The following is a 55,806-nucleotide window of genomic DNA, read 5'->3' as shown; positions in this document are numbered from 1 at the left end:
GATACGTACAGGCCGAGCATCTAGCGCTCGAACGCCAGCTTGTCCTTCTTCGTCCACTCGGGACGATCCGGCACCTTCGCGGGCATGACCTCTTCGGTCTCGTCATAGAGACTGTCGAAGTCGAATCCGATCGCGCCCGTGGCGGCTTTGCGCTTGGTCTCCACGGCGGCTTCCGTGGCGTCCTCGTGGATCTCCATGAGCGCGCGCCGCGTCGCACCCAGGGAGTCGAAGGCGCCGGCCTTGATCAGGGACTCGACGGTGCGCTTGTTCGCGACGTGGACGGGCACCTTCGTGAGGAAGTCGTGGAAACTCGCGAACCCGGTGTCGGTGCGGGATGCGACGATCCCGTCGACCACGTTCGTGCCGACGTTGCGGACGGCGCCGAGCCCGAAGCGGATGTCTTCCCCGACGGCCGCGAAGTACCGGATCGACTGGCCGACGTCCGGAGGCAGAACCTTGATGCCCATCCGGCGGCACTCGTTGAGGTACACCGCCATCTTGTCCTTCGAGTCGCCGACACTCGTGAGGAGGGCGGCCATGTACTCGGCGGGGTAATGCGCCTTCAGATATGCGGTCCAGTACGACACCATGCCGTAGGCGGCGGAGTGCGCCTTGTTGAAGGCATAGTCCGAGAAGGGCAGCAGGATCTCCCACAGCATCTGGACGGCGGCATCCGAGTACCCGTTGGCGTGCATGYCGGCTTGGAAGCCCTCGAATTGCTTGTCGAGCTCGGACTTCTTCTTCTTGCCCATCGCGCGACGGAGGATGTCGGCCTGACCCAGGCTGAAGCCGGCCACCCGCTGCGCGATCGCCATGACCTGCTCCTGATAGATGATCAGGCCATAGCTCGTGTCCAGGATGTCGGCGAGCGACTCGGTGAACTCCTCGTGGATCGGCGTGATCTCCTGCTGGCCGTTCTTGCGCAGCGCGTAGTTGATGTGAGAGTTCGCACCCATCGGCCCTGGCCGGTAGAGCGCGATCACGGCCGAGATGTCTTCGAAGTTGTCGGGTCGCAGGAGCCTCAGAAGCGACCGCATGGGTCCGCCGTCGAGCTGGAACACGCCGAGGGTGTCGCCCCGCGAGAGCAGCTCGTAGGACGCGGCGTCGTCGAGCGCGAGGTCTTCCAGGACGAGCGGATGACCGCGGTTGGCCTCGATGTTGTCGAGCGCGTCGTTGATGATCGTGAGGTTGCGGAGCCCCAGGAAGTCCATCTTGATGAGTCCGAGCGACTCGCACGCGGGGTAGTCGAACTGCGTGACGATCTGGCCGTCCTGCTCCCGCTTCATGATCGGGATGATGTCGATGAGCGGCTCGCTCGACATGATGACGCCGGCGGCGTGCACGCCCCACTGGCGCTTCAGGTTCTCGAGCCCGACGGCGGTGTCGAAGACCGTCTTGGCCTCGGCATCCGTCTCGATGAGCGCGCGGAACTCGCTCGCCTCTTTGAACCGGGGATGCTCCCTGTCGAACATGCCCTCGAGCGGCATGTCCTTGCCCATCACTGCAGGCGGCATGGCCTTCGTGAGGCGCTCCCCCATGCTGAATGGGAACCCGAGGACGCGCCCGGCATCCTTGAGCGCCTGCTTGGCCTTGATGGTTCCGTACGTGACGATCTGGGCGACGCGCTCGTCGCCGTACTTCTCGGTGACGTACTGGATCACCTCGCCGCGGCGGCGGTCGTCGAAGTCGACGTCGAAGTCGGGCATCGAGACGCGATCGGGGTTGAGGAAGCGCTCGAAGATCAGGCCGTGCTGCAGCGGGTCGAGGTCGGTGATCTTCATCGCGTAGGCAGCCATCGATCCGGCGCCCGAGCCGCGGCCGGGACCGACGCGGATGCCGTTGCGCTTGGCCCAGTTGATGAAGTCGGCGACGACCAGGAAGTACCCCGGGAAGCCCATCTGGACGATGACGCCCGTCTCGTACTCCGCCTGGGCCCGCACCTCGTCGGGGATGCCGGCGGGATAGCGCTCGTTGAGGCCGTTCTCGACCTCTTTGACGAACCACGACTCTTCCGTCTCGCCGTCCGGCACCGGGAAGCGCGGCATGTAGTTGGCGCTCGTGTTGAACTCGACCTCGCACCGCTCCGCGATGAGCAGCGTGTTGTCGCAGGCCTCGCGATGATCGCGGAAGATCTGCCGCATCTCGGCGGGTGACTTGACGTAGTAGCCGTCGCCGTCGAACTTGAAGCGCTTGGGGTCGTCGAGCGTCGACCCGGACTGCACGCACAGGAGAGCGGCATGACTGCCGGCGTCGTGCTGATGCGTGTAGTGCAGGTCGTTGGTGCCCACCAGCGGGATGCTGAGATCTTTGGCGATCCTCAGCAGATCGGTCATCACGCGGCGTTCGATCGACAGCCCGTGATCCATGATCTCGGCGAAGTAGTTCTCTTTTCCGAAGAGCTCCTGGAACTCCGCGGCCGCCGCTCGTGCGGCGTCGTACTGGCCGAGGCGCAGACGGGTCTGCACCTCGCCCGACGGGCAGCCGGTCGTGGCGATGAGGCCCTTGCCGTATTTCTGCAGCAGCTCGCGGTCCATGCGGGGCTTGAAGTAGTAGCCTTCGATGCTCGCCTTCGACGAGAGCCGGAAGAGGTTGTGCATGCCCTCTGTCGTCTCGGAGAGCAGCGTCATGTGGGTGTAGGCGCCCGAGCCCGATACATCGTCGTCATTCTGCTCGGGAGTGCCCCAGCGCACGCGCGCCTTGTCGGAGCGATGCGTGCCGGGGGTGACGTACGCCTCGATGCCGATGATCGGCTTGATCCCGGCATCCTTCGCGGTCTTGTAGAACTCGTACGCCGCGAAGGTGTTGCCGTGATCGGTGACCGCGATCGCGGGCATCTCGAGACGCATGGCCTCCTGCACCATCGGACCGATGCGGGCCGCCCCGTCGAGCATCGAGTATTCGCTGTGCACGTGCAGGTGAACGAAGGAGTCGGATGCCACCCATCGAGTCTAAGGAGGCCCGGCGACACGGCGGCTATGGCGAAGGGCCATGTCGGGTCCGCGCATCAATTGCACCGAGCCCGCGCGAGACCGCCGCTATCGTGGGCGGCATGCCGACGCCCGACTTCATCCTCGACCTGCGCCGCTTCGTCGGGACCCGCCCGCTCCCCCTCGTCGGGGTGACCGCCGTTGTGGTCAGGGATGACGAGTTGCTTCTCGGCCGCCGCAGCGATTCCGGGCGACTCACCCCGGTCACGGGCATCGTCGACCCCGGTGAGGAGCCGGCGGACGCGGCCGTGCGCGAGAGCCTCGAGGAGGCGGGCGTCTCGATCCGCGTGGACCGGCTTGCGTGGGTGCACCAGATCCCCCGCATTACGTACGACAACGGCGATCAAAGCGACTATCTCGACCTCACCTTCCGCTGCAGCTGGGTCCAGGGCGACCCCTACCCCGCTGACGGAGAGATGCTCGATGTGGGCTGGTATCCGCTCGCGGTCATCGACGATCTCGACGGAGACATGGCGGCACGGATCCGCTCCGCGCTGACGACAGAGCCCGGAGCCGCCTTCGAGGGCGGACGGTGATGCAGGGACATTCGAGGCTCGCACGGCTCACGACGCCTGAAATATGACACGAGAGCGTCCGGGGCGAAGAATGAAGGCATGACGACCCTCGCCGCACCCGCCGACGCTCCCCCGACAGCACCCGCCACGGCCCTGCGGCCACCACGCGGGCTGGCGATCTTCTGGATCGTGGCGGGCACGATGGGAGGCGTCGTCGCGTTCCTGCTGTATCTGGAGTACATCGGGCAGCTCACGGATGCCGCGCCGCTCATCTCCTGCGCGATCAGCCCCATCGTGACGTGCGGACCGAACCTGCTGTCCCCCGGCGGGAACCTTCTCGGCTTCAGCAACTCGATCATCGGCATCGTGCTCTTCGGCGGACCGGTCTACGCCGGGGTGAGCGCGCTCGCCGCGCCCGGCGGCCTGCGCCCCTGGTACTGGAGGGTGTACGGGCTCTTCGTGCTCGGCGGATTCCTCCTCGTGCACTTCTTCGCGTGGCGGAGCGTCTTCGAGTACGGGTCGCTGTGCCCGTGGTGCATGATCGTGTGGCTCGTGACGATCCCGCTCTTCTGGTTCACCCTCGGCTGGTCGCTGGGCGACGGAGTGTGGGGGCGCGGCGACGGCGTCGGACGCGCGGGGCGGCTCATCCTGGCCTGGGCCCCGCTCATCACCATCGTCGACTACGCGATCATCGCGGTGTCGGCGCAGGTGCGCCTCGACGTCCTCGGCTCGCTCTTCTGACGCCGATCACGTGAGCTCGCCGGCACCGGCATCCGACATCCGCTGATCAGTCCCCGCGCAGCACCTCGAGGGCATGGGCGAGATCCGCGGGGTAGTCCGACCGGAACGTCACCCATTCGCCGGTGTGCGGGTGCGCGAACGACAGCTCATGCGCGTGCAGCCACTGACGGCTGAGGCCGAGCCGCGCCGACAGCTTCGGGTCGGCACCGTAGAGGGGATCGCCCACGCACGGATGCCGATGCGCCGCCATGTGGACCCGGATCTGATGCGTGCGCCCCGTCTCGAGGTGAATCTCGAGCAGGGATGCGCCCGGGAAGGCCTCGAGCGTCTCGTAGTGCGTGACGGAGTCCTTGCCCGCCGGCGTGACGGCGAACTTCCACGAATGCGTGGGATGGCGTCCGATGGGGGCATCGATCGTTCCGGCAAGCGGATCCGGATGCCCCTGCACGACGGCGTGATAGATCTTCTCGACCTCGCGCTCCTTGAAGGCGCGCTTGAGAGCCGTATACGCCTGCTCCGACTTCGCGACCACCATGAGCCCGCTGGTGCCGACATCGAGGCGGTGGACCACGCCCTGTCGCTCGGCGGCGCCCGTCGTCGCGATGCGGAATCCTGCGGCGGCGAGCGCGCCCAGGACCGTCGGGCCTTCCCACCCCACCGAGGGATGCGCGGCGACCCCGGACGGCTTGTCCACGACGACGATGTCGTCATCGTCATAGACGATGCCGAGGTCCGGAACGGCGACCGGGATGATCTCCGGCTCGCGCCTCGCCTCCCACTCGACCTCGAGCCAGGCACCGCCGCGGAGCCGATCGGACTTGTCGACACTCCGGCCGTCCATGCGGACCCCGCCGGCCTCGGCCACCTCGGCGGCGAAGGTGCGGGAGAAGCCGAGCATCTTCGCGAGGGCGGCGTCCACCCGCACTCCGTCGAGCCCGTCCGGGACGGGAAGGCTGCGCGACTCCACGATCAGTCCGTGTGCTGTGCGGGTGCGGCGGACTCGATCTCGGGCTCCGCGTCCGCGGTCTTCGTCGGCCGGGTGCCGTCGAGGTGCGGGCCTGCAAGCACGAGGAGGGCCACGGCGATCATCATCGACACGATGAAGATGTCGGCCACGTTGTAGATCGCCGGCATCATCCAGGGCGTGTGGATGAAGTCCACGACGTGCCCCACCGCGAAGCCGGGCTCGCGGAACAGCCTGTCGGTCAGGTTTCCGAGCACCCCGCCCAGGAGAAGCCCGAGCGCGACCGCCCAGAGGCGTGATCGCACGCGCTTCACGGCGAGCCACACGATCACCACGGCGACAGCGGCCAGCGCGATGGAGAAGACCCAGGTCACGTTCTCGCCGAGCGAGAACGCAGCACCGGGGTTTCGGATCAGGTAGAAGATGAGGAAGTCGCCGATGACATGAACCGCTTCCTCAGGAGGCAGGTTCTCGATCGCCAGGTACTTCGTGAACTGGTCGGCGGCCMGCACCAGCACCGCGAGGATCGCGATGATGGTGCCGGCCGCCGCCTGACGAAGGGGAGCTCGGCCTGTCAAAGGCTCGACTCAGAGGCCGATGGCCGACACCGGAGTGGGGCCCGAGGCGTTCGCCGACGTCTCGAGGTCACGGAGGTGGCCTTCGATGTACGTGCGCAGCTGCTGACGGTAGTCGCGCTCGAAGTTGCGGAGCTCGGTGATGCGACCCTCCAGGGTGGCGCGCTCGCGCTCGAGGCGACCCAGTTCCTCGCGGCCCTTGGCCTCAGCCTCGGTGACGATCGCGGTGGCCTGGGACTGCGCGTCGGCGATGAGCTGATCGCGCTTCGAGAGGCCCTCTGCGACGTGCTCGTCGTGGAGGCGCTGAGCCAGCTCGATGATGCCGGCGCTCGCGGCTGCCGGCGGCGCGTCTGCGGCGACGGCAGGGGCGGGAGCAGGGGTCTCGGCGACAGGTGCCGGGGCGGCCTCGGCGGGAGCCGCGGAAGGCGTGGCCCCCGACTCGTACTCCGCGAGCTTCGCCTTCAGCTCGTCGTTCTCGGCGATGGTCTTGCGCCACTCGACGACGATCTCGTCCAGGAAGTCATCGACCTCGTCCGGATCGAAGCCTTCCTTGAACCGGACGTGCTGGAACTGCTTGGTGACGACGTCATCGGGGGTCAATGCCATTGTGATTCCTCTTTCGAGCGCTCAGGTCGCCGGCTGTCGAAGCGGTCGAACCCCGGGGCGGGCCGACCGTCCCAGCAAAGCATAGTCGCCCCGTCTGAGGAGTTGCGAGCGAGGACGGCCGCAGTGACCCGTGGCGTCAGTTCGCGATCGAACGCGTGACCGACAGCAGGACGAGACAGAGCAGCATGGTGAGCGAGAACCCGAAGTCCAGTGCGATCTGGCCGACGCGCAGCGGCGGTATGAGCCGCCGGAAGAGCTTCAGCGGCGGGTCTGTGACGGTGTAGACGACCTCGGCGGCCACAAGCCCCGCACCCTTCGGTCGCCATTCGCGATTGAAGAAGGGGATCCAGTCGAGTATCAGCCTGATCAGCAGGATGAGGACGTAGATCAGGAGAAGCGTGTTGAGGACCGCGGCGATGACGCGGATGATGTCCACGGTCTACGGAGCGAACGAGACCGACTCGGAGTCGGCCTGCGCGACCGATCCGTCGCCGGACACGTTGACGCTTTCGGGAGAGAGCAGGAAGACCTTGCTCGTCACCCGTTCGATGCGACCGTACAGCCCGAGCGAGAGCCCGCTTGCGAAGTCGATGAGGCGGCGGGCATCGGCGTCGCTCATCTGCGACAGATTGATGATGACCGGGATGCCGTCACGGAAGTTCTCGGCGATGACCTGCGCGTCCCGGTACTGCTTCGGGTGCACCGTCAGGATCTCACTGATGGTCGCCGGGGCGGGCTGGCGGACGACCGCCGGGCGGTGCAGCGGCGTCACCGTCGCCGACGGCTTCTCGACGGGCTGCACTGCTTTGCGGCTCGACGGCTGCGCCGCAGGCTCCTCGTAGACCTCTTCCTCATCGGCAAGGCCGAGGTAGACCATGGTCTTCTTGAGCGGGTTCGACATCGCATCCTCCATGTGTGTGCTCGCCGTCTTCCTCGTCTTCACCGAGGTTAACGGCCGGTTGGCCTGGGTCCTGTGATTGCAGAGCCGATACGCAGGTGTGTCGCGCCTGCCGCGATCGCCTCGGCGAAATCCGCCGTCATGCCGGCGGAGATCCACGTCGCATCGGGCACGACTGTTCGCACCCGTGCGCTGTGGCTCGCGAGGCGCTCGAACGCCGCGGCGGGCTGCTCGTCGAGGGGAGCGACCGCCATGACTCCGCGTACCTTCAGCGAGGGACGGAGCGCGACATGCTCGGCGAGCCGTTCGATCTCAGCGGGAGCGACACCGCCGCGCCCTGGGTCTTCCGTGAGATTGATCTGCAGCAGGACGTCGAGTGCCGGCATCCCGTCTCCCGCTGCGTCAAGGGCATCGGCAAGCCGCGCCCGGTCGAGCGAGTGCACGACGGATGCGGCCGCCCTGATGGCACGCGCCTTGTTCGTCTGGGCCTGCCCGATGAAGTGCCACGTCAGATCCTCACGGTCACCTACCTGGCCCACCTTCTCGGTGAGCTCCTGCTGGCGGTTCTCGCCGACGTCGCGAACCCCGAGATTGCAGAGTTCCCGCACGACGGATGCCGGATGGAACTTGGTCACCACGATCCGCGTCAGGGCGCCCGGATCGCGGCCCGCTGCATGCGCAGCGTCCGCGATCCGGGCGTCGACCTCGGCGAGCCGGTCGGCGAGGTCACTCACTGCTGATTACTTCAGGAAGTCGGGGATGTCGAGATCGTCGTCCCCGAACGTCGAGTCGTAGGTGTCGGTCGCGACGCTCACCGACACCGGCTCGCGCTCGAGGTCGCGCGCGACCTCGTCCGCCGAGGTGACGGGAAGGGCTGGTGTCGCCGGTGCGACACGGGCCGCGACGATCGGCTCGATCCGGGTCTGCGGCTCGCCGCCGTCGAAGCCCGCCGCGATGACGGTGACGCGGACCTCATCGCCCAGCGTGTCGTCGATGACCGTACCGAAGATGATGTTGGCCTCGGGGTGCGCTGCTTCCTTGACCAGCTGTGCGGCGTCGTTGATCTCGAAGATGCCGAGATTCGATCCGCCCTGGATCGAGAGGAGCACGCCGTGCGCACCCTCGATCGAGGCCTCGAGCAGCGGCGATTCGACCGCGAGCTCCGCTGCCTTGATCGCCCGGTCGGCGCCCCGCGCCGAGCCGATGCCCATGAGCGCGGATCCCGCACCCTGCATGACCGACTTGACGTCGGCGAAGTCGAGGTTGATCAGACCCGGGGTGGTGATGAGGTCGGTGATGCCCTGCACACCGGCGAGGAGCACCTGATCGGCGGTCGCGAAGGCCTCGATCATCGAGATGCCGCGATCGCTGATCTCGAGGAGCCGGTCGTTCGGCACCACGATGAGGGTGTCGACCTCTTCCTTCAGCTTGGCGACGCCGGTCTCAGCCTGCTGCTGACGGCGACGGCCCTCGAAAGAGAAGGGCTTGGTCACGACACCGATCGTGAGCGCGCCGATGGACTTGGCGATCTTCGCGACCACCGGCGCACCGCCGGTGCCCGTGCCGCCGCCCTCACCCGCCGTGACGAAGACCATGTCGGCACCGCGAAGGGCCTCTTCGATCTCTTCCGCGTGGTCTTCGGCCGCGCGACGCCCGACCTCAGGATCGGCGCCTGCGCCGAGCCCTCGGGTGAGCTCACGACCCACGTCGAGCTTGACGTCGGCATCGCTCATGAGCAGTGCCTGCGCGTCGGTGTTGATCGCGATGAACTCGACGCCGCGCAGGCCGAGGTCGATCATGCGGTTGACCGCGTTGACGCCGCCGCCGCCGACGCCGACGACCTTGATCACCGCGAGGTAGTTCTGGTTCTGGCTCATGCCGGCCTCCGTCTTTCCGCCCCGAAACCTTAAACCTCAAGTAGAGGTGTAAAGAATTGCTGAGTATGCATTTCCTTGAGTTCGAAGGTAAGCGGCGCATCGAAGCGAAGGCGGAGCGGCGCGGGCGTGTCGCGACATCCCGATCGAGATCTGTTCGGCGGTCACGCTGCGACGACCCGAGACCTGCCCTGCGGGTCGTGTCGCGACATCCCGATCACGATCAGTTCAGCCGGCGCTCAGCGCACGACGACGGCGTGCGGCGACGACACGTCGTAGGCCCTCACGGTGGCAGGAGGACGCTGGAGCATGACCTTCTCCAGCACGAGCGCCTTCATCGCCGAGTCATCGGCGCTTCCCCAGACGACATCGCAGTTCGCTCCACCCAGCCGCAGTGTGACGTCGTCTGCCGTGGTCGCCGAGATCGCGGTCACCTGGTCGCGGATCGAGGCAGGAAGGGTCCGCATGACCTGGCCGACAGCCTTGAAGGCGCGGGAGTCGGTGCCGCCCGCGATCGTGAGCAGGGGACGCCCCGCGGCCGGGCTCTCGGTCGTCGAGAGCGCGACTCCTGCGGAGTCGACCAAGGTGTAGCCGGCTCGCGACTGCACGAGTCCGATCGGGAGCCGCTCGACGATGCGCACCACCAGCTCATGCGGCGGCCGCGCCTCGAGGGAGTACGACTGGACCAGCGGGAAGGCGATGAGCGCCGCCTTCACGGCGCTCTCGTCGACGAGCGGAAGCGGCGTGCCCACCTGATCGTCGAGCGCCTGCTCCACGGCGACCGGATCGAGGAGCGACGTGCCGACCACGGTCACCCGCTCGACGCCGAAGAGCGGGCTGTAGGCCGCCGCCAGGGTGGTCAGGATGAGAAGGACGACGGATGCGCCCGCGCCGAGCCACAGCATCCGCCGGCGCCGCTGGCGCACAGTGAACCGCCGGACCTCGGCCCGCAGGGCTCGCCGGCGGGCACGGGCGGCGCGCCACACATCGCGCACCCGGATGGGATCGCCCTCGCCGGTGGTCCCGAATGGCGCAGGCGCCGCGTCGTCCGACGCCATGTCGGGAAGCCGTGCGGGGCCATCGAGCGCGATGACCGGCGCGAGAGCCTCACGGTCGTCGGAGCGGTCGAGGGACTCTCCGGCTTCTTCGGATTGCTCGGGCCCTGCGCCGGTCGCCGAGTCACCGTCGGTGGCGATGCTCGCCGTCGGCGGAAGCGGGGGCGGTCGGCGCACGGACTACTCCCCCGGGGCCGTCCGCGCGAGCGCGTCCAGAACCTGCGGGATGATCTGGTAGACGTTGCCGCATCCCAGCGTGATGACGTAGTCCCCGTCCTGCGCGATCGAGGCGGTGTAGTCGGCCGCCGCCTGCCAGTCCGCGACGTAGTGGACGTGCGAGGGGTCGTCGAAGGCCCCGCTCACGAGTTCGCCGGTGACCCCGGGCACGGGATCCTCGCGGGCGCCGTAGACGTCGAGCACGATGGTGTGGTCGGCCGTGCCCTCGAGCACCTCGGCGAACTCGCGGAACATGTGCTGCGTCCGGGAGTAGGTGTGCGGCTGATGAACCGCGATGATGCGCCCGTCGCCGACGACGGTGCGGGCGGCGCTCAACGCGGCCGCGACCTCGGTCGGGTGGTGGGCGTAGTCGTCGAACACGCTGACGCCGCGCTCGACGCCGTGCAGCTCGAACCTGCGGATCGTGCCCGAGAAGCCCTCGACGGCGCGCACGGCCGGCTCGAGCGCGTACCCCAGCGTGATGAGCACCGCCACGGCCCCGGCTGCGTTGATGGCGTTGTGCTCGCCGGGCACCAGCAGCCTGGCCTGGACGGACTCGCCGGCATAGCTCAGCGCGAAGGAGACCGGGCCATCGGTCCGGATGTCGACCGCCTGCACGTCTGCGGCATCCGACGTTCCGAAGGTGACGACACGCGAATGCGTGAGCATCCCGGCGACCCGCTGTGCGCCTGCGTCGTCCGCCGAGATGACGACCGCCTCGCGGGCGGCGTTCGCGAACGAGGCGAAACCCGCGTAGAACGCGTCGTCGCTGCCCCAGTGGTCGAGGTGGTCGGGGTCGACGTTCGTGATGAGCGCGATCGAGGTGTCGTAGAGGAGGAAGGTGCCGTCGGATTCATCCGCCTCGATGACGAAGAGCTCGTCCGAGCCGGTCCCGCTCGAGACGCCGAGCTGTGCGACGACTCCCCCACTGACGAACGTCGGGTCAGCATCGAGCGCCTGCAGCGCCGTGACGATCATCCCGGTCGAGGTCGTCTTGCCGTGGGCCCCGGCGACCGACACCAGACGGCGGCCGCCGATGAGCCAATGGAGCGCCTGCGACCGGTGGATGACCGGCATCCCACGATCCTTCGCCGAGACGAACTCGGGGTTCTCGGGCCAGATGGCGCCGGTGTGGATCACCGTGTCGGCGTCACCGAGGTTCGCCGCGTCGTGGCCGACGTGCACCCGGGCTCCGAGGGCGGCGAGCTCGCGCAGCGCGGCACTGTCGGAGCGGTCCGATCCCGACACGCGGATGCCGCGCTCGAGGAACATACGGGCGAGGCCCGACATGCCGGAGCCCCCGATCCCGATGAAGTGGGCGGCCTCGATGGTCTCGGGAATGGGAAGGCTCAGGTCGGGTCTGATCATGACCCGACAAGTCTACGTTCGGCCTCTTGACCCATCCTGCTCGGCGCGCCCCGCGGCTCCCACAGCGAGCGCCTCGTCGATCATCGCGACGACGTTCTCGGTGCCCGTGCGCGTGCCGACGGATGCCGCGGCCGCGCGCATCGCATCGAGGGCGGCATCGTCGGACAGCAGCGGCACCACCTCGGTGCGCACACGATCGGCGGTGAACTCGGCATCCGGAATCAGGCGGGCCGCTCCCGCCCGTACGGCCGAGCCGGCGTTGAGCGCCTGCTCGCCGTTGCCGACGGCGTACGGCACGTACACCGCGGGGATGCCAAGGGCGCTGATCTCGCTCACCGTGGCCGCGCCGGACCGAGACACCACGAGGTCTGCGAGCGCGAACGCGAGATCCATCCGGTCGACGTAGCGGCGGACTGCGTACCCCTCGGCGCGCGGATCGGGCAGATCGGAATTCTCGCCGGTGACGTGCAGCAGCTGCCAGCCGGCGTGCAGGACGTCTTTCCAGGAGCCCCCGAACGCTTCGTTGAGCTGTCTCGCGCCCAGCGAGCCGCCGAAGACGAGGAGGGTGGGCTTGGCGGGGTCGAGGGCGAAGTGGGCCGCGGCTTCCGGGCGGAGCGCGTCGCGGTCGAGCGAGACGATCTCGCGGCGGAGCGGCATCCCGACCACCCGACCGCGCCGCAGCGGCGTGCCCTCGAAGGCCACGCCGACGCCGGCGGCCCGGCGCGCGCCGAGCACGTTGGCAAGACCCGGCCGCGCGTTCGCCTCGTGCACGATGAACGGGACGCGTTCGCGCCGGGCCGCGATGTACGCGGGAGCAGAGGCATAGCCCCCGAACCCCACGACGACGTCGACACGGTGGGCCCGGATGTGCTCGCGCACCTGCGCGACCGCGCGGCGGAACCTCGCGGGGAACCCGGCGGCGGAGCGGTTCGGCGCCCGCGGGAACGGCACCTTGTCGACGAAGAGCAGCTCGTAGCCGCGCAGCGGCACGAGGCGCGCCTCAAGTCCTTCGCGGGTTCCGAGGACGAGCACCGCGGCCTGGGGCTCGCGCTGGCGGAGCGCGTCCGCGACGGCGAGGAGCGGGTTGACGTGACCTGCCGTGCCGCCTCCGGCGAGAAGGTAGGTGCGGACGTCTTCGGGGAGGTCGGCCGCTTCAGTCACCCTGGAATTTTCGCACGCGCCGCGCCGGGAGCACGCACCGGCCGCACCGGACCCATGTGCGCGGAGGACGGCAGAGAGCGGGCGAACGACAGCAGCACCCCGCAGGCGATCAGCACCGACAAGAGCGACGTGCCGCCCTGCGACATGAAGGGAAGCGGCACGCCCAGGACGGGGAAGACCCGCAGCACCACGCCGACGTTGATCAGCGCCTGCCCGACGATCCAGACCGTGATGGCACCCGAGACGATGCGGACGAACGGGTCGTCGGTCTTGCGGATGACGTGGAAGGCGCCCACGGCGAACAGGGCGAACAGTCCGAGCACCACGATGCAGCCGATGAGCCCGAGCTCTTCGCCGACGATCGCGAAGATGTAGTCATTGGCCGCGGCGGGGAGCCAGTCGTACTTCTCCTTCGAGTTGCCGAGCCCGAGCCCGAAGATCCCTCCACCGGCCAGGGCCCACAGCCCATGCAGCGGCTGATAGCAGGAGTCGAAGTAGTCGGCGAGGCAGTTCGCGTCGAGGAAGCTCATGATGCGGCGCACCCGGTTCGGACTCATCGCGGCGAAGAGGGCCGCGCCGATGAGGCCCAGCAGCGCGGGCAGGATGAAGATGCGGAGCTTGACTCCGGAGAAGAAAAGCGCCCCGAGCGCCGCGAGCGCGATCACCATGGCGGTGCCCATGTCGTCGCCTGCCATCACCGCCGCGAGCACGAGGACTGTCACGGGCACGAGCGGGATGAACACGTGCGTCCACGAGCTCAGAAGTGTGCGCTTGCGGTAGAGGATGAGCCCGATCCAGAGCGCAAGAGCGAGCTTCAGGAACTCCGCCGGCTGCGCCTGGATGCCGCCGATGGAGATCCAGTTGCGGTTTCCGTTCGCGGTGACGCCGAGCGGCGTGAAGACGAGCAGCTGGAAGGCGAGGGCCAGAATGAGCGCGGGCCAGGCGACCCTCCGCCAGAAGGCGATCGGGAAACGACTGACGATGAACATGAGCGGGATGCCGAGCAGTGCGAAGGTCGCCTGCTTGAGGACGTCCTCATACGGCGGCTCCCCGGCTGCGGTGGCCGTCGCGGAGGTCGCCGAGAGGATCATGACGAGCCCGAACCCGGTCAGCAGCAGCGCCGTCGAGACGATGAGCAGGAACTCGCGCGGAACCGGCGCGAAGACGCGACCGAGGTTGACGCGAGCCGCGAGACCCCGTCGTGCCGCGGCTTCACCGGATGCCGGAGCCTCAGGCGGAGGCTGCCGAGGCCGGGTCGGCGTCGTCGTCGTGCTCGCCATCGGCCCCCCTCGCAAACCTGTCCTTCACTGCGGCCGCGAACTTCCGGCCTCGGTCGGCATAGGACGAGAACTGGTCGAAGGATGCGGCGGCGGGAGCGAGCAGAACGACGTCCCCGTCACGTGCGACCCCGGCAGCCAGTTCGACGACCCGTGCCATGACCTCTTCAGTCTCATCGGCGTCCACCTCGAACACGGGGACCCCGGGCGCGTGTCGCGCGAACGCCGCCACGACGGCATCCCGTTCGACTCCGATCACGATCGCGGCCTTCGATCGCGAACCGCGCCCGGCGATGAGATCGGAGATGTCGACGCCCTTCAACAGGCCCCCGACGACCCAGACGGCGCCGGGGTAGGCGGTGAGGGAGGATGCCGCAGCATGGGGGTTCGTCGCCTTCGAGTCGTCGACCCAGGTGATGCCCTCGAGGACCCCGACGACCTCCATCCGGTGCGGATCGAGCTGGAAGGTGCGCAGGGCGTGGCGGATGGCGGCGGGCGACACCTCGAGAGAGCGAGCGAGGGCACTGGCCGCGAGGACATTGGCCACCATGTGCGGAGCCGCGAGACCGAGGCGCTCGAGGTCTTCGACGGTCGTGAGCTCGAGCGCCGAGGTGCGGCGATCCTCGAGGAAGGCGCGGTCGACGAGGATGCCGTCGACGAGACCGAAGTCGCTCGGGCCCGGCACGCCGAGGTCGAAGCCGATGGCGCGTGCGCCTTCGACGACGTCGGCGTCCTCGACCATGCGCTGGGTCGCGGCATCCGACTTGTTGTACACGCAGGCGACACGCGTGCTGTCGTAGACATGGGCCTTCGCATCGCGATACGCCTCGAACGACCCGTGCCACTCGAGGTGGTCATCGGCGAGGTTGAGGCACACGCTCGCGTGCGGCGAGACCGGATCGGGCCCCGACTGCAGACCGAGGTACCAGAGCTGATGGCTCGAGAGCTCGACCACGAGCGCGTCGAACCCCTCGGGGTCGCGCACCGCGTCGAGGACAGGCGTGCCGATGTTGCCGACGGGCGCCGCGCGCACGCCCCCTTCGACGAGCATGGTGGCCGTGAGGCGGGTGGTGGTGGTCTTGCCGTTGGTCCCTGTGATGAGGATCCAGTCGGCGGGCCTGCCGTCCGGCCGCACGACCTTGTCCCGGACGCGCCAGGCGAGCTCCACGTCGCCCCACAGCGGGATCCCGGATTGCCGTGCCCACGAGATCACCGGATGCGCGGGCGAGAAGCCCGGCGAGGCGATGATGACGTCCGGAGCGAAGTCGGAGAGGTCGGCGGGGACGCTGCCCAGAGCTCCGGTCCACAGTCGTGCGCCGATGACGGGGAGCAGTCGCTCGTAGTCCTCATCGGCCTTCTCTGTGACGACCAGCACATCGGCGCCGAGCTCGGCGAGCGTGTCGGCCACGGAGAACCCCGTGATCGAGAGGCCGAGCACTGCTGCGCGAAGGCCCTTCCAGTCCGCGTGCCAGCTCGTGAGCGAGTCGAGGGAGCGCCGGGTCATGTGCGTGCGAGCCATTCCACGTAGAACGCGCCGACGCCCGTGACGGCGAGCATGCCCGCGATGATCCACATCCGCACGACGATCGTGGTCTCGGGCCAGCCGCGCATCTCGAGATGGTGGTGGAACGGGCTCATCAGGAAGAGGCGCTTGCCGCGCGTGAGCTTGAAGTACCACCGCTGGAGGATCACCGAGCCGGGGCCGATGATGAAGACGCCTGCGACGATGACGGCGAGCACCTCCGTGCGGGAGAGGATCGACATCGCGGCGATGACGCCGCCGATGGCCATCGAGCCCACGTCGCCCATGAAGACCTGCGCCTTGGGCGCGTTCCACCACAGGAACCCGACGAGYGCGCCGACGAAGGCGGCTGCGACGATCGTGAGGTCGAGAGGATCGCGCGTGCCGTAGCACGCGGTCTGGAAGTTGGGGACGAGCTCCGAGGAGTCGCAGCGCTGCTGGAACTGCCAGAAGGTGATGAGGCTCATGGCGGCGACGGTGAAGATCCCCGACCCGGCCGCGAGTCCGTCGAGGCCGTCGGTCACGTTGGTGCTGTTGGACCACGCCACCCCGATGAACGTCACCCAGAGGATGTAGACGATCCAGCCGACGATGAGGCCGAGCGCCATGAACGACAGCACAGGCAGATCACGGAAGACCGAGACGTAGGGCGACGCCGGGGTCTGGCCTGCCGCGTTGGGGAAGTTGAGCGAGACGACAGCCCACGGCACGACCACGATGATCTGGCCGATGACCTTTCGCCATCCCGACAGGCCGAGGCTGCGCTGCTGCCGGAGCTTCATGTAGTCGTCGACGAACCCGACGATGCCGAAGCCCACCATCATCCACAGCACGAGCAGCCCCGAGATGGTCGGCGGGAAGTTGCCGGCGTAAGTGCCGATGAAGTACCCGACGAGCGTGCCGAGGATGAAGACGACACCGCCCATCGTGGGCGTTCCGCGCTTCGCCTCGTGCGGTGGGATGTTGCCGTCTTCGGGCGTGCGGATGATCTGACCCCAGCCCCACCTGCGGAAGCCGCGGAGGAAGACCGGCGTGAGGAACAGGGTGAATGCGAGCGAGATCGCCGCTGCTGTCAGGAGGGATCTCACGAGAAGGATTCTCCCAGACGATCGCCGAGGTGTCGGAGGCCCGCCGAGTTGGATGACTTCACCAGGACGCGGTCGCCGTCGCGCAGCTCACCCAGGAGGTAGTCGTAGGCCTCGTCCTGAGTCGTGAAGAAGACGGCCTCGCCGTCCCACGATCCCTGGGCGATCGCCTCGAGGAACATGCGCCGCGCCTCGGGCCCGACGACCACGATGCGCTGCACGCCGAGCCGGACGGCCAGCATGCCCACGCGGTCGTGCTCCTCTTCGGCGTACTCGCCGAGCTCGCTCATCGCGCCGAGGACAGCGACCGTGCGCTCCCCCGGTCGGACGATCTGCGCGAGGGTCCGCAGGGCCGCCGCCATGGAGTCGGGGCTCGCGTTGTACGCGTCGTTGATGATCCGCACGCGCTCGGACCCCAGCGGCTGCATCCGCCAGCGCTCAGCGATGTCGACGGTCTCGAGCCGCTCGATGCACGCCTGCAGCGGCACCCCGAGGGCGGTGGCGGCCGCGATCGCCGCCAGGGCGTTCATGACGTGGTGCTCACCGAGGACGCGGAGGGTGAGCGAAGCGGTCACACCGTCGACGATCACCGTCGAGCGGGTTCCGGATGCTGTCACCTCGACGTCTTCGGCGCGTACATCCACGGCCCGGGGCCCCCGGCCGAACCAGCGGATCGCGGCATGCCGCTCCTCGGCGATCGACGCCATCGAGGCCACACGCCCGTCGTCCGCGTTCAGAACGGCGATACCGCCGGGGCGGATCGCGCGCACGAGCTCGGACTTCGCGGCCAGGGTCGCCTCGATGCCTCCGAAGCCGCCGGCGTGCGCCATGCCGACCATCAGGACGACGCCGATGTCGGGGTCGACGAGGCCTGCGAGTCGCGCGATCTCGCCCGGCCCGCTCGCTCCGAACTCGCTCACGAGGTATCTGGTGGAGTTCGTGACCCGCAGCATCGTGAGCGGTGCACCGACCTCATTGTTGAACGACGCGCGCGGGGCGACGGTGTCGCCTTCGCCCTCGAGGATACGGGCCAGCAGATTCTTGGTGGTCGTCTTGCCGTTGGACCCGGTGATGCCGACCACGCGAAGGTCGCCTCGTGCCCGGACCTGCGCCACGACCTCACGCGCGAGATCGGCGAGAGCCGTCACGACATCCGCCACGACGATCTGCGAAACGGATGCCTCGACCGGTCGCTCGACCAGGGCGAGGACGGCGCCTCGCTCCACCGCGGCATCCACGAACAGATGCCCGTCGGTCTCCTCTCCGGGCTTGGCCACGAAGATTCCTCCCGGCTCGATGAGCCGGGAGTCCGTGTCGACCGCGCCGGAGACGATCGTCTCCGGAGTGTCGCCGGTGGCGAGTCGGAGGTCGCCTGAGACGACGCGCGCGATCTGGGAAAGTGTGAGGTCGATCATCGGTTCTCCGGCCGGATCCGACGTCACTCCGCGAACTTGGGGAGGACCGTCGGAGCGGACGTCGCGGGCATCACCCGGTACGTCTTGAGGACTTGGGTCATGGCCTTCTGGAACGCCGACGCGTTGGCCGCAGACGACTTTACCCTGGTGGGCTCGTTCAGCGTGACGACGACGAGGTACTGCGGATCATCCGCCGGGGCGAAGCCGAGCATCGTCGTGAAGTAGACGCCCCGCTTGTACGTTCCGTTCTCCGAGATCTCACCGGTGCCCGTCTTGTCGGCGATGCGGTAGCCGGGGATGGCGATCTGCGGCGCGAGCGTGCTCTGCAGCGCGACATTCTCCATCATCTGCTGCACCGAGAGCGCCGTCGACTCCTGGACGACCCGGGTCGGCTGGGGCAGCTCGGGGGTGGCGACCTCGCCGTCGGGCTGCGTGCACGACTCGACGAGCGACAGCGGCACCTTCACGCCGTCGTTGGCGATGGCCTGGTAGGCGCCGGCGAGCTCCGGGATGGTGGTGGACACGCCCTGGCCGAATGCGACGTTGTAGAAGGTCTGGTTGTCCCACTGGTCGGGCGTGGTGAGCCATCCGTTGCCCTGGCCGGCGAAGGGGATGTGGCTGCCATCGCCGATCCCGAATCGCTTGAGGTAGTCGTAGCGGGTCTGCGCGCTGACGCGCTCGGCGAATTTCGAGATGCCCGCGTTGGACGAGTCGATGAGCACGCCCGTCAGCGTGTACTCGTTCGTGGGGTGATCGAACGAGTCGCTGACCTTCGCTCCGTTGGCGAACTTCTCATCGCCCGCCGCGAAGACCGTGGACAGCGGCGTCTGGCCGCCTGCGTCGATGACGGTCGCCGCGGTGAGCGGCTTGAACGTCGAACCCGGCTCGAACGGGTCGGTGAAGATGCGGCTGCCGCGGTCGTTGGGGTCCGAGGCATCGACGTCGTTGGGGTCGACCGTGGGGTAGTCGGCAGCGGCGCGGATCTTGCCGGTCGACACCTCGACCACGAAGATCGCCCCGCTCTTGGCAGCCTGGTTCTGCGTCTCCTCCGCGATCAGCTGCTGCAGATACCACTGCAGATCGCGGTTGATCGTCAGCTGGAGAGTGCCGCCATCGACAGCGGGCGTCGAGACCTCCGTGCCGGGGATGACGACGCCATCCTTGCCCTTCTCGTAGACGACCTTGCCGTTGTCGGCCGTCAGGCAGCTGTTCTGGGTCTGCTCGAGACCACCGAGGGGCTCGTCGTCGATGCCCATGTAGCCGACGAGGTTGCCCGCGACGGCGCCATCCGGGTACATGCGCGAGGGATGCGGGTCGAAGTACAGGAACGGGATGCCGAGGGCGGCGAGAGCCCGGTACTGCTCGGTCGAAAGTCCCCGCTTGAGCTTGGCGTACTGCGAGTTCGGGTCGACTGCTCTCGCATCGTCGACGATCTGCTGCACCTCGTCGGCCGTCTGCCCGGTGATCTCGCCGATCTCGCCGGCGAGCTGCGGCCACGGCACCTTCTCGGTCGTTCCGTCCGCCTTCTCGCGATTGATCGAGCCGACGTTCGAGGGGTCGAGCTGAGCATCGTAGAGAAGGATGCTGCCCGCCAGCGTCTGGCCCGACTCGTCCACGATCGCCCCGCGTGTGCCGTAGAGCGGTCGCGAGCTTCCGAGTGCGGTCGCGAGGGAGTCCTCGATGTGCTCGCCCGCGCTCACGACCTGGATGTCGACCAGCCGGACGATGAAGCCGGCGAGGATCGCGAGGACGACGCCGAGTGCGACCACGGTTCTGCGACGCTGACTGCGAGTGCTTCTGGTGGTCATGTCTCAGTGTGTGCTCGGGGTGGGCAGTCCGTCGGTGAGGGGTGGCGGCGTGTTGACGACCGGCGCCACGCCGTCAGCGGTCGTCCCATCTGCGGCGGACCCTTCCACCGGCGCGACAGGTGCCCCCGCGATCGTGGCATCGGGATCGGTCACCAGGGGGGTGTCCGTGATGAGCGCGTTGGCGACGGCACCCCGACCGATCGCGTCGACGGAGGAGGCGCCGACCGCCACCTGGCTCGCGCCGAGGATCTCCCCGTCGCTCAGCCGCAGGTAGCTCGGGGACTCGTTGATCACCATGCCCAGTGCGGCGGCGTTCGCGGCGAGGTACTGGGGCGAGCTCAGCCCGGCGACATCGTCGTAGAGCATCTGCTTCTTCCAGTCGAGCTGTCGCTGCTGGCTCGTGAGGTCGGCGATCTGGTACGAGCCCTGGGTCGTCAGGACCGAGAGCGCCATCTGGGCCGCTCCGATGGCGATGGCGCCGGCGACCGCGACGACGGCGTAGGCCACCTTGGGCCGACGACGGCGCGCGGGCGCACTGACGACCTGCAGCCGCCTGCCGGGAGCCGCGGGCCGGACAGGAGCGAGGGTGCTCGATGCTGCAAGGCTCATGCCGCCTCCCTTATCCGCTCGAGTGCGCGCAGGCGCACGGGCGTGGCGCGCGGGTTGCGCGCGATCTCTTCCTCGGACGCCAGCTCAGCCCCCTTGACGAGCTGCCGGAACCTAGGGGCGTGCTCGGGAAGCTCGACAGGCAGCCTCGATGGTGCCGTGGAGGCGGCGGCATCCGCGAAGACTCTCTTGACGAGCCGGTCCTCGAGCGACTGGTACGACATGACGACGATCCGGCCGCCGACGCCGAGCACGTCGAGCGCCGCGGGGATCGCTCGTTCCAGCACCGAGAGCTCGGCGTTGACCTCGATGCGCAGCGCCTGGAAGACCCGCTTGGCCGGGTGCCCCGACCGCTGGGCGGCGTAGGGGGTCGCGGCGATGAGGATCTCGACCAGGCGACCCGACCGATCGATCGGCCCCTCGGCGCGCGCCGCGATGATGGCTCGCGCGTAGCGACCGGACAGCTTCTCCTCGCCGTACCGCTCGAAGATGCGCCGCAGCTGCCCTTCGCTGTAGGTGGCGACGATGTCGGCGGCGGTCACGCCGGCCGACTGGTCCATCCGCATGTCGAGGGGCGCGTCCTTCGAATATGCGAATCCCCGATCGGCGACGTCGAGCTGCAAGGACGAGACGCCCAGATCGAACAGGATGCCGTCGACCTTACGCAGACCGGCGGAAGCGACCGCCTCGACGATGCCGTCGTAGACCGTGTGGACGAGGGTGACGCGGTCACCGAACGGAGCCAGTCGCTCCCCCGCGATGCGCAGGGCGTCCTGGTCGCGGTCGAGGCCGATCAGCCGGATGCCGGCGAAGCGCTCGAGGAAGGCCTCGGCGTGTCCCGCCATACCGAGGGTCGCGTCGACGAGCACGGCACCTTCGCGCTGCAGCGCAGGTGCCAGGAGGTCGACGCAGCGATCGAGGAGGACGGGGGTGTGAATGTCGCGCAGGTTCATGATGTCGGGGCTTCCGGGGTGTCCCTCCGCCCTGATCCCCATCCGCTCTGACCTGACACCGGGGAAGTGCGTCAGGGCGGGAGCGGCTGGGAGTCACGGCCGAGGGGCTCAGAACAGGCCGGGAATCACCTCCTGCTCCATCTCGGAATACGTGTCTTCGTTGCTTTCGGCGTAGGCGTCCCACGCGTCCGCGTTCCAGACCTCCGCATGGGCGCCGACACCGGTGACGACCAGGTCGCGCTCGAGGCCGGCATACGTGCGCAGGTGAGGCGGGATGGTGACCCGGTTCTGGCTGTCCGGCTTTTCGGCGCTGGCGCCGGAGAGGAACATCCGCTGGAAGTCACGGGCCTGCTTGTTGGTGAGGGGTGCTTCGCGAATCCGCTCGTACACACGCTCGAACTCCGACGTGCTGAAGACGTACAGGCAGCGCTCCTGTCCGCGGGTGATGACGACGCCGGGGCCGAGATCGTCGCGGAACTTGGACGGAAGGATCACCCGACCCTTTTCGTCGAGCTTGGGAGTGTGCGTGCCCAAAAGCATCGGCACATCACCCCCTTTGTCCGGCCCCCCGCGGGTTGTGATCCCACGCTACTCCACTTTCCTCCACTTTGACACCCCTGCGCACCACGCGTGGAGCCCCTCCTCCCCGGAGCGGTCGGCGCGCACAAAAAAAGCACCGACCCGAAGGTCGGTGCTCAGGTGGATCGGTGATCGGCGCCGCGTAGCGGAGGCCCCGGTGTCAGTTCCCGGACTGGCCATCCTGTCGCCGGTCCCAGCGATCGTTCATTCGATCCATGAACGAAGAAGAGGAACGCTGCGTGGCGGACTTCTCCGGGTCGGCGGGGAGACGGCCGGGTCCGGGGGTGGGTGTGACGGCGAGAACGACTCCGCCGAGCATCACGATGAACGCGATGACACCCACGACCACGAGTTCGGTCGAAACGCCGATGATGAGCCCGCCCAGCCCCAGCAGCACGAGGATCGTGCCGTAGACGATGTTGCGATAACTCAGCGTGCGCCCATCGCGCGGCGCGCTCACGACGTCCGCGTCGTTGCGCATGAGATGGCGCTCCATCTCATCGAGCAGTCGCTGCTCCTGTTCGGAGAGTGGCATGCATCCCCCTCTTGCGGTCTAGACGGATCGATTGTACGCGTGCCGTCGATCACTAGGCTAGGCCCGTGTCACCCCCTCCGGACGCCGTCGCGGCGATTTCCCAGCGAGTAGAGACCTTCGTCACGGCTGAGAGGGATGCGGCATCCGGATGGGGCCCGGAAGCAGCCCTCTTCATCGAGGCCGCGGCGCGGGCTCTCCACGGAGGAAAGAGGCTCCGGGGCAGGTTCTGCATGGCCGGATTCAGGGCGGTCGCCGAGGCCGGAGGCGGCTCCGCGGACATTCCCGACGAGCTGCTGGCAGCGGCCGCCGCCCTCGAGGTCTTCCACGCGGCCGCACTCGTCCACGACGACGTCATCGACAACTCCGACACACGGCGCGGCCGGCCCGCGGCGCACCGCGCCCTCGAAGAGTCTCACCGTTCGGCAGGCTGGGTCGGCGACGCGGCTTCTTTCGGGGGGTCAGCGGCCATCCTGCTGGGAGACCTCCTCGTCGCCTGGAGCGACGATCTGCTCGAGCAGGGGCTGACGACCGCCCCTGCCGGACCTGCGGCGGCCGCTCGAGCCGAGTACTCGCGCATGCGGCGCGACGTGACGGTCGGGCAGTTCCTCGACATCGCCGAGGAGTCTGCCTTTCGCACCGAGCCCGACGACCGGCACGCCGAACGGGCGCTGAGGGTGGCATCCCTCAAATCTGCGCGGTACAGCGTGCAGCAGCCGCTCGCGGTCGGCGCCGCCCTGGCCGGAGCGGATGCCGCACAACTGGCCGCCCTCGCGGCGTTCGGCCACCCGCTCGGCATGGCGTTTCAGCTGCGCGATGACGTGCTGGGGGTCTTCGGCGACGAGGAGCAGACAGGGAAGCCGTCGGGCGACGACCTTCGGGAGGGAAAGCGCACCGTGCTGATCGCCTACACGCGTGAACAGCTGGATGCTCCGGCACGGCGCCTGGTCGACGAACTGGTGGGCGATGCCGAACTCGACGACGTGCAGGTCGCCGCGCTTCAGCGCACGATCGTCGACACCGGTGCGCTCGACCGGGTCGAGGAGCTCATCGCCGCCTACGCGCGTGAAGCGGAGCGATCGCTCTCGGGAGCGCGTCTCGGCAACGCCGCTGTCAGTGAACTGCGCGAGCTCGCGCGCGCTGCGACCGTGCGCACGAACTGATCGGGCGCGATAGCGGTTTCGGGCTGCGGCTCAGCCCAGCGCCTGCGCGACGCGACGGACCTCGCTCTTGCGCCCGGCGCGCAGCGACTCGATCGGCGCGTGGCCGAGCGAATCCTCCGTTGTCAGCAGCCAGTCGATGGCCTCGTCATCGGTGAAGCCCGCATCGTGGAGGACGATCGCCGTGCCCCGCAGGGACGAGAGCGGATGCCCGTCCATGATGAACAGCGCCGGCACTCGGAGCGACCCGTCACGGCGCGAGCCGATCAGCTGCTGCTCGTCGAGCATGCGGCGCACGCGGCCGAGCGGCTCACCGAGAGTCTCGACCAGTTCGGGAAGGGTCAGCCATTCGATTTCGAGTCGCGGAGCGGGATCAGCGGTCACCACACCACTATCTCATTCCACGCTTGCTGCCTCCATCAGCGTTTCGCCACTGACGCCGGCGACCGCTCATCCCATTGGCCCCATCAGTCACATCTCTCCCGCATTTACCGCTGGTTGACAGCTTTTTACTTCCGTGACACGGTGGCGGAGTCACAGAGGGGGAATCTCGTGCGACACCTGAGTAACCGCAAGCGGCTGGTCGGTGCCGCAGCGCCTGCCGCACTGGCAGGATCCATCGCGCTGCTCTTGAGCGGTCCGGCCGCCGGCGCCACCGAGCGAGAAGTCGAGCCGCAGCCCGCACGGATGCCGCTGCTCGGCGTCACCGGTGTGGTCGTGCCCCAGCGGGCTCCCGCATCCGTCGCCGTTCCCGACACCTACACCGTGGCACGCGGTGACACCGTCTTCGGCATCGCGGTGCGATACGGACTCCGCACGGCCGACATCCTCGCCATCAACGGACTGTCCAGGGAATCGATCATCCGCCCAGGCCAGGTTCTGCGCTTGACGGGCACCGCACCCTCGACTCCGGCCGTCGCGCCCGCTCCGCCGGCTCCGGCATCCGGAACGTATGCGGTCGTGCCCGGAGACACCCTCAGCGCGATCGCCCAGCGTCACGGCATCACCGTGCAGGCGCTCTTCGCGGCCAACGGACTCGGATGGGCGTCGATCATCTACCCCGGTCAGACGCTGAAGATCGCCGGCGGCGCCGCGCCCGCCCCGGCAGCACCGGCCCCGCCCACCGCTCCCCCGGCGCCCGTCGCGGGCCCGGCCACGTACACGGTGCAGGCCGGAGACACCCTCAGCGCCATCGCCGGGGCGCACGGCATCACGGTGCAGGCGCTGTTCGCCGCGAGCGGGCTGGGCTGGTCGTCGATCATCTACCCCGGCCAGAAGCTGGCGCTTCCCGGCGCGGCTCCGGCAGCGCCCCCCGCGCCCGCTCCCTCCCCCGCCCCCACCCCGCTTGTCCAAGAGCCCGTGCCGTCGCTGTCCGGCGAGCAGGTCGGGCACGTGCAGCTGATCATCGGGATCGGCAGGGAGCTCGGAGTGCCGGATCGCGGGATCGCGATCGCGCTCGGCGCAGCCCTCCAGGAGTCGTCGCTGCGGAACCTCGGCTGGGGGGACCGCGACTCCCTGGGCCTCTTCCAGCAGCGTCCCACCGCAGGCTGGGGCACGGAGGCCGAGGTGCAGGATGCCGGGCGGGCTGCACGCGCCTTCTACGGGGGTCGCTCCGACCCCAACGGCGCGAACACCCGGGGCCTGCTCGACATCCCGGGCTGGCAGAACCTCACCTTCACGCAAGCGGCTCAGGCGGTGCAGATCTCCGCTCATCCGGAGGCCTACGCCCGATGGGAGAACGCCGCCACCGCTCTGCTCGTGACCTACGGGTGACGCGTGCCCAGAGGCCGGCCGGGTGAGGCGCTCCGCTGGCTGCCACCGTTGCATCCGTAGACTCTGAGCCGTGAGCACGAGTCAGCAGGCCGACCCGCTGATCGGACGTCTGGTCGACGGCCGATACCGGGTGCGCGCGCGCATCGCGCGCGGCGGCATGGCGACCGTGTACGTCGCGACCGACCTGCGGCTCGAGCGGCGCATCGCGCTCAAGGTCATGCACGGGCACCTGAGCGACGACACCGTGTTCCAGAGCCGGTTCATCCAGGAGGCCCGCGCGGCCGCGCGCCTCGCCGATCCGCACGTCGTCAACGTCTTCGACCAGGGTCAGGACGGCGACATGGCGTATCTCGTCATGGAGTACCTGCCCGGCATCACTCTGCGCGAGCTCCTGCGCGAGCAGAAGCGCCTGACACTCGCGCAGACGATCACGATCATGGATGCCATCCTCTCGGGCCTCGCCGCGGCGCACCGGGCGGGGATCGTGCACCGCGACGTGAAGCCCGAGAACGTGCTGCTCGCCGAGGACGGCCGCATCAAGATCGGCGACTTCGGCCTCGCACGGGCGACGACCGCGAACACCGCCACCGGCGCCCAGCTGCTGGGAACGATCGCGTACCTCGCTCCCGAGCTCGTGACGCGCGGAACCGCCGACGCCCGCAGCGACATCTACTCGCTGGGCATCATGCTCTACGAGATGCTCGCGGGTGAGCAGCCCTATCAGGGCGAGCAGCCGATGCAGATCGCCTTCCAGCACGCGACCGACTCGGTGCCCCGGCCCAGCGTCAAGAATCCGGGGGTGCCCGAGCAGTTCGACGAGCTTGTGCTGTGGTCGACCGAGAAGTCCCCGGACGACCGGCCTGTCGATGCGCGGGAGATGCTCGATCGCCTGCGCGAGATCGAGCGGGAGCTCGGCATCCAGCCGCAGGTCGCCCGCACGGCCCCCACGTCCGTCATCCGGGACGAGGACGGCGCTCAGGCGGAGCTGACCAAAGTGCTCCCCACCGCCATCACCGGACCGATGGCTGCGATCGACGACGTCGACAACGCGGCGCGGCTGCGGACCGCCACGAAGCGCCGCGCCCGGAAGGGCGGGTGGCTCTTCGCCCTCGTCATCGTGCTCGCTGCGCTCGCCGCCGGGATCGGCTGGTGGTTCGGCTCGGGACCCGGGTCGCAGATCGCGGTGCCCGAGGTTGCCAACATGACCTTCGAGCAGGCGCAGGGCGCGCTCGCGGCCGAAGGCCTGGTCGCCGTGCAGGAGGACGTCTTCGACTTCGACGTGCCCGCAGGAACCACGACGGGTTCGGATCCGGATGCCGGAGCCCGCGTCGACAAAGCGTCCAGCGTGACGGTCCTCGTCTCGAAGGGCCCGCAGGATCACGCGCTCACGGCATTCGCGGGGATGCCGGCCGACCAGGCGCGCGCCGCCTTCGAGGGCGTCCGGGTGAGCGTCGGCGAGGACGAGAAGTACTTCACGGGCGACGCCGAGAACACCGTCATCGGTGCGACCGTCACGCCGCGCTCGGGGGAACCCGCCTACGACTGCACGCCCGGCTGCACGGTGCACGAAGGCGATTCGGCGGTGCTCTCGGTCTCAGTGGGGCCGGTTCCGGATGTCGCAGGCAAGAGCGTCGGCGACGCCACCGCGGCGCTGAACGCCAAGGGACTGCAGATCGCCGGGACCACCGAGGAGACCAGCGAAAGCGTCGACGAAGGGCTCGTCATCCGCATCGCGGATCGCGACGGCGGCGGTTCGTGGCGACCCGGCGAAGCGGTCACGCTCGTGGTGTCGGCGGGTCCGCCGCTGTTCCCCGTCCCGAACGTCGTCGGGATGACCCGGGATCAGGCGAAGGCAGCGCTGGACGACGCGGGATTCCAGTTCGACTACAACTCGAGCTGGGACCTCTTCCCCGACCCCGTCACCGAGGTCGAGGCGCAGGACCCCAAGGCCGACTCGAAGCACACCAAGGGCACCGTGGTCTCCATGCGGATCCGCGCGGTGCTCTGAGATCAGAGCTTCTCGAGCTCCTCGGCCACCAGGAACGCGAGTTCCAGCGACTGCATGTGGTTCAGGCGCGGGTCGCACAGCGACTCGTAGCGCGTTGCGAGGGCCGCCTCGTCGATCTCCTCCGAGCCGCCGAGGCACTCCGTCACGTCGTCGCCGGTGAGCTCGACGTGGATGCCGCCGGGGAACGTGCCGACCGCGCGATGTGCGTCGAAGAAGCCACGGACCTCGTCGACGACGTCGTCGAAGCGACGGGTCTTGTACCCCGTCGGCGTGGTGATGCCGTTGCCGTGCATGGGGTCGGTGACCCAGAGCGGAGTCGCACCCGAGTTGCGGACAGCCTCGAGCAGCGGCGGCAGGGCGTCACGGATCTTGCCGGCACCCATGCGCGTGATGAACGTCAGGCGGCCGGGCTCGCGCTCGGGATCGAGCTTGTCGATCAGCTCGAGCACCGTGTCGGGGCTCGTGGACGGACCGAGCTTGACCCCGATGGGGTTGCGGATCTTCGAGAAGTAGTCGATGTGCGCCCCGTCGAGATCGCGCGTGCGCTCGCCGATCCACACGAAGTGCGCGGAGGTGTTGTACGGCGTGCCGGTACGCGAGTCGATGCGCGTCATCGGGCGCTCGTAGTCCATGAGCAGACCCTCGTGGCCGGTGTAGAACTCGACCCGTCGCAGCTCGTCGAAGTCGGCGCCGGCCGCCTCCATGAACCGGATGGCACGGTCGATCTCACCGGCGAGGCGCTCGTACTTCTGGTTGGCCGGGTTCTGCGCGAAGCCCTTGTTCCAGCTGTGCACCTCGCGGAGGTCGGCGAAGCCGCCCTGGGTGAACGCGCGGATCAGATTGATCGTCGACGCGGCGGTGTGGTAGCCCTTGAGCAGCCGCGCGGGGTCGGCCTGGCGGGATGCCTCGGTGAAGTCGAAGCCGTTGACGATGTCACCGCGGTAGGCGGGAAGAGTGACGTCACCCCGGGTCTCGGTGTCGCTCGAGCGCGGCTTGGCGAACTGGCCGGCCATCCGCCCCATCTTCACGATCGGCATCGAGGCGCCGTAGGTCAGCACGACGGCCATCTGCAGGACCGTCTTGATGCGGTTGCGGATCTGCTCGGCCGTGGCGCCGGCGAACGTCTCGGCGCAGTCGCCGCCCTGAAGGAGGAAGGCCTTGCCCTCCGCGGCACGCCCGAGACGCTCCCGCAGGATGTCGACCTCACCGGCGAAGACGAGCGGCGGAAGGGTGGCGAGCTCGGCGGAAACGGCGGCCACGGCATCGGTGTCGCGCCACGTGGGCTGCTGCTTGATGGGGAGGGTGCGCCAGTGGTCGAGGGGATCCAGCTGCTGAAGCATCCGCCAAGTCTATCGGCGGCGGCATGGCCCCCGAGGTCGTACTACGCCTTGGTGGTCGTGACGGCCTTCGCGGCGGTCTCGCCTTTCGGAGCCCGTGGCGCCTTGAGACGGTCCTTCACCGTCGAGGCGTAGACGTCGTCGTACTGCTGCTCTCCGAGTCGCTGCAGCGCGACCATGATCTCATCGGTCACCGAGCGCAGGATGTAGCGATCGCCCTCCATGCCGGCGAAGCGCGAGAAGTCCAGCGGCTCGCCGATGACGATCCCGACGCGGACGATCCGCGGCACATGCGTGCCGGTCGGAAGCATCGTGTCGGTGTCGACCATGACGACGGGGATCACCGGCACCCGCGCTTCGAGGGCCATCCGCGCGAGCCCTGTCCGGCCGCGATACAGCTTGCCGTCAGGGCTGCGGGTGCCCTCGGGGTAGATCCCGAGCAGATCGCCGTGGCCCAGCACCTGAAGACCCGTGTTGAGCGATGCCTCCGACGCCTTGCCGCCAGACCGGTCGATGGGGATCATCCCCGTCATCTTGAAGAACATCCGCGTCGCCCAGCCCTTGAGGCCGCGACCGGTGAAGTAGTCGCTCTTGGCGAGGAAGGACACGGGGCGGTCGATCATGAGCGGGAGGAACACGGAGTCCACGAACGACAGATGGTTGCTCGCGAGGATCGCGGCTCCGGATGCCGGGATGTTGCGTCGGCCGACGACCCAGGGGCGCCAGATCGCCTTCGTGATCGGTCCGATCACGACGTACTTCATGAGCCAGTAGAACACCGCTACGCGTCGCCTCCCGCGAGGTCCGCGGCCCCGATGATCCCGGCGTCATTGCCGAGGCGCGCGATGGCGAACTGGGCGACCGGGCGGTCGCCGTAGCCCGGGAGCGAAGTCTCATAGGCGATGCGCACCGGCTCGAGCAGGATGTCTCCGAGCTCTGCCACCCCGCCGCCGATGACGAAGAGCGAAGGGTCGAGCACGGCCTGGAATCCGCCGCACGCCTCGCCGAGGGCTGTGGCGACGCGACGAAGCGCCTCCAGCGCACCCGGGTCACCGGCGAGGACGAGGCGGGAGACGGCGGGGCCGCTGATCGAGCCCTTCTCGGCCCGGACGGCCGCGAGCCCCTCGCCGATCCCGCCGGCGTCGGCGATCTCGTTGGCCTCACGCTGCAGCGCGCGCCCGGAGGCGTACTGCTCGAGGCATCCGTTCTGCCCGCATCCGCACGCCCGGCCGTCACGGGTGAAGCGCGTGTGCCCGAGCTCGCCCCCGATGCCGTGGCCGCCGCGATAGAGGTGACCACCGAGCACGACCGCTCCGCCGACGCCCGTGCCGAGCGTCAGCATCACCATGTCGTCGACGTGCGCGCCGCCGCCGAAGCGGTACTCCGCCCAGCCCGCCGCGTTCGCATCGTTCTCGATCGAGACCGGAGTCTGGAGCCGGGCCTCGAGCTTCTGCTTGAGGGGCTCGTTGTGCCAGTCGATGTTGGGTGCGTGGATGATGACGGCACCGTCGCGGTCGACGAAACCGGCGGCGGCGACTCCGACGGCGCCGACCTCATAGGAGTCGGAGAAGTGCCGGACCATGTCGACGACGGCATCTTCGAGCGCCTGCGGATCGACCGGCGTCTCGACGCGGAGCTTCTCGACGATGTGCCCCTCTTCGTCGACGACACCGCCTGCGATCTTGGTCCCGCCGATGTCGATCCCGACCTTGAGCACTGCACTCCCTTTCCCGCGCACCGCGACGCGATGGCGCGTTGCAGTCTATCGGCGCGACGCGTCGCGCATGCGCCCGGCCTCCCGCCGGTCGCCCGGCGTCGCGAGGTCGACCGCATACACTCGAACCAGGCATGCCCGACACGCAACCGGTACCGAAGGAGTTGCCGATGGTTCAGTTCGAAGTCCCCCCGATCGTCCCTGCAGACCCGCAGGCCAATGTCACAGATCTGCTCGTGGAGCGGGTGAAGAAGACGCCGGATCGCGCGCTGTTCGCCGTGCCCGACGGCGACGGATGGCGCGACATCTCGGCCGCCGAGTTCCAGCGTCAGGTGATCGCGCTCGCCAAGGGCTTCGCCGCCGCCGGCATCGAGCCGGGCGACAAGGTCGGCTTCATCGCCCGCACCACCTACGAGTGGAGCCTGGTCGACTTCGGGCTCTTCTTCGCCGGTGCCGTGATGGTGCCGATCTACGAGACGAACTCCCCCGCGCAGATCACGTGGAACCTCACCGACTCGGGCGCCGTCGCCTGCATCACCGAGCTTCCCGACCACACCGCGCGCCTCGACGAGGCGCGCTCCGAGCTGCCACTCATCCGCTCCACCTGGTCGATGCACACGGGCGACCTCGCGAAGCTCGCCGAGCAGGGCAAGGATGTTCCGGATGCCGAGATCGAGCGCCGGCGGAACATCGCCAACGGGTCCGACATCGCCACGCTCATCTACACGTCCGGCTCGACCGGGCGGCCGAAGGGGTGCGTGCTCACCCACAGCAACTTCGTCGAGCTGTGCCGCAACTCGGCGAAGGCGCTGAGCGAAGTCGTCGAGGCGCCCGGGGCATCGACCCTGCTGTTCATCACCACCGCGCACATCTTCGCCCGCTTCATCTCGATCCTCGCGATCCACGCCGGCGTGAAGACCGGCCACCAGCCCGACACGAAGAACCTGCTGCCGGCACTCGGCTCGTTCAAGCCGACCTTCCTGCTGGCCGTTCCGCGTGTGTTCGAGAAGGTCTACAACTCGGCGGAGCAGAAAGCCGAGGCGGGCGGCAAGGGCAAGATCTTCCGCGCTGCTGCCCACACCGCCGTGGAGCACTCCACGCTGCAGGAGGAGGGCAAGAAGGTCCCCCTCGGCACGAGGATCAAGTTCGCGCTCTTCGACCGGCTCGTCTACAGCAAGCTGCGCGAAGCGATGGGCGGCCGCGTCGTCTACGCCGTCTCAGGATCCGCACCGCTCGGACCCCGGCTCGGCCACTTCTTCCACAGCCTCGGCGTCGTCATCCTCGAGGGCTACGGCCTCACCGAGACGACCGCTCCGGCGACGGTCAACCTCGCGCGCAAGTCGAAGATCGGCACCGTCGGACCGGCGCTGCCCGGCGTCGGGGTCCGGCTGGCCGAGGACGGCGAGATCGAAGTCCGCGGCATCAACGTCTTCAAGGAGTACTGGAACAACCCCGAGGCGACGGCGGCCACCTTCGACGGCGACTGGTTCAAGACGGGCGACATCGGCACGTTCGACGGGGAGGGCTTCCTCACCATCACCGGCCGCAAGAAGGAGATCATCGTCACGGCCGGCGGGAAGAACGTCGCGCCGGCCGCGCTCGAGGACCCGATCCGCGCCAACCCCATCGTCGGACAGGTCGTCGTCGTCGGTGACAAGCGCCCGTTCATCTCGGCGCTGGTGACGCTCGATCCCGAGATGCTGCCGACGTGGCTCGCGAACAACGGTCTGCCTGGCGACATGACCCTCACCGATGCCGCCAAGAACAGCGCCGTCCGCGCCGAGGTTCAGCGCGCCATCGACGCCGCCAACAAGAACGTGTCGCGCGCCGAGTCGATCCGCAAGTTCACCATCCTCACGACGGAGTGGAGCGAAGCGAGCGGTCACCTCACGCCGAAGATGAGCATCAAGCGCAACGTCATCCTCGACGACTTCGCCGGCGAGATCGACGCACTCTATAACGTGCCCGTGTCGACCACGAACGTGTCGCTCGGCGGCTGATGAGCTGAGATGAGAGGGGCCGGGGTTGCCACCTCGGCCCTCTCACCTATCAAAACCAGTCGCTCTGCCGGATCTCACGCATCGCGGCCTTGCGGTCCTCAGGCGAGAGGCGCTGGATGTACAGCATCCCGTCCAGGTGGTCCGTCTCGTGCTGCAGCGCCTGAGCGAGCAGTCCCTCGCCTTCGAGCACCACCTCGTCGCCGTCGAGGTCCATGCCGACGACCTTGGCAGAGGGATGCCGCAGCGCGTCGTGCCACAGCCCCGGCACGGAGAGGCATCCCTCGCCCGTCGGAACGACGTCTCCGGAGACCTCGACGACCTCCGGGTTCAGGATGTAGCCGATGTCGCCGTCGATGTTGTAGCTGAACGCGCGAAGTCCCACACCGATCTGGGGTGCGGCGACACCAGCCCTGCCGGGAAGCGCGACGGTGTCGAGAAGATCCTGCACGAGCGCGCGGATCCCGTCATCGATGTGTGTGATGGGAGCGCTCGGGGCACGCAGAACGGGGTCGCCGAAGAGGCGGATGGGACGTACTGTCACGTCAGGCCGCCGAGGCGAGCGACCGCAGCCCCTCGACGACAGTCGCCGCGAGGTCGCGAGCAGCGAGCAGCGTCGCGGGCCGGAGGTCGCGGAACGTGATCGCGCTGCCGGCGGCGATGTGCGGGTCGTAGGGCATCCGGACGACGGCGCGCACGCGGGTGCGGAAGTGCGTCTCGAGCTCGTCGAGCTGCACGAGCGGCAGTCCGGGGCGCGAGTTGTTGAGCACCACGACAGCGCCGCGCACCTGCTCGGCGTAGCCGTTCGTCTCGAGCCACGTCAGCGTCTCGGAGGCCAGCCGCGCTTCATCGACACTCAGTCCGGAGACGATGACGAGCTGGTCGGCGAGCTCCAGCGTCGCCTCCATGACCGAGTGCACGATGCCTGTGCCGGTGTCGGTCAGCACGATCGAGTAGTAGTGCGCCGCGAGCGTTGCGACGTCCTGGTAGTCGCGGTCGCTGAAAGCCTCCGAGACGCGAGGATCGGCATCCGATGCCAGCACGTCCAGTCGTGTGTCGTCGCGGGCGACGACCGAGGAGACCCCGGCGTACCCCGAGATCTCGGCGCGCTCGCGAACAAGATCGCGGACGGTCTTGCCGTTCTGATGCGTGATCCGATCGGCGAGCGTGCCGCGATCGGGGTTGGCGTCGACGGCGATGATCCGGTCGTCGCGGGCATCCGCCAGCGCCATGCCGAGCAGCGTCGTGATCGTGGTCTTTCCGACCCCGCCCTTGCGCGACATCACGGGCACGAAGCGTGCGCCGACCCCAAGGGGGGCGGCGATGCGCCGGTCGAGCTCTTTACGGGCCTTCGCCTTCTTGCCGTCCCCGAGGTTGATCCGGTGGCCGGTGATCGAGTAGACGAAGTGCTGCCACGCGCCTTCGGGCTCCGACCGGACGACCTGGTGCGGATCGAGCAGGCGGTCCGCCGTGAGCAGGTCGGCGGATTCGCGACCCGGCTCGAATTCGCCGAGGCGCTTGGAGCTGAGTGAGACATCCGAACGAGGGGCCACCCGCTCGACGACCTGCGCGCGGTCGGCGCGTTCGGCGCGGTCGGCGTTGTCGGCGTGCGCCTCACGGCGCGTCGCGGGCGTCGATCCGGTCGTGGTCGGCACGGCGCCGGTGCTCGTCGCAGCGGGCGGCAGGTACGCCGTGCGCGTCTCGTCGCGGTCGGAAGATGCCTCTTCTGTCACGATTTCGGCCTCCTCTGTCGGCTCGGTCTCGCTGTCGGCGGTGAAGTCCTCGACGGGCCCCTGCGTGAACTCCTCGGCGTCGATGACATCGACATACGCAGGGGAATCGGCCGGGATCTCCTCAGGGGCGAACTCCGCCTCGATGATCTCAGGTTCGATGATCTCAGGTTCGATGTCGACTTCGTCGCCGATCACGTCCTCATCGTCGATCTCGTCGTCGTCGTGGGACGGGATGACGACGCTCACCTGCGCGGTGGAGTCTCCGAGGATCCCGAAGCCCGTCGCGTCGACGGCGCCGGTATCGGCGAGAATCCCGTTCTGCGATTCTTCTTCGGCTGACTGGTCATTGCGGTCGGGCGTCACAGCATGGTCTCCAGGGGGTGGATCGGGCGTCGTGCCCCTCCCCCAGGTTACTGCGCAGGACGGATGACGACCAAAAGGTCGCCCGCCTCCACCTGCTGGGTGCCCACGATGGCGAGCCGCTCGACGACGCCGTCGACGGATGCCGTGATGGCGGCCTCCATCTTCATCGCCTCGATCGATGCGACCGGCTGCCCCGCGGTGACGACATCGCCGACCGCGGTCTTGAGAGTGACGGCTCCCGAGAACGGCGCGGCGACCTGACCCGGCTTCGACGTGTCGGCCTTCTCGGCGGCGACCGTGTCGACCTTGATGGACCGGTCGCGGACGTAGACGGGGCGGAGCTGACCGTTGAGCGTCGTCATGACGGTGCGGATGCCCTTGGGGTCTGGCTCGCCGATCGCCTCGAGTCCGACGTACAGCTGGACGCCCGGGTCGATCTCGGCCACATGCTCCTCCCCCGGCTTCAGCCCGTAGAGGTAATCGGGCGTGCCGAGAGCCGAGAGGTCGCCGTAGGCTTCGCGGTTCTCCTCGAACTGCTTGGTGGGCGCCGGGAAGAGGAGACGATTGAGCGTGCGGCGCCGGGTGAGGCCGTCGCCCTCGAGGCCGGCCTCCTCGTCGGGCGTCAGGGGCGGAACCTCGATGGAGATCTCGCGCCCGGCCAGCACCTTCGTGCGGAACGGCTCGGGCCAGCCGCCGGGCAGATCGCCGAGCTCGCCCGCCATGAACCCGACCACCGAGTCCGGGATGTCGTAGGCCTGAGGGTTCTCCTCGAAGTCGGCGGGATCGGCGCGAGCTGCGACGAGGGCGAGGGCGAGGTCGCCGACGACCTTCGAGGAGGGCGTCACCTTCGGTATGCGACCGAGGATGCGGTCGGCGGAGGCGTACATGTCCTCGATCAGCTCGAAGTCGTCCGCGAGACCGAGCGCGATCGCCTGCTGGCGGAGGTTGGACAGCTGCCCGCCGGGGATCTCGTGGTGGTAGACGCGACCCGTGGGGCCCGGAAGGCCCGACTCGAACGGACGGTAGAGGTGCCGGACGGCCTCCCAGTACGGCTCGAGGTCGCTCACGGCCTGGAGGTCGAGGCCCGTGTCGCGTTCGGTGTGGGCGAGCGCGGCGACGAGCGCGGAGAGCGACGGCTGGCTCGTCGTTCCCGCGAGGGGTGCGGCCGCGGCATCCACCGCATCCGCCCCGGCGGCACTGGCCGCGAGGAGCGTGGCGAGCTGGCCGCCCGCGGTGTCGTGCGTGTGCACGTGGACCGGCTGGTCGAACCGCTCGCGCAGCGCGCTCACGAGCTTGGCGGCGGCGGCGGGGCGCAGAAGACCGGCCATGTCCTTGATGGCGATGATGTGCGCGCCCGACTCCGCGATGCTCTCGGCGAGCCGGAGGTAGTAGTCGAGCGTGTACAGAGGCTCGCTCGGGTCGAGCAGGTCGCCGGTGTAGCACACGGCGACCTCGGCGACCGCGGTGCCGGTGCCGAGGACCGCGTCGATGGCCGGGCGCATCTGCGAGACGTCGTTGAGCGCGTCGAAGATCCGGAAGATGTCGATCCCGGTCGCGGCCGCCTCGCGCACGAACGCGTCGGTCACGGCGACCGGGCGCGGCGTATAGCCCACGGTGTTCCGGCCGCGCAGGAGCATCTGGATGGGGATGTTCGGCATCGCCGCGCGAAGCGCCTCGAGACGCTCCCATGGATCTTCGGCGAGGAACCGCAGCGCCACGTCGTACGTCGCGCCGCCCCAGGCCTCGACCGAGAGAAGCTGCGGAGTCATGCGTGCGACGTGCGGTCCGACCCGGACCAGGTCCCGGGTGCGCACGCGGGTCGCGAGGAGCGACTGGTGCGCGTCGCGGAACGTTGTCTCGGTGACGGCGAGGGCGGACTGCTCCCGCAGGGATCGGGCGAACTCAGCCGGCCCGAGCGAGCGCAGCCGCTCGAGGTGGCCAGCAGGCGGCGCCGTCGTGAGGTCGATCGCCGGCAGCTTGCTGCCCGGAGAGACCGAGAGGGGCTTCTCGCCGTACGGCCGGTTCACCGTCACGTCGGCGAGCCAGTTCAAGAGCTTCGTCGCGCGGTCGCGTGAGGGGTGGCTCGTCAGCAGATGGGGGCGCTCGTCGATGAACGACGTGCTCAGATCCCCCGCCGCGAACGCAGGGTCTTCGAGCACGGCGCGCAGGAAGGGGATGTTCGTGGACACGCCCCGGATGCGGAACTCGGCGAGCCCTCGCTTCGCGCGGGCGACCGCCGACGGGAAGTCACGCGCCCGGCACGTCATCTTGGCGAGCATCGAGTCGAAATGGGGGCTGATCTGCGATCCCGCCGCGGTTGTGCCGCCGTCGAGGCGGATGCCGGCGCCGCCGGGCGACCGGTAGGTCGTGATCCGGCCGGTGTCGGGGCGGAAGCCCTGCGACGGGTCCTCGGTGGTGATGCGGCACTGGAGCGCCGCGCCGTGGAGGGTGATGTCCTTCTGCTCGAGGCCGAGCTCGGCGAGGGTGGCTCCGGCGGCGATGCGCATCTGGGACTGCACGAGGTCGACATCCGTCACCTCCTCGGTGACCGTGTGCTCGACCTGGATGCGCGGGTTCATCTCGATGAAGACGTGCTGGCCGGCGCGCTCCCCCGCCGTGTCGACGAGGAACTCGACGGTTCCGGCGTTCACGTAGGAGATGGACCGGGCGAACGCGACGGCGTCGCGGTGGATGCGCTGACGGAGGTCGTCGTCGAGGTTCGGTGCCGGGGCGATCTCGATGACCTTCTGGTGGCGGCGCTGCACCGAGCAGTCGCGCTCGAAGAGGTGCACCGTCTCGCCGGTGGCGTCGGCGAGGATCTGGACCTCGATGTGCCGCGGGCGCACCACGGCCTGCTCGAGGAAGACACGGGGGTCGCCGAAGGCGGCGCCCGCCTCGCGCATCGCCTCGGCGATGGCCGGCGGAAGCTCGCCCGGCGTCTCGACACGGCGCATGCCACGGCCGCCACCGCCTGCGACGGCCTTGACGAAGATCGGGAACCCGATCGCGTCCGCCTGCGCGACGAGCGCATCGACGTCGTCGGATGCCGGGGTGGAGGCGAGCACCGGCACACCCGCGGCGATCGCGTGCTCCTTGGCCGTGACCTTGTTGCCGGCCATGCCGAGCACAGTCGAGGACGGCCCGATGAAGGTGATCCCGTTCTCCGCGGCGCGGGCGGCGAGCTCAGGGTTCTCGGACAGGAAGCCGTAACCCGGGTAGATGGCATCCGCGCCGGACTCGAGCGCCACGCGGATGATCTCGTCCACATCGAGATAGGCACGCACCGGATGCCCGGCCTGGCCGATCTCGTAGGATTCGTCCGCCTTCTGCCGGTGGAGCGATCCGCGGTCTTCATAGGGGAACACGGCGACAGTGCGCGCTCCCAGTTCGAACGCCGCGCGGAACGCTCTGATGGCGATCTCACCGCGATTGGCGACCAGTATCTTCCGGAACATGCGCACCTCGTTGGGGCCGGCGTCAAGTGGGGGCTGAGTGTGCTCCTCAGCCTAGGGGACGGTAACGTAGACGCTTGTGCACGTACTTTCGGTGAGCTCCCTCAAAGGAGGGGTCGGCAAGACGACTGTGACGCTGGGCCTGGCTTCGGCCGCCTTCGCACGCGGGGTCCGCACCCTCGTCGTCGATCTCGACCCCCAGTCGGACGTGTCGACGGGCATGGACATCCAGGTCGCGGGTCGCCTCAACGTCGCCGACGTGCTGGCCAACCCGAAGGAGAAGGTCGTCCGTCAGGCGATCACTTCGAGCGGCTGGGCGAAAGTCCATCCCGGCACGATCGACGTCATGATCGGCAGTCCTTCGGCCATCAACTTCGACGGTCCCCACCCGAGCGTGCGCGACGTCTGGAAGCTCGAAGAGGCCCTCGCGACGATCGAGGCCGATTACGACCTCGTCCTCATCGACTGCGCCCCGTCGCTCAACGCGCTCACCCGCACGGCGTGGGCGGCGAGCGACCGAGTGATCGTGGTCACCGAGCCCGGGCTCTTCTCCGTGGCTGCGGCAGACCGCGCCCTCCGTGCGATCGAAGAGATCCGCCGCGGGCTCTCCCCCCGCCTTCAGCCGCTCGGCATCGTCGTGAACCGCGTGCGTCCCCAGTCGATCGAGCACCAGTTCCGCATCAAAGAGCTGCGTGACATGTTCGGCCCGCTGGTCCTGTCGCCGCAGCTGCCGGAGCGCACCTCGCTTCAGCAGGCGCAGGGCGCCGCGAAGCCTCTGCACATCTGGCCGGGAGACTCGGCTCAGGAGCTCGCAGCCGACTTCGATGCGCTGCTGGACCGCGTCATGCGCACGGGCCGTATTCCGGTCGCCGGCGAAGTCCGCGCCCAGAGCTGACCGACCGCGCCCACAGCCCGTACCTGGCCGCCCCGAGGGCGCCGGCAGTCGCGGGTTCTACGCGGTGCGGACGGCGCGACGAGCAGCGAGCTCGTCCACCGCGTCCGGCACCTGCGGGTCGAACTCCACGAGCGTGGACTCCACCTCGCGCAGCACGTTGCCGACAGCGATGCCGAAGACGCCCTGGCCGCGGCTGATGAGGTCGATGACCTCGTCGTTGGACGTGCAGAGATAGACGGAGGCCCCGTCGCTCATGAGCGTGGTGCCCGCGAGGTCGCGGATCCCCGAGGCTCGCAGCTGGTCGACGGCCGTGCGGATCTGCTGCAGCGAGATGCCGGTGTCGAGCAGTCGCTTGACCAGCTTGAGCACGAGGATGTCGCGGAAGCCGTAGAGCCGCTGCGACCCTGAGCCGCTCGCGCCGCGGACGGTCGGCTCGACGAGCTCGGTGCGAGCCCAGTAGTCGAGCTGGCGGTAGGTGATCCCGGCGGCTCGTGCGGCGACGGCGCCGCGGTAGCCGACCTCGTCATCCATGGCGGGCAGGCCATCGGTGAAGAGGAGATCGGACCCGTACTGAGGTTCGTCGGACACGTCGCGAACGGTCATGCGATGCCTCCTCCCCGACCCGGTGCTTCCACGCTAGATGAGCCCGGCATCCCGGGCAACGACATCCGCTCACAGCGTTCGGCGTGTCGCCCCGAACGCTCCTGAATGCTCAGGTGAGCCGACGTTCGAGCTCGTCCCGCACGAAGATCCCGCGCAGCTCTTCCAGCCGCTTCGCGAGCTCCGGCGCCAGCTCGTTCGCGCGTGCGCGACTGGTGGCGTCCGTCCGGCGCAGGAGCGGAGCGAGCGCCGACTCGACCAGCGTGACGTCGCGCTCGGCGCTCTGGCGGAGCGTGCGCACGTGGCGCGGCTCGATGCCGTGCCGGTCGAGGGCGACGAGTGCGCGGAGGATGGCGACGTGCTGGTCGGTGTAGGCATCCGAGCCGCCGAGCACGCCGGTGCTGATGGCGTCGTTGAGGAGCTGCGGCGCCGCGCTCGTGGCGCTGAGCAGCTCTTCCCGGCGGTAGCGGCGCGGGGCGGGGACGATCGAGGGAGGCGGGGCCGAAGCGGGCGTCGCGGGATCGCGGCCGGCGTCGATGTCTTCGAGGTACTCGCGGATCACGACGAGCGGCAGGTAATGGTCGCGCTGGAGTGTGAGGGCCAGACGCAGTCGCTCGAGGTCGGCGGGCGAGAACTTGCGATAGCCCGATTCCGTGCGAGTGGGGGCGATGATCCCCTGCACCTCGAGGAAACGAAGCTTGCTCGAGGTCAGCGTGGGGAACTCCGGCGACAGGCGAGCAAGCACCTGGCCGATACTGAGCAGACCCGCGGACGAGGAGCGTTCGCGGGCGGCAGCCGACGACATCAGCGGTCCGCGGCCTGCGAGAGGTCGGCGGGCGAGACGAAGAAGACGAGGCGGAACTTGCCGATCCGGACTTCCGAGCCGTTGATCAGACGGGCGCGGTCGACGCGCTCGCCGTTGACGTAGGTGCCGTTGAGCGAGCGCTGATCGACGATCTCGAAGGATGAGGCATCCCGGGTGATCTCTGCGTGACGGCGTGACACCGTCACGTCGTCGAAGAAGATGTCCGCTTCGGGATGCCGGCCCACGGTCGTCACGTCGGTGTCGAGCAGGTAGCGGGCACCGGCCGTCGGACCTGAGCGGACGATCAGGATCGCCGACTTTCCGGGCAGCGCCTCGATCGCCTCAAGCTCGGTCGTCGAGAGATCTGCACCGAAGGGCACGAACGAAAGGTCCGAGTCGTGACCGAAGGTCTGGGTAGTGTCGGACGCCCGCTCGCCGCGACTCTCATGGGAGTCTGCAGCGCGGCGGATGTCATCCGATCGCCGATTGTCGTCCACGCAACTCCTCCTCTTCGTTCAGCCTATCCGATCGATTCGCCCGGCGATGAGGCGATCCCGTGTTCGGCAAGACGTCTCCCAATGTTGCCTCGTGTGTCGGCGAGGATGCCCCCCGCGAAGCCTTTGCCTAGCCTGGTGGAGCTATCGAACCTAGTCAAAAGGAGCCAGTCGTGTCGACCCCGCACTCCCACATTCCGCCCCTCTCGGTGCGTGAGCGTGCGGCGTGCATGTGCGTCCACGGCAGAGCATGCTCGTCGTTCGCCCCCGGGCACGCGCTCCACCTGATTCAGGCGCGCCTGGCTTCGGCCACGCCCTCGGACTGGGCCGACGCGATCGTGGAGTCTTCGCACGACGATGGCACGGTGGTCGTGGTCACCGTCGCCGACGCGACGCGCCTCACGGTCTGGAGCGGGGCAGGCGCGGCGCAGGAAGTCGCCGCAGGCACGCCGGTCGCGCTGCACGAGCGCTACAACGTGCTGGCCGTCGGCGGCCGGCGCTTCAACGTCGCGCCGCTCGCCGCCTGACGACCGCGCTCAAAAGGCGACGGGCTCAGCCCATCGCCATCATGCTGTCCTTCATCGCCATGCAGGCGTCCATGCAGGCTTTGCAGGCCTGAGCGCACATCTTGCAGACGTCGCTGTGGTCGGCGTGCTGCATGCACTCGTCCATGGTCTGCTGGCACATCGCGATGCAGGCGTTGAGCATCGACATCATCGACGCGGCGTTCATGCCCTGCATGCGCATCATCGACCGCATCATCGTGTTGCACATGTCCGCGCAGTTCATGCACGCCGGCGCGCACGACATCATCTGAGTCGAGCACACCGTGCAGGCCTGCTCGCATGCGGAACAAGCGTCCATACAGGCCTGCATGAGCGACATGTCCATGGAGTCCATGCCGGGCATCATCTTCATGTCCTTGGACATCATGTCCATCATCATCGAGTCCATCGGGGACACCTTTCGGGTGAGTGTTACGTCGCGTGTCGCGGAGGTTTTGCCGCGCTGATGGCCATGGTATTGCGGGCGGGTTGGCCACAACAGGCCCGGATAGGCTCCTCAGCGTGTTGTCACGCAGAATTCACGGATCGCGGCCCAGCCGAACCCTCAATCACCCCTTCGCCACCCTCGTCGGTGCCCTCGCCGGAGCACTCCTGATCGCGGCATCCGCTCTCCTGGTCGTGACCCCCGCCCAGGCGCACGATGAGCTGCTCTCCGCCGACCCTGCGTCCGACTCCACGGCGGATGCCCTCCCCGCGCAGCTCACGCTCACTTTCAGCGGGGAGCTCTCCGCCGACCCCGGAGCGAGCGAAGTGGCGGTGACGGATGCCGCGGGCGCATCGCTCACGGATGGGGCTCCGGTCGTTGCCGACACCGTGCTGACCCAGGCGCTCACGGGCGAGGCATCCGGAGTGGTCACCGTGCTGTGGAAGGTCGTCTCGAGCGACGGGCATCCGATCTCCGGCGAATACTCGTTCACGGTCACCGCACCGCCCGCGCCGACGGCCTCGGCCACACCGACGCCGACCGAGTCGCTCTCGCCCAGCGCGGAGCCGACCGCCAGCGCGACTCCCACCGCCGCTGTGCCCGACGACCCGAGCATGGACGCCGTCGACCTGCGCCCCTGGTTCATCGGCGCCCTGCTCCTGCTCCTCGCCGTTGGGGGCGCGGTGATGTACCTGCTCGTGTCGCGCGGGCGTCGCGAGGCGGCGCTCAACCCCGGCCCGGACATCCCCTCCGACCCGTCGGAGCGTGGATCTGACGCCGGATCGGGACCCCCCGCCGGACGCTAGGCTGGGAGCCATGCCTCATTACGACGTCGTCATCCTCGGTGCCGGCCCCGGCGGTTATGTCGCGGCCGTTCGCAGCGCTCAGCTCGGTCTCTCTGTTGCCGTCATCGAAGAGAAGTACTGGGGCGGCGTCTGCCTCAACGTGGGGTGCATCCCCTCGAAGGCACTGCTGAAGAACGCCGACCTCGCGCACACGTTCCACCACAAGGCCGAGCTGTTCGGCATCTCGGGTGACGTGTCGTTCGACTTCGGCACGGCGTGGGATCGCAGCCGCAAGGTGGCCGACACCCACGTCAGGGGCATCCACTACCTGATGAAGAAGAACAAGGTCACCGAGTACGAGGGTCGTGGCTCCTTCGTCGACGCGAACACGATCGACGTGACGAAGACGGACGGCTCGTCCGAGCGCGTCACGTTCGCCAACGCGATCATCGCGACCGGCTCGAAGGTGCGCCTGCTTCCGGGCGTGCAGCTGGGCGGCAATGTCGTCACGTACGAGGAGCAGATCCTCGCCCGCGACCTGCCCCAGTCGATCGTCATCGTGGGCGCCGGCGCCATCGGCATGGAGTTCGCGTTCGTGCTCGTCAACTACGGCGTCAAGGTCACGATCATCGAGTTCCTCGACCGCGTCCTGCCGATGGAGGACGAGGACGTCTCGAAGGAGCTTGCGCGCCAGTACAAGAAGTACGGCGTCGACATCCTCACCTCGACCAAGGTCGAGACCGTGGTCGACAGCGGCGACAAGGTCACCGTCACCTACACGCCCAAGGACGGCGCGCAGGCGTCGATCGACGCCGACAAGGTCATGATGTCGATCGGGTTCGCCCCGAACGTCGAGGGCTTCGGTCTCGAGAAGACGGGTGTGAAGCTCACCGAGCGCGGCGCGATCGAGATCGACGACTTCATGCACACCTCGGTCCCCCACATCTACGCGATCGGCGATGTCACCGCGAAGCTGCAGCTCGCACACGTCGCCGAGGCGCAGGGCGTCGTCGCCGCCGAGACCATCGGCAAGGCTGAGACCATGGCGCTCGGCGACTACCGGATGATGCCTCGCGCCACGTTCTGCTCGCCGCAGGTCGCCTCGTTCGGCCTCACCGAGCAGCAGGCGCGCGACGCGGGCTACGACGTCAAGGTCGCCAAGTTCCCGTTCTCGGCCAACGGCAAGGCCAACGGCCTGGGCGAGCCCATCGGCTTCGTGAAGCTGGTCGCCGACGGCGAGCACCTCGAGCTGCTCGGCGGGCACCTCATCGGACCGGACGTGTCGGAGCTGCTTCCTGAGCTGACGCTCGCGCAGAAGTGGGACCTCACGGCACTCGAGGCGGCGCGCAATGTGCACACGCACCCGACGCTGTCCGAGGCCGTGCAGGAGGCCTTCCACGGCCTCGCCGGCCACATGATCAACCTCTGACGCAGCGCTCCCGCGCAGAGATACGGAGAAGGCCCGGGTTTCGACCCGGGCCTTCTCCGTTGTGCGTCTAGTGCCCGAGTTTGCGCTCAGTGCCCGAGCGTCCGGGCCAGTTTGGAATCGGATGCCGCCTCCCGGCCTCCGGCAGCGTGCACGGCCTTCTCGAACCGCGCGAAGAGCGTCTGCCGGTCGGCCTCGTCGTCGGGGGCTGCGGGGCCGAGCTCGAACTCCCACTCGCGCCAGGTGCGCTCGGTGCCCGAGCGCTCATCCGTCCCGATGACGTGGTCGTCGAGGAACTCCGCGACCACACCGCCGTCCGCCGAGTGCAGGTTGTAGGCGATGCGGCGATTGCGGATGCGCGCGACCGGGGTCAGCTCGGCATCCGTCACCTCCCGCACCGCCGTGAGGACCGCCTCAGGGATGCCGTCACTCAGGGGCCAGTGCAGCTCGACGCGTCCGCCGTCCACCTTGGGACCCTTGATGTGCCAGCCGGCGTCCGGGCCGCCCGTGCGGCGCCGGAGAGCGTAGCCCGCCTTGGCGAGGTCGAGGTCTGCCGTGTCGAGGTACTGGGCGTCGAGGTCGCGCTCCTCGGCGTGGCCGATCGCCGCGACACCGGGAAGCTCAGACAGGTCGGGAAGAAGGGTGTCTTCGTCGACGTCGAACTTCACCTCGACTTCGAGCGACTGGGAGTGCTCGCTCGCGTCGCCCGAGATCGACCCGCCCATCTCAGTCGTCCCCGTCAGTCATCCGCGGCCGTGCCGATGTCGTCCGTCGCCTCGATGAACCAGAACGCCGCCTCGGTGGGGCCGTCACCGCTGCCCGTGTGCTCGAGGTCGCCGTTTCGGCGATAGACGATCTGACCCTCGCCGTAGGGGACGATCAGGGAATCGAGGTCGGGTCCTTCGATGGGCAGCAGCTGCCCGTCGAGGGGACCGCCGTGAAGACGCGCAATAGCCATGGAATGAGCCTACGCCCGGTGAGTCAGTGGGTCGGGAAGCCGAGGCTGATCTGGCTCTCGCTCGGGTCGGGCCAGCGGGTGGTGACGACCTTGCGGCGCGTGTAGAAGTTGAACGCCTCGGGGCCGTACATGTGCGTGTCGCCGAAGAGCGAGTCCTTCCAGCCGCCGAACGAGAAGGCGCCCACGGGCACGGGGATCGGCACGTTGATGCCGACCATGCCGACCTCGATGTCGAACTCGAACTGACGCGCCGTCTTGCCGTCACGGGTGAACACGGCCGTGCCGTTGGCGTAGCGGTTGGAGTTGATGAGGTCTACCGCATCGTCGTAGCTCGCGACGCGCACAACCGACAGGACGGGACCGAAGATCTCCTCGTCGTAGACCCGCATGCCGGGCTTGACGTCGTCGACGAGCGAAGCGCCGATGAAGAACCCGTCCCCCTCGAAGCGGTGCTCGCGGCCGTCGACGACGACCTTGGCGCCCTCTTCCGGCGCGCCCGAGACGAAGCCGGCGACGCGGTCGCGCGCTTCGCGCGTGATGAGCGGGCCCATCTCGGAGGCGGGGTCGGTGCCGTCGCCGATCACGAGGCCGCCGATGCGCTGGGAGACCTTCTCGATGAGGCCGTCGGCCACGCCGCCCACCGCGACGACGACCGACACGGCCATGCAGCGCTCCCCCGCCGAGCCGTAGGCGGCGGAGACGGCGGCGTCGGCCGCGGCGTCGAGGTCGGCATCCGGCATCACGATCATGTGGTTCTTGGCACCGCCGAGAGCCTGCACGCGCTTGCCGTTGGCGGCGGCGCGCGTGTAGATGTACTTCGCGATCGGTGTCGAGCCGACGAACGACACGGCGCGGATGATCGGCTCGTCGAGGATCGCATCGACGGCCTCCTTGTCACCGTGCACGACGTTGAAGATGCCGTCGGGCAGGCCCGCTTCGCGGAAGGCGTCCGCGAGCCACACGGCCGCGGAGGGGTCGCGCTCGGAGGGCTTGAGGATCACGGCATTGCCAGCCGCGATGGCGGTGGTGACCATCCACAGCGGCACCATCGCGGGGAAGTTGAACGGCGTGATGCAGGCGACGACGCCGAGCGGCTGACGGACCTGGTGGACGTCGACGCCCCCTGCCACCTGCTCGGAGTACTCGCCCTTGAGATGGTGCATGAGGCCCGTGCAGAACTCGACGTTCTCGAGGCCGCGGGCGACCTCGCCCATCGCATCGGCGACCGTCTTCCCGTGCTCGGACGTGATGACGCGGGCGAGCTCCTCGGTGCGGGAGCTGATGATCTCGCGCAGGCGGAACATCACCGCGCTTCGCTTGGCGAGGCCGGTCTCGCGCCATCCGGGCTGCGCGGCCTTGGCAGTCTCGGCCGCCTGGTGCACGAAGTCCGCGGACGCGAACGCGACCTCGGCGGTCTGCCGCCCGGTCGCGGGGTTGTAGACGGCGCCCCGGCGGCCCTCGGGGGCGAGCCGCTCGCCGCCGACGACATGCGGGATCGTGGCCAGCGCCTCCGCGGCGGACTCTTCGGTCTTCTCGATCGTGGTCGTGCTCATGATGGCTCCTGGGGGGCGACGGGTCAGGGTTGTGCGGGAACGCTGTCGTGGCTCGGATCGTACCCCCGGAGGGTGCCGTCCGGGGTGGCGAGCAGGGTGACGAGGGTGCAGTCCTTGCCGCCGAGGCCGCGCTCGGCGAGCTCTTCGAGCTGCGAGAGCGCGAGCTGCGCGGCCGGCAGGTGGACGCCCGTGGTCTCCCCCGCCGCGACGGCCAGACTGCAGTCCTTGCGGGCGAGGTCGACCGAGAAGGTCGCGTCGAAGTTCTTGTTCGCCGCGGAGGTCGGGATCACGTCGGGCACCGGCCACCAGACACGCTGCGGCCACGAGCCGCCCGACGACGCGTTGGCGACCTCCCAGAACACCTGCTGGTCGAGGCCGAGCTGCTCGGCGAGCTGTGAACCCTCGGCGGTCGCCATGACGCCGATGAACAGCATCATGTTGTTGACGAGCTTCGCGGCGATGCCGGCGGTCGCCGCACCGCAGGCGATGATCGAGCCCGCCATGGGCGCCACGATCTCCTTCGCCCGCTCCACGTCCTCGGGTCGTCCGCCGAGCATGAACGTGAGGCTGTGCGCCTCGGCCCCTGCCGTCCCGCCCGAGATCGGCGCGTCGACGAAGACGAAGCCCCGCTCCTCGGACTCGGTGTGGCACCAGCGGGAGGTCTCGATGTCGACGGTCGAGGTGTCGAGCAGCAGCATGCCCGCGGGTGCGTTCGCCCAGATGCCGTCGGCTCCGTCGTAGACGGCGCGCACGTGCTGCGGCATCGGCAGCGACGTGATGCACGCGTCGGCACCCTGAACCGCTTGGGCGATCGTCGAGACGACGGTGACGCCACGGGATGCCGCAGCCGCTGCGGCGTCCGGGTTCAGGTCTACGCCGCGGACCGTGTGCCCGGCGGCGACCAGATGGGCGGACATGGGCGCGCCCATGTGGCCGAGCCCGATCCAGGCGATGGTGGACATGGTGCTCCCGCGTCATCGAAGGAGGCGCGCTGCGCGCCCGAGGCCAGGATAAGCACGCGAAGCACTCGCGATCAATGCACGAGCCGGTACGAACGTTGCACTATCGCCGTGCGCTGATGCACACTGCCGTCATGACGCAGGCATCGCGGGAACCGCAGCTCGATGCGCTGATGACGTTCCTCGCTGCCGCCCGGCTGGGCCGCTACACCGCCGCGGCCGAGGTCCTCGGGGTGAACCATTCGACGGTGTCGCGGCGGATCGCCTCGCTGGAGGAGGCGATGGGCGGGCGGGTGCTGGTCCGCACCCCGGCGGGCTGGGAGACGACCGCGCTCGGACGGCGAGCGCTGGCGGTCGCCGAGCGGATCGAGGCCTCCGTCCGTCAGCTCGCCGATGACGGCCCCGAGGGCGCCGCGGCGATTCACGGCGTGGTGCGCATCGCCGCCCCCGAGGCGTTCACCTCGGCATTCCTCGTCCCCGCGATGGCGGCGCTGCAGGCGCGGCATCCCGCTCTGGCCGTCGAGATCATCACCGCCACGCAGCGGGCCCGGCAGAACCGCTCGGGCGTCGACCTCGAGATCGTCGTCGGCCGGCCGCAGGTGCATCGGGCGTTCGCGACGCCGATCAGCTCCTACGCCCTGGTGCTCTACGCGACACCGGCCTACCTCGAGCGCGCCGGCGCGCCGACGTCCGTCGCCGAGCTGGCCCGGCATCCCCTCATCTACTACGTCGAGTCCGCGCTGCAGGTCGATGAGCTGGACCGCGCCGTGCAGCCGCTGCCCGCGTCGCCCGCATCGATCCGGTCGACCAGCGTCTTCGCGCACGTCGAGGCCGCCGCCGCGAGTGCGGGCATCGGGCTGCTTCCCGATTTTCTCGGGGATGCCGATGCCCGCCTCGTGCGCGTGCTCGACGGGGTCTACTCGCACCCGCTCGCCTACTGGGCCGTGACTCGCGACGAGGGACCGCGCAATCCCGTCGTCGCCGAGGCGCTCGGCGCGATCCGCGAGCAGATCGCGCCGGCCTGAACCCCGCCTAGAGCACCGGCGGGGTGTGCCAGATCCGCTCGATGTAGTCGCGGATGGAGCGGTCGGACGAGAAGAAGCCGCTGCGTGCGACGTTGAGGATGGCCGAGCGCGTCCACGCGTCCTGGTCGGCGTAGGCCTCGTCGACTTTCTCCTGGGCCGCGATGTACGACGAGTAGTCCGCGAGCACCATGAAGCGGTCGTCGTACAGCAGGTTCGACACGATCGGCTCGAAGACGGAGCGGTCACCGCCCGAGAAGGCTCCCGAGGCGATGAGGTCCATGGCGCTGCGGAGGCTGGGGTCGGACTGGTAGTACTCCGCCGGCTGGTAGCCCTTCGCCCACAGCTCCTCGACCTCGGGCTCCGACATCCCGAACAGGAAGAAGTTGTCGTCGCCCACCAGCTGGCGGATCTCGACGTTGGCGCCGTCGTCCGTGCCGATCGTGAGGGCGCCGTTGAGCGCGAACTTCATGTTGCCCGTGCCCGACGCCTCTTTGCCGGCGAGCGAGATCTGCTCGGACAGGTCGGCCGCGGGGATCACGCGCTCGGCGAGCGTGACGTTGTAGTTCGGCGGGAACAGCACCTTGAGGCGTCCCTCGACGAGCGGGTCGTTGTTGACGACCTCCCCCACGGCGTTCACGAGGTGGATGATCCGCTTGGCCATCGTGTAGCCGGGCGCCGCCTTCGCGCCGAAGATGAAAGTGCGCGGAACGATGTCGGACGCCTTGACGGCACCGGAGGCGATCCGGTCGTACTCGGTCACGATGTGCAGCACCTTGAGCATCTGCCGCTTGTACTCGTGGAGCCGCTTGACCATCACGTCGAGCATGTGGTCCTCGCCTACGTCGAGCCCGTCGCGCTCGCGCAGGACCCCCGCGAGCCGGCGCTTGTTGCCCGCCTTCACGGCGGCGAACTGCTCGCGGAACTCGGGGTCGGCGGCGAAGGCCTCGAGGCCTCGCAGCCGCTCGAGGTCGACGGTCCAGCCTGCGCCGAGCGCCTCGGTGATGAGCTCCGCGAGCGACGGGTTGGCGAGGCGGATGAAGCGCCGCGGGGTGACGCCGTTGGTGACGTTGGTGAACTTGCCCGGGAAGAACTCGTCGAACTCGTGCAGCACCTTGTCGCGCAGCAGCTGGGAGTGGAGCTCAGCAACGCCGTTGACCTTGGAGCCCGCGACCGTCGCCAGATACGCCATGCGCACCGAGCGGTACGGGTGCTCGCCGATGATCGACATCGCGCGGATGCGCAGCTCGTCGTCGCCGAAGCGCTCGCGCACGGCGAGGAGGAACTCGTCGTTGATGCGGTAGATGATCTCGAGGTGGCGCGGAAGCAGGCGCCCGAGCAGGTCGACCGACCACACTTCGAGCGCTTCGGGAAGAAGCGTGTGGCACGTGTACGCGAAGCACTGCTGCGTGATCGCCCACGCGGCATCCCACTCCATCTTGCGCTCGTCGACCAGCACGCGCATGAGCTCGGGCACCGCGATGACCGGGTGCGTGTCGTTGAGCTGGAAGATCACGCGGTCCGGCAGCTTCGTGAGGTCGAAGCCGTCCGGGAGCACGTTGTCGAGGAAGTCGGCGATCGACGCCGCGACGAAGAAGTACTGCTGCTGCAGGCGCAGCTCCTTGCCCTGCGGCGTCGAGTCCTCGGGGTAGAGCACCTTCGAGATGTTCTCGGCGAACGTCTGGGCGCGGACGGCTTCTTCGTAGTCCCCCGAGTTGAAGATGCGCAGGTCGAAGGCATCCGTCGCCACGGCACGCCAGAGACGCAAGGTGTTGACGCGGCCGTTGTGGTAGCCGGGGACCATGTAGTTGCACGGGACGGCCTGGACGTTCCACGCCGGGATCCAGCGCGAGCGCTCGACGCCGTCGTCGTCCTGATAGGTCTCGGTGCTGCCGCCGAACGAGATCAGCTGCGCAGCCTCGGGGTGCGGGAACTCCCACGGCGAACCGAGCGACAGCCACGCGTCGGGCTGCTCGACCTGCTGGCCGTCGACGAACGTCTGGCGGAAGATGCCGAATTCGTACCGGATGCCGTAGCCGATGCTCGGGACGCTCATGGTCGCGAGCGAGTCGATGAAGCAGGCCGCGAGGCGTCCGAGGCCGCCATTGCCGAGACCGGGCTCGACCTCGGCCTGACGGAGGACCTCGATGTCGATTCCGCACTCGGCGAGCGCCTCGGTGGCGATGTCAGTCAGCCGCGAGGCCAGGAGGTTGTTGTCGAGCTGGCGACCCAGCAGGTACTCGGCCGACAGGTAGCACACGCCCTTGGCCTGCAGTTCGGTCTGGCGGCGCTGATCGTCGAGCCAGCGCGCCATGAGGTAGTCGCGCACCGCGCTGGCGAGCGCCAGGTACTGGTCGTTGACCGAGGAGTTCGACAGCGAGACGCCCTGGTCGTAGTTGAGGTTGTGGAGGAACTGACGCACGAAGCCGTCCACCGTCGCGGGCGGCGGTGTGACCGGGGCGAGGGCAAGAGGATGCGTCTTGCCGATCGACTGCGTGGTGGCGAGGGAATCCTGGTCTGAAGGCACGGTGCCACGCTAATCGACAACGTGGGGCGATCGCGCCGGAGGAGAGGCTCCGTGCAGAGAGTTTGCACGGTGGTAACACGCGCGGTGCGAGCGGAGGCAGCGCGCCCGGCGTGCGAACGGGCGTCTAGGGTCGATGTGTGAAGCCGTTCGTCCTCCTCGCCACGCGCGCCGAAGATGGTCCCGCCGACGAGGAGTACGCGCTCTTCCTGCGCATGTCGGGCCTCTCGGAGCGCGACCTGGTGCGTGTGCGCCTCGAGGCGGGCCCCATGCCGTCGCTGGATCTCGACGAGCTGTCGGGCATCTTCGTGGGCGGCGGGCCGTTCAACGCGTCGGACCCCCCTGAGAAGAAGTCGGCGGTGCAGCAGCGCGTCGAGGCGGAGTTCGCCGCCTTGCTGACTGACGTCGTCGCGCGCGACTTCCCCTTCCTCGGCGCCTGCTACGGCGTCGGCACTGTGGGGGCGTTCCTCGGTGCGACGATCGATCGCAGCTACAGCGAGCCCATCAGCGTCGTGCCGGTGTCGCTCACCGAGTCCGGTCTCGACGATGCGCTGCTGGCCGGGATGCCGGAGCGGTTCGAGGCATTCGTCGGCCACAAGGAGGCGATCAGTTCGCTGCCGGCATCCGCTGTCCTGCTCGCCTCATCGCCCGATTGCCCGGTGCAGATGTTCCGGGTGGGCGAGAACGTCTATGCGACGCAGTTTCACCCCGAACTGGATGTCGACGGCATCACGACCCGCATCCACGCGTACGCCGACCACGGCTACTTCGCCGCCCACGAGCTCGAGCTGACGCTCGCAGCCGTGCATCGCGCGCCCGTGTCGCACCCGAGCCGGATCCTCCGGACGTTCGTGGAGCGCTACGCGCGCTGAGGCTCACTCCTCGTCCAAGCGGCCGACGACCGCGTAGGCCACCGGCGCCGCGCCTGTCGGGGGTTCGTCGAACGGCAGGTCGAAGTCGACGAACACGATCGCGCCGGCGAGGGCCGGGCCCTGGTCGCGGGTGAGGCCGGTCTTCACTCCCCCGAACGTGACCGTGACGGATGCCGGCAGCACGACACCGTCGGTGGTGGTGCCGACGTCGGGGTGAAGGCCGCTCGGAAGGTCGACGGCGATGACCCGCGCTCTGCCTTCGCGAACGGTGGGCAGCAGCGCCTCGACGGCGGCGCGGGCTCCGCCGCGCAGTGCCGGATCTTTGGACGTGCCGATGCCGAGGATGCCGTCGACGATCAGGTCGTACGGGATGGTGAGGGCTTCGTCGAGTGAGACGCGCCGAGCGCCGGCCGCCTCGGCTGTGGCGAGCGCCTGAGCGTGGGCGGACTCGCTCGTCAGCAGGATGTCGATGTGCAGGTCGTCGGCCGCGATGCCGCGCCTGGCCGTCCATTGCAGGAGGGCGGCTGCCGCATAGAGCGCGTCGCCGCCGTTGTCACCGCGCCCGGCGAGGATGAGGATGCTGCCGGCGAGCGGTGCGGTCGCGGCCCCGTCGCGGGGAAGGTCTTTGAGTCTCGCGGTCACTCCCGGGTCGATGAGCTCGTCGGCGATCACGGACGCGAGCAGCGTCGCGGCCCACAGCATGAGCGGGACGCCTTGGTCGAGCAGCGGCCGCTCCGCCCGGCGGACCTGGTCGGCCGTGTAGATCGGCACCCACTCGTCTCGGCCGTTCACGTGCCCGCGCGCTCCGTGCCCGCCCGCTGCCTGCCGGCGCGCTCCTTCTCGAGATCCTCACGCGCCTTCGCGAGCTCTTGTGTGGCGGTCCGGACTGCGTTCTCGGCCTTGCGCACTCGGCGGAGGCCGAAACTCGTGGCGCCGAAGCGGGCGCGCACCCGGTCACGGTCTTCGGCCACGCCGATGAGGATCCAGGTCGAGGCGATCAGCACGACCTGCGAGGCCAGGTTGAACCACAGCAGAAGAGCGATGAGCGCCGCGAATGAGGCGAGGAGCGGGTTCGCCGATGCGCCGCGGACGAAGAGGCCCGAGAGCTGCTGGAGCACGGTCAGTCCGATCGCCCCGATGAGGGCGCCGCTGACCAGGGTGCGGAACCTCGCCTTGACCCCGCTGAGCGACACGAACAGCAGAATGACGAGCACGCCGTCGAGGAGGAACACGACCCCGAGGGTCACCGTCCACGTCGCGACGTCGGCGATGACCCCCTGCTCGAGCCCGATCCATTGCCGCACCCTGTCGATGACCGCGGTGCTGGCGAACGTCACGGCCGCCGAGACGAGGAAGCCCAACCCGATGACGACCGCGAGCAGGACGTTCCGCAGGATGACCCACACCCAGAAGGAGTCGTCATGGAGCTCGCCGGCGAGGGTGCGCAGCGCGGCGCGCGTCGAGCCGATGGCGCCGATGGCACCGCCGAAGAGCGCGACGAGCGACGCGATCCCGGCGAGTGTGAGCCCCTGGGGTGCCGCGATCTCCGACACATCGACGATGCCGGTCGTCCCCTCCGTGGTGATCAGGCCCGGAATGGCGGCATCCACTGCACTGATGAGCGCCTGCATGGCCTGTGGGTTGTCGCTCAGCCAGAGCGTCGCGAACGAGAACCCGAGCAGCACTCCCGCGAACACCGAGAAGAGGGCCCGGTAGGTGATGCTGTCGGCGAGCATGAAGCCGCGTCGCTCGAGGTAGTGGAACCACACCCGCACGGGTTTGAGCGTCAGCGCCCATGCGGTGACGCGCTCGACGAGGTTCCTCTTGCGGGGAGCGGATGCCGCAGCCTCAACCATGCCGTCAGGGTATCTGCCGGGCGGCCGGGCATCCGTCGTCTTGCCTCGCTTATGATTCAAGCGGGGGCTTGGGGGCTCCCATTGGATTGGGGAGAAGCATGCGCGGACTGGCACAGACGCTCGTCCTGACGGGGGCCGTTCGCGCCGCCGAGATGTCGGCAGCGCTCGCGGAAGTCGGCGACGGGCCGGAGCTGGAGCAGCACCTCGTCAGTTCGCACCTGGCGACGTACGGTCAGGTCGCCGAGGCGGTCGCGCTGCACACCGGACATCGGTATGTCGAGCTTGCAAACCTCCCGCTGGATCCGAACGTCGTGGCACTGGTGCCCGGGACGATCTGCCGCAAGTACCAGCTGATCCCGATCGACAAGCGGCGGGATCGCCTTGTCGTGGGGACGCTCGATCCCAACGACATCGTGGCGCTGGACGACGTGGCGAGCGTGACGGACCTCTTCGTCGAGCCGGTCGTCGTCGCGCGCGATGCGCTGGAGCAGATGTTCGAGCGCTTCCTGCGCTCAGACGAGGAGCTCAGCGAGCTGTCGCTGGCGATCGAGGAGAACGCGGAATCCAGTTCGGAGTCGTTCACTGAGACGATCGATGATCAGGATGCCGATGCCCCCGTCGTACGGTTCGTGAACCTGCTGATCGCTCAGGCCATCAACGACCGGGCGAGCGACATCCACGTCGAGCCGGGTGAGAACCAGCTGACGGTGCGGTACCGGATCGACGGCKTGCTGCACGAGATGCAGAAGGCGGATCGGTCGATCCAGGACGGCATCATCTCGCGCCTGAAGATCATGAGCTCGATCGACATCGCTGAGAAGCGGCGCCCGCAGGACGGTCGCCTGTCGGTGAATCACGAGAGCCGCCAGGTGGACCTTCGCGTGGCGACGCTGCCGACGGTGTGGGGCGAGAAGATCGTGATGCGAATCCTCGACAACACGGGTCAGCGGATGGCGATGTCGGATCTGCTGATGTCGCCGCGCAACCTCGAGCGGTTCAACTCGGCGATCAAGCGCCCTCATGGCATGGTGCTCGCGACCGGTCCGACTGGTTCGGGCAAGTCGACGACTCTGTACACGGCGCTGCGTGCGGTGGCGAACTCGACGATCAACGTCATCACCGTCGAGGATCCGGTCGAGTACCGCATCGGCGGGATCAACCAGGTGCAGGTCAACAACAAGGCCGGCCTGACGTTCAGCAACGCGCTGCGGTCGATCCTGCGAAGCGACCCGGATGTCGTGCTCGTCGGTGAGATCCGTGACAACGAGACCGCCATCATCTCGATCGAGGCGGCGCTGACGGGTCACCTCGTGCTCTCGACGCTGCACACGAACGACGCGCCGAGCGCGCTGACGCGACTGACGGAGATCGGCGCCGAGCCGTTCCTCGTGGCCACGGCGCTCGAGGCGATCGTCGCTCAGCGTCTGGCGCGGCGGCTGTGCCAGAAGTGCCGCGTGCCGTTCGTGGAGCCGACCGAGGTGCTGACCGCGCTGGGCTTCGCGCACGATCCGTCGGATCCGCCGCAGATCTTCCGCGCCGGCGGATGCCCGGCCTGCTCGGGCACCGGGTACCGCGGCCGTGTCGCCCTCCACGAGGTGATGACGGTGACGGAAGAGATCGAGCAGCTCGTCGTGACACGCGCGACCGGTGGAGATATGCGCCAGGTCGCGCTCGAGCAGGGCATGGTGTCACTGCGCGAGGACGGGTTCGGCAAGGTGGCGCAGGGCATGACGACGATCGAAGAGGTGCTGCGGGTTTCGGTCTGACTAGGCTCTTTTCGAGTTCCTGCGGGG

Annotated in this window: 50 protein-coding genes and 1 pseudogene; 13 read left to right on the top strand and 38 right to left on the bottom strand. The window is 68.7% G+C overall.

What is annotated here, in order from left to right:
• Nucleotides 1-23: 23 nt before the first annotated feature.
• Nucleotides 24-2,939: pseudogene (gene dnaE, locus AC1DP3_RS14330) on the bottom strand (DNA polymerase III subunit alpha); the annotation flags it as partial.
• A 110-nt stretch (nt 2,940-3,049) separates the two neighbouring features.
• Here dnaE and AC1DP3_RS14325 point away from each other — a divergent pair.
• Nucleotides 3,050-3,523 (top strand): NUDIX hydrolase, encoded by a 474-nt coding sequence (locus tag AC1DP3_RS14325; RefSeq protein ID WP_477294379.1) that lies wholly within the window; start codon nt 3,050-3,052, stop codon nt 3,521-3,523.
• A 78-nt stretch (nt 3,524-3,601) separates the two neighbouring features.
• A complete protein-coding gene (locus AC1DP3_RS14320) occupies nt 3,602-4,243 on the top strand; it encodes a vitamin K epoxide reductase family protein (protein ID WP_477294377.1) in 642 nt (213 codons plus the stop codon).
• Between the two features lie 46 nt (nt 4,244-4,289).
• On the opposite strand, the gene AC1DP3_RS14315 is transcribed toward AC1DP3_RS14320, so the two are convergent.
• From AC1DP3_RS14315 to AC1DP3_RS14225, 19 genes are all read right to left on the bottom strand, one after another.
• Entirely contained in the window at nt 4,290-5,210 is a 921-nt protein-coding gene (locus tag AC1DP3_RS14315) for an RluA family pseudouridine synthase (RefSeq protein WP_477294375.1), read from the bottom strand.
• Between the two features lie 2 nt (nt 5,211-5,212).
• Nucleotides 5,213-5,785, bottom strand: a complete 573-nt coding sequence (gene lspA, locus AC1DP3_RS14310) for a signal peptidase II (protein WP_477294373.1) — start codon at nt 5,783-5,785, stop codon at nt 5,213-5,215.
• A gap of 9 nt (nt 5,786-5,794) precedes the next feature.
• A complete protein-coding gene (locus tag AC1DP3_RS14305; RefSeq protein WP_477294372.1) occupies nt 5,795-6,388 on the bottom strand; it encodes a DivIVA domain-containing protein in 594 nt (197 codons plus the stop codon).
• A gap of 136 nt (nt 6,389-6,524) precedes the next feature.
• Nucleotides 6,525-6,824, bottom strand: coding sequence for a YggT family protein (locus AC1DP3_RS14300; protein ID WP_477294370.1), 300 nt, complete (start codon nt 6,822-6,824; stop codon nt 6,525-6,527).
• Nucleotides 6,825-6,827: 3 nt separating this feature from the next.
• Nucleotides 6,828-7,289, bottom strand: coding sequence for a cell division protein SepF (locus AC1DP3_RS14295; protein ID WP_477294368.1), 462 nt, complete (start codon nt 7,287-7,289; stop codon nt 6,828-6,830).
• A 47-nt stretch (nt 7,290-7,336) separates the two neighbouring features.
• Nucleotides 7,337-8,020 (bottom strand): YggS family pyridoxal phosphate-dependent enzyme, encoded by a 684-nt coding sequence (locus tag AC1DP3_RS14290; protein ID WP_477294366.1) that lies wholly within the window; start codon nt 8,018-8,020, stop codon nt 7,337-7,339.
• 6 nt (nt 8,021-8,026) lie between these two features.
• On the bottom strand, nt 8,027-9,163 hold the full coding sequence (gene ftsZ / locus AC1DP3_RS14285; protein ID WP_477294364.1) for a cell division protein FtsZ: 1,137 nt from the start codon (nt 9,161-9,163) through the stop codon (nt 8,027-8,029).
• A 236-nt stretch (nt 9,164-9,399) separates the two neighbouring features.
• Complete coding sequence (locus tag AC1DP3_RS14280; RefSeq protein ID WP_477294362.1) at nt 9,400-10,392, bottom strand: cell division protein FtsQ/DivIB; 993 nt, start codon at nt 10,390-10,392, stop codon at nt 9,400-9,402.
• Nucleotides 10,393-10,395: 3 nt separating this feature from the next.
• Nucleotides 10,396-11,799 carry a UDP-N-acetylmuramate--L-alanine ligase gene (gene murC, locus AC1DP3_RS14275; protein WP_477294361.1) on the bottom strand — a complete coding sequence of 468 codons (1,404 nt, stop codon included), beginning with the start codon at nt 11,797-11,799 and terminating at the stop codon, nt 10,396-10,398.
• A 12-nt stretch (nt 11,800-11,811) separates the two neighbouring features.
• Nucleotides 11,812-12,960 carry an undecaprenyldiphospho-muramoylpentapeptide beta-N-acetylglucosaminyltransferase gene (murG, locus tag AC1DP3_RS14270; protein ID WP_477294359.1) on the bottom strand — a complete coding sequence of 383 codons (1,149 nt, stop codon included), beginning with the start codon at nt 12,958-12,960 and terminating at the stop codon, nt 11,812-11,814.
• Nucleotides 12,957-14,240 carry a putative lipid II flippase FtsW gene (ftsW, locus tag AC1DP3_RS14265; RefSeq protein WP_477294357.1) on the bottom strand — a complete coding sequence of 428 codons (1,284 nt, stop codon included), beginning with the start codon at nt 14,238-14,240 and terminating at the stop codon, nt 12,957-12,959. Before ftsW ends, murG begins: the two co-directional genes overlap by 4 nt.
• Nucleotides 14,191-15,741, bottom strand: coding sequence for a UDP-N-acetylmuramoyl-L-alanine--D-glutamate ligase (murD, locus tag AC1DP3_RS14260; protein ID WP_477294355.1), 1,551 nt, complete (start codon nt 15,739-15,741; stop codon nt 14,191-14,193). Before murD ends, ftsW begins: the two co-directional genes overlap by 50 nt.
• A complete protein-coding gene (gene mraY, locus AC1DP3_RS14255) occupies nt 15,738-16,847 on the bottom strand; it encodes a phospho-N-acetylmuramoyl-pentapeptide-transferase (RefSeq protein ID WP_477294353.1) in 1,110 nt (369 codons plus the stop codon). Before mraY ends, murD begins: the two co-directional genes overlap by 4 nt.
• Nucleotides 16,844-18,259, bottom strand: a complete 1,416-nt coding sequence (locus AC1DP3_RS14250; protein ID WP_477294351.1) for a UDP-N-acetylmuramoyl-tripeptide--D-alanyl-D-alanine ligase — start codon at nt 18,257-18,259, stop codon at nt 16,844-16,846. Before AC1DP3_RS14250 ends, mraY begins: the two co-directional genes overlap by 4 nt.
• A gap of 23 nt (nt 18,260-18,282) precedes the next feature.
• Nucleotides 18,283-20,067, bottom strand: a complete 1,785-nt coding sequence (locus AC1DP3_RS14245) for a peptidoglycan D,D-transpeptidase FtsI family protein (RefSeq protein WP_477294349.1) — start codon at nt 20,065-20,067, stop codon at nt 18,283-18,285.
• 3 nt (nt 20,068-20,070) lie between these two features.
• On the bottom strand, nt 20,071-20,676 hold the full coding sequence (ftsL, locus tag AC1DP3_RS14240; protein WP_477294347.1) for a cell division protein FtsL: 606 nt from the start codon (nt 20,674-20,676) through the stop codon (nt 20,071-20,073).
• A complete protein-coding gene (gene rsmH / locus AC1DP3_RS14235) occupies nt 20,673-21,626 on the bottom strand; it encodes a 16S rRNA (cytosine(1402)-N(4))-methyltransferase RsmH (RefSeq protein WP_477294345.1) in 954 nt (317 codons plus the stop codon). The genes ftsL and rsmH overlap by 4 nt, the downstream gene beginning before the upstream one ends.
• Nucleotides 21,627-21,734: 108 nt before the next feature.
• The gene (gene mraZ, locus AC1DP3_RS14230) at nt 21,735-22,166 is read right to left on the bottom strand and encodes a division/cell wall cluster transcriptional repressor MraZ (RefSeq protein ID WP_477294387.1); all 432 of its coding nucleotides are present in this window, start codon (nt 22,164-22,166) and stop codon (nt 21,735-21,737) included.
• A 199-nt stretch (nt 22,167-22,365) separates the two neighbouring features.
• Nucleotides 22,366-22,740: a DUF3040 domain-containing protein gene (locus AC1DP3_RS14225; protein ID WP_477294343.1), complete on the bottom strand. Its 375-nt coding sequence runs from the start codon at nt 22,738-22,740 to the stop codon at nt 22,366-22,368.
• Nucleotides 22,741-22,805: 65 nt separating this feature from the next.
• On the opposite strand from AC1DP3_RS14225, the gene AC1DP3_RS14220 reads away from it, so the two are divergent.
• Nucleotides 22,806-23,900: a polyprenyl synthetase family protein gene (locus tag AC1DP3_RS14220; protein ID WP_477294341.1), complete on the top strand. Its 1,095-nt coding sequence runs from the start codon at nt 22,806-22,808 to the stop codon at nt 23,898-23,900.
• Nucleotides 23,901-23,930: 30 nt separating this feature from the next.
• Here the strand turns inward: AC1DP3_RS14220 and AC1DP3_RS14215 are convergent, their stop codons facing one another.
• Nucleotides 23,931-24,281 carry an Rv2175c family DNA-binding protein gene (locus AC1DP3_RS14215; RefSeq protein ID WP_477294340.1) on the bottom strand — a complete coding sequence of 117 codons (351 nt, stop codon included), beginning with the start codon at nt 24,279-24,281 and terminating at the stop codon, nt 23,931-23,933.
• A 168-nt stretch (nt 24,282-24,449) separates the two neighbouring features.
• Here AC1DP3_RS14215 and AC1DP3_RS14210 point away from each other — a divergent pair, with 168 nt between their 5' ends.
• Nucleotides 24,450-25,670 (top strand): LysM peptidoglycan-binding domain-containing protein, encoded by a 1,221-nt coding sequence (locus AC1DP3_RS14210; RefSeq protein ID WP_477294338.1) that lies wholly within the window; start codon nt 24,450-24,452, stop codon nt 25,668-25,670.
• A gap of 70 nt (nt 25,671-25,740) precedes the next feature.
• Nucleotides 25,741-27,678, top strand: a complete 1,938-nt coding sequence (gene pknB, locus AC1DP3_RS14205; protein ID WP_477294336.1) for a Stk1 family PASTA domain-containing Ser/Thr kinase — start codon at nt 25,741-25,743, stop codon at nt 27,676-27,678.
• A 2-nt stretch (nt 27,679-27,680) separates the two neighbouring features.
• Here the strand turns inward: pknB and AC1DP3_RS14200 are convergent, their stop codons facing one another.
• From AC1DP3_RS14200 to AC1DP3_RS14190, 3 genes are read right to left on the bottom strand one after another with little or no spacing between them, the layout of a single operon-like run.
• Nucleotides 27,681-29,018: a class II 3-deoxy-7-phosphoheptulonate synthase gene (locus AC1DP3_RS14200; RefSeq protein WP_477294334.1), complete on the bottom strand. Its 1,338-nt coding sequence runs from the start codon at nt 29,016-29,018 to the stop codon at nt 27,681-27,683.
• A gap of 41 nt (nt 29,019-29,059) precedes the next feature.
• Nucleotides 29,060-29,794, bottom strand: coding sequence for a lysophospholipid acyltransferase family protein (locus AC1DP3_RS14195; RefSeq protein WP_477294332.1), 735 nt, complete (start codon nt 29,792-29,794; stop codon nt 29,060-29,062).
• A gap of 2 nt (nt 29,795-29,796) precedes the next feature.
• On the bottom strand, nt 29,797-30,732 hold the full coding sequence (locus AC1DP3_RS14190) for an ROK family glucokinase (protein ID WP_477294331.1): 936 nt from the start codon (nt 30,730-30,732) through the stop codon (nt 29,797-29,799).
• A 167-nt stretch (nt 30,733-30,899) separates the two neighbouring features.
• Between AC1DP3_RS14190 and AC1DP3_RS14185 the strand changes: the two genes are divergently transcribed.
• Nucleotides 30,900-32,729 (top strand): AMP-dependent synthetase/ligase, encoded by a 1,830-nt coding sequence (locus AC1DP3_RS14185; protein ID WP_477294329.1) that lies wholly within the window; start codon nt 30,900-30,902, stop codon nt 32,727-32,729.
• 49 nt (nt 32,730-32,778) lie between these two features.
• On the opposite strand, the gene def is transcribed toward AC1DP3_RS14185, so the two are convergent.
• Genes def through AC1DP3_RS14170 form a run of 3 tightly spaced genes read right to left on the bottom strand, consistent with a single transcriptional unit; the run spans nt 32,779 to nt 38,277 of the window.
• Nucleotides 32,779-33,270: a peptide deformylase gene (gene def / locus AC1DP3_RS14180; RefSeq protein WP_477294327.1), complete on the bottom strand. Its 492-nt coding sequence runs from the start codon at nt 33,268-33,270 to the stop codon at nt 32,779-32,781.
• A 1-nt stretch (nt 33,271) separates the two neighbouring features.
• Nucleotides 33,272-34,822: a MinD/ParA family ATP-binding protein gene (locus AC1DP3_RS14175; RefSeq protein WP_477294325.1), complete on the bottom strand. Its 1,551-nt coding sequence runs from the start codon at nt 34,820-34,822 to the stop codon at nt 33,272-33,274.
• Nucleotides 34,823-34,869: 47 nt separating this feature from the next.
• Nucleotides 34,870-38,277, bottom strand: coding sequence for a pyruvate carboxylase (locus AC1DP3_RS14170; RefSeq protein ID WP_477294323.1), 3,408 nt, complete (start codon nt 38,275-38,277; stop codon nt 34,870-34,872).
• Between the two features lie 76 nt (nt 38,278-38,353).
• On the opposite strand from AC1DP3_RS14170, the gene AC1DP3_RS14165 reads away from it, so the two are divergent.
• Nucleotides 38,354-39,169: a ParA family protein gene (locus AC1DP3_RS14165; protein WP_477294321.1), complete on the top strand. Its 816-nt coding sequence runs from the start codon at nt 38,354-38,356 to the stop codon at nt 39,167-39,169.
• Between the two features lie 57 nt (nt 39,170-39,226).
• On the opposite strand, the gene AC1DP3_RS14160 is transcribed toward AC1DP3_RS14165, so the two are convergent.
• From AC1DP3_RS14160 to AC1DP3_RS14150, 3 genes are all read right to left on the bottom strand, one after another.
• Nucleotides 39,227-39,772 (bottom strand): MerR family transcriptional regulator, encoded by a 546-nt coding sequence (locus AC1DP3_RS14160; RefSeq protein WP_477294319.1) that lies wholly within the window; start codon nt 39,770-39,772, stop codon nt 39,227-39,229.
• Nucleotides 39,773-39,881: 109 nt separating this feature from the next.
• The gene (ftsR, locus tag AC1DP3_RS14155) at nt 39,882-40,574 is read right to left on the bottom strand and encodes a transcriptional regulator FtsR (protein ID WP_477294317.1); all 693 of its coding nucleotides are present in this window, start codon (nt 40,572-40,574) and stop codon (nt 39,882-39,884) included.
• Complete coding sequence (locus tag AC1DP3_RS14150) at nt 40,574-41,071, bottom strand: FHA domain-containing protein (protein ID WP_477294315.1); 498 nt, start codon at nt 41,069-41,071, stop codon at nt 40,574-40,576. Before AC1DP3_RS14150 ends, ftsR begins: the two co-directional genes overlap by 1 nt.
• A gap of 170 nt (nt 41,072-41,241) precedes the next feature.
• Between AC1DP3_RS14150 and AC1DP3_RS14145 the strand changes: the two genes are divergently transcribed.
• Complete coding sequence (locus AC1DP3_RS14145) at nt 41,242-41,595, top strand: hypothetical protein (RefSeq protein WP_477294313.1); 354 nt, start codon at nt 41,242-41,244, stop codon at nt 41,593-41,595.
• A gap of 25 nt (nt 41,596-41,620) precedes the next feature.
• Here the strand turns inward: AC1DP3_RS14145 and AC1DP3_RS14140 are convergent, their stop codons facing one another.
• Complete coding sequence (locus tag AC1DP3_RS14140; protein ID WP_477294312.1) at nt 41,621-42,022, bottom strand: four-helix bundle copper-binding protein; 402 nt, start codon at nt 42,020-42,022, stop codon at nt 41,621-41,623.
• A 113-nt stretch (nt 42,023-42,135) separates the two neighbouring features.
• Here AC1DP3_RS14140 and AC1DP3_RS14135 point away from each other — a divergent pair, with 113 nt between their 5' ends.
• Nucleotides 42,136-42,864 carry a copper resistance CopC family protein gene (locus AC1DP3_RS14135; RefSeq protein WP_477294310.1) on the top strand — a complete coding sequence of 243 codons (729 nt, stop codon included), beginning with the start codon at nt 42,136-42,138 and terminating at the stop codon, nt 42,862-42,864.
• 10 nt (nt 42,865-42,874) lie between these two features.
• Nucleotides 42,875-44,272, top strand: a complete 1,398-nt coding sequence (gene lpdA, locus AC1DP3_RS14130) for a dihydrolipoyl dehydrogenase (protein WP_477294308.1) — start codon at nt 42,875-42,877, stop codon at nt 44,270-44,272.
• 86 nt (nt 44,273-44,358) lie between these two features.
• Here the strand turns inward: lpdA and AC1DP3_RS14125 are convergent, their stop codons facing one another.
• Genes AC1DP3_RS14125 through AC1DP3_RS14110 form a run of 4 tightly spaced genes read right to left on the bottom strand, consistent with a single transcriptional unit; the run spans nt 44,359 to nt 47,742 of the window.
• Nucleotides 44,359-44,994 (bottom strand): CYTH domain-containing protein, encoded by a 636-nt coding sequence (locus AC1DP3_RS14125; RefSeq protein ID WP_477294306.1) that lies wholly within the window; start codon nt 44,992-44,994, stop codon nt 44,359-44,361.
• 14 nt (nt 44,995-45,008) lie between these two features.
• Nucleotides 45,009-45,227, bottom strand: a complete 219-nt coding sequence (locus tag AC1DP3_RS14120; protein WP_477294304.1) for a response regulator — start codon at nt 45,225-45,227, stop codon at nt 45,009-45,011.
• A 23-nt stretch (nt 45,228-45,250) separates the two neighbouring features.
• A complete protein-coding gene (locus AC1DP3_RS14115) occupies nt 45,251-46,780 on the bottom strand; it encodes a CoA-acylating methylmalonate-semialdehyde dehydrogenase (RefSeq protein WP_477294302.1) in 1,530 nt (509 codons plus the stop codon).
• A 23-nt stretch (nt 46,781-46,803) separates the two neighbouring features.
• Entirely contained in the window at nt 46,804-47,742 is a 939-nt protein-coding gene (locus tag AC1DP3_RS14110; protein ID WP_477294300.1) for an NAD(P)-dependent oxidoreductase, read from the bottom strand.
• A gap of 131 nt (nt 47,743-47,873) precedes the next feature.
• On the opposite strand from AC1DP3_RS14110, the gene AC1DP3_RS14105 reads away from it, so the two are divergent.
• Nucleotides 47,874-48,764 (top strand): LysR family transcriptional regulator, encoded by an 891-nt coding sequence (locus AC1DP3_RS14105; RefSeq protein ID WP_477294298.1) that lies wholly within the window; start codon nt 47,874-47,876, stop codon nt 48,762-48,764.
• Nucleotides 48,765-48,771: 7 nt separating this feature from the next.
• On the opposite strand, the gene AC1DP3_RS14100 is transcribed toward AC1DP3_RS14105, so the two are convergent.
• On the bottom strand, nt 48,772-51,249 hold the full coding sequence (locus AC1DP3_RS14100) for a glycogen/starch/alpha-glucan phosphorylase (RefSeq protein WP_477294385.1): 2,478 nt from the start codon (nt 51,247-51,249) through the stop codon (nt 48,772-48,774).
• 176 nt (nt 51,250-51,425) lie between these two features.
• Here AC1DP3_RS14100 and AC1DP3_RS14095 point away from each other — a divergent pair, with 176 nt between their 5' ends.
• A complete protein-coding gene (locus AC1DP3_RS14095; protein ID WP_477294297.1) occupies nt 51,426-52,157 on the top strand; it encodes a glutamine amidotransferase in 732 nt (243 codons plus the stop codon).
• A 3-nt stretch (nt 52,158-52,160) separates the two neighbouring features.
• Here AC1DP3_RS14095 and AC1DP3_RS14090 read toward each other — a convergent pair whose 3' ends face one another.
• Both AC1DP3_RS14090 and AC1DP3_RS14085 read right to left on the bottom strand, forming a co-directional pair.
• Nucleotides 52,161-52,949 (bottom strand): NAD(P)H-hydrate epimerase, encoded by a 789-nt coding sequence (locus tag AC1DP3_RS14090; protein WP_477294295.1) that lies wholly within the window; start codon nt 52,947-52,949, stop codon nt 52,161-52,163.
• Complete coding sequence (locus tag AC1DP3_RS14085; protein ID WP_477294293.1) at nt 52,946-54,013, bottom strand: YihY/virulence factor BrkB family protein; 1,068 nt, start codon at nt 54,011-54,013, stop codon at nt 52,946-52,948. Before AC1DP3_RS14085 ends, AC1DP3_RS14090 begins: the two co-directional genes overlap by 4 nt.
• A gap of 98 nt (nt 54,014-54,111) precedes the next feature.
• On the opposite strand from AC1DP3_RS14085, the gene AC1DP3_RS14080 reads away from it, so the two are divergent.
• Nucleotides 54,112-55,779, top strand: a complete 1,668-nt coding sequence (locus tag AC1DP3_RS14080; protein ID WP_477294291.1) for a GspE/PulE family protein — start codon at nt 54,112-54,114, stop codon at nt 55,777-55,779.
• Nucleotides 55,780-55,806 lie beyond the last annotated feature (27 nt).

The sequence above is a fragment of the Microbacterium sp. P5_B6 genome (genome assembly GCF_056400345.1).
Note: the sequence above shows the minus strand (reverse complement) of the source record. Positions and strands in the feature narration are given on the sequence as shown.

What these genes read in the sequence shown, in the direction of transcription:
- AC1DP3_RS14325 (WP_477294379.1), top strand. Translation starts at nt 3,050, where the DNA reads ATGCCGACGCCCGACTTCATCCTCGACCTGCGCCGCTTCGTCGGGACC.
- AC1DP3_RS14320 (WP_477294377.1), top strand. Translation starts at nt 3,602, where the DNA reads ATGACGACCCTCGCCGCACCCGCCGACGCTCCCCCGACAGCACCCGCC.
- AC1DP3_RS14250 (WP_477294351.1), bottom strand. Translation starts at nt 18,259, where the DNA reads ATGATCGACCTCACACTTTCCCAGATCGCGCGCGTCGTCTCAGGCGAC.
- ftsZ (WP_477294364.1), bottom strand. Translation starts at nt 9,163, where the DNA reads ATGAGCCAGAACCAGAACTACCTCGCGGTGATCAAGGTCGTCGGCGTC.
- AC1DP3_RS14085 (WP_477294293.1), bottom strand. Translation starts at nt 54,013, where the DNA reads ATGGTTGAGGCTGCGGCATCCGCTCCCCGCAAGAGGAACCTCGTCGAG.
- AC1DP3_RS14170 (WP_477294323.1), bottom strand. Translation starts at nt 38,277, where the DNA reads ATGTTCCGGAAGATACTGGTCGCCAATCGCGGTGAGATCGCCATCAGA.
- AC1DP3_RS14245 (WP_477294349.1), bottom strand. Translation starts at nt 20,067, where the DNA reads ATGACCACCAGAAGCACTCGCAGTCAGCGTCGCAGAACCGTGGTCGCA.
- murC (WP_477294361.1), bottom strand. Translation starts at nt 11,799, where the DNA reads ATGATCAGACCCGACCTGAGCCTTCCCATTCCCGAGACCATCGAGGCC.
- murD (WP_477294355.1), bottom strand. Translation starts at nt 15,741, where the DNA reads ATGACCCGGCGCTCCCTCGACTCGCTCACGAGCTGGCACGCGGACTGG.
- AC1DP3_RS14295 (WP_477294368.1), bottom strand. Translation starts at nt 7,289, where the DNA reads ATGTCGAACCCGCTCAAGAAGACCATGGTCTACCTCGGCCTTGCCGAT.
- AC1DP3_RS14160 (WP_477294319.1), bottom strand. Translation starts at nt 39,772, where the DNA reads ATGACCGTTCGCGACGTGTCCGACGAACCTCAGTACGGGTCCGATCTC.
- AC1DP3_RS14105 (WP_477294298.1), top strand. Translation starts at nt 47,874, where the DNA reads ATGACGCAGGCATCGCGGGAACCGCAGCTCGATGCGCTGATGACGTTC.
- AC1DP3_RS14140 (WP_477294312.1), bottom strand. Translation starts at nt 42,022, where the DNA reads ATGGACTCGATGATGATGGACATGATGTCCAAGGACATGAAGATGATG.
- AC1DP3_RS14200 (WP_477294334.1), bottom strand. Translation starts at nt 29,018, where the DNA reads ATGCTTCAGCAGCTGGATCCCCTCGACCACTGGCGCACCCTCCCCATC.
- AC1DP3_RS14225 (WP_477294343.1), bottom strand. Translation starts at nt 22,740, where the DNA reads ATGCCACTCTCCGAACAGGAGCAGCGACTGCTCGATGAGATGGAGCGC.
- lpdA (WP_477294308.1), top strand. Translation starts at nt 42,875, where the DNA reads ATGCCTCATTACGACGTCGTCATCCTCGGTGCCGGCCCCGGCGGTTAT.
- AC1DP3_RS14305 (WP_477294372.1), bottom strand. Translation starts at nt 6,388, where the DNA reads ATGGCATTGACCCCCGATGACGTCGTCACCAAGCAGTTCCAGCACGTC.
- ftsL (WP_477294347.1), bottom strand. Translation starts at nt 20,676, where the DNA reads ATGAGCCTTGCAGCATCGAGCACCCTCGCTCCTGTCCGGCCCGCGGCT.
- AC1DP3_RS14125 (WP_477294306.1), bottom strand. Translation starts at nt 44,994, where the DNA reads ATGGGCGGGTCGATCTCGGGCGACGCGAGCGAGCACTCCCAGTCGCTC.
- ftsR (WP_477294317.1), bottom strand. Translation starts at nt 40,574, where the DNA reads ATGTCGTCGGCTGCCGCCCGCGAACGCTCCTCGTCCGCGGGTCTGCTC.
- AC1DP3_RS14185 (WP_477294329.1), top strand. Translation starts at nt 30,900, where the DNA reads ATGGTTCAGTTCGAAGTCCCCCCGATCGTCCCTGCAGACCCGCAGGCC.
- mraZ (WP_477294387.1), bottom strand. Translation starts at nt 22,166, where the DNA reads ATGCTTTTGGGCACGCACACTCCCAAGCTCGACGAAAAGGGTCGGGTG.
- ftsW (WP_477294357.1), bottom strand. Translation starts at nt 14,240, where the DNA reads ATGGCGAGCACGACGACGACGCCGACCCGGCCTCGGCAGCCTCCGCCT.
- AC1DP3_RS14115 (WP_477294302.1), bottom strand. Translation starts at nt 46,780, where the DNA reads ATGAGCACGACCACGATCGAGAAGACCGAAGAGTCCGCCGCGGAGGCG.
- rsmH (WP_477294345.1), bottom strand. Translation starts at nt 21,626, where the DNA reads ATGAACCTGCGCGACATTCACACCCCCGTCCTCCTCGATCGCTGCGTC.
- AC1DP3_RS14110 (WP_477294300.1), bottom strand. Translation starts at nt 47,742, where the DNA reads ATGTCCACCATCGCCTGGATCGGGCTCGGCCACATGGGCGCGCCCATG.
- AC1DP3_RS14120 (WP_477294304.1), bottom strand. Translation starts at nt 45,227, where the DNA reads ATGGCTATTGCGCGTCTTCACGGCGGTCCCCTCGACGGGCAGCTGCTG.